Origin of the sequence: Faecalibacterium sp. AF10-46 (genome assembly GCF_003604105.1) — a bacterium.
Taxonomy (GTDB): domain Bacteria; phylum Bacillota; class Clostridia; order Oscillospirales; family Ruminococcaceae; genus Faecalibacterium; species Faecalibacterium taiwanense.
This window is the reverse complement of sequence record NZ_QVGY01000015.1, coordinates 1-46,516: the sequence shown is the minus strand read 5'-3', so window position 1 is coordinate 46,516 and position 46,516 is coordinate 1. Positions and strand designations below refer to the sequence as shown.

The window sequence follows — 46,516 nt, the reverse complement described above, 5'->3', positions numbered from 1 at the left end:
TCTTAGGCGGGAAGGCGGTGGTAACACCGCTGACCCAGCCGATTACTGGGCAAGTGATGACAAGGGCAATGCTGCTTTGACCGACCGTGCAAAGGAGTGGCTGAACTCCGGTCACAACGACTTTACCGGCTTTGAGATGTCCACCGGCGAAACGCTGGAACTGTGGAACACTCCCTTTATCGTGATGAACGGTACCCTGACCCAGTATGGCGATGGAGAGGGCGGCTACCGCTGCGCTTCTACGCTGGGCTGGAGCGATGTCAATGAGATCAGTGCTCAGAGCGAAAACTTCCAGAAGTGGCAGAAGACCACTGGCCACGAGAACTGGAAGGAGTGGCTGGGCAGCGATTACTGCGAGAAAAGCCCCCTGAAGAACGTATCCAGCTTTACCAGCCTGCCGGATGACAATATGCAGCTGATGATCGATGCCATCAAGGATAAGGTCACCACCGCAAGCTGGAAGATGGTCTATGCTTCTTCCGACAGCGAGTTCGATGCCCTGTGGGATCAGATGGTCGCCGACTGCAACGGTCTGGATGCCAACAGCATCATCGAGTGGCGTCTGGCTGACCTCGAAAATGCAAAGACGATCCGCGACTCTCTGTAAAAATCATAGCGGACGCAAGCTCCGGTCTGCATGATATCCTGCTGACGGAGTTGAGATCTGGATAACACAGAAGCCGTGTTCCGCAACCTTTTGCGGGACACGGTTTCTTCTTTTATGAAGCAAATGATATGACACAGAATAAAACACCTGCGCATCAGACAGATATGACCCATGGCTCTATCCTCGGCTGCACCCTGCGCTTTGCTCTGCCGATTTGCGCTGGCAGTGTCCTTCAGCAGATGTACAGCACCGTAGATACGCTGGTCATCGGCAATTATTGCGATTCCTCTGCACTGGCAGCGGTTTCCACCAGTTCGCAGCCGCTGGAAATTCTTTTGTGTGTCTTTCTCGGTATTGGTTCTGGCATTTCAATCCTTGTTTCGCAGGCTTGCGGTGCGTCCGATCAGGATGCGCTGAAAAAGCTGCTCAAAGCATCCGTGTTCTTCCTCTACGCAGCAGCGATTCCACTTACGGTGTTGGGGCTTGTATTGGGGCCGGTTCTCTTGAATCTGATGCAGGTTCCGCCGGATGCTATGCCTTATGCAGTGCAGTATCTGCGCATTGTTGCCATCGGTATTCTTGGCAACATGGGTTACAATTTCAATGCAGGCATCCTGCGAGGGCTTGGCAACAGCAATTCTTCTCTGGTGCTTCTGCTGGTATCCTGTGTGGTCAACATTGCGCTGGATCTGCTCTTTGTAGCGAAGTTTGGCATGGGTGTCTACGGTGCTGCATGGGCGACCGTGATTGCACTGGCACTCTCATGGCTGTGCAGCATCTGGTATATCCGCCGCTATGCACCGGAGCTGGAATTTCCACTGTTGCCCCATCGATTCGATGGGAAAACGCTGCGGAAGATGATACAGATCGGCCTCCCACTTGGAATGAACACGGCACTCTATTCCACCGGACACCTGATTTTGCAGATTCTGTTCAATCTTCAGGGTTCGACTTTTGTTGCAGGCTGCTCGGTGGCCGGAAAAGTCACCAGCCTTGCCAACCTTGCCATTGCATCGCTCTCCTCAACAATGACGGTATTTTCCGGTCAGAACCTTGGTGCAGGAAATTATCGCCGACTGTGCCGCAGCGCATGGCTGATTCCGTTGAGCGCGGGAGCCATCACATTATCTGCTGGAATCCTCGTTACAATTTTCTGCAACCCGCTCCTCGCACTCTTCACACACGATACCGCAGTTCTTGCGTTTGCAACGCGCTACATCCATATCGTTCTTCCGTTCACATGGATGTATGCGATCATGAACGTCATCATGTGCTTTGCCAATGGCATTGGAGAGATCAAGTATCCGACCATCGTAAATCTTTTCATCCTGTGGGGTGTACGGATACCGGTCGCATATCTGCTTTCACGGCTTGGCTATGGCGGCTATGCAATGGCCAGTGTACCGCTGAGTTTTCTGGCTGGTATGATCCTGATGCTGTTTTATTTTCGTACAAAGCGATGGGCCAAACTTTGCGCCCTTGCAAAAAATGAACCATAGGAGGTTCGTATGGAGTTACTCACACTGCTTTCCAAACCCTCGCGCGAATTTACCCCGATCCCGTTCTGGTTTCTGAATGGCAACCTGATCCATGACGAGATCCGCCGCCAGTTGAATGATTTCAACGCACACGGCGTATCCGGCGTGGTGCTGCATCCCCGCATCGGCCTTGCAAAACGCATCAAATACCTTTCCAAAGAATACTTTTCCTACATCCGCACGGCGGTCAAGGAAGCTGCTGCGCTGAACATGACGGTCGTTCTGTACGATGAGGGAATGTACCCGTCCGGCTCCGCAAACGGCATGGTCACTGCGGGCCGACCCGATTTGGTCAGTCAGGGCATCACGCTGGTGAGCGAGAGCAAGCCGGGAGATGAAGTCCTTGCACAGACACCGCAGGGCGTTCTGGTGGTGCGCAAGAGCGGCGGCACCATCCGCGGCATCCACTGGGGCGAAGACGATGGCGAACCGAACGCCCCGGAAAGTGCCGACATCCTGAACCCGGAGGTCGTGCAGCGGTTCATCGGCTTGACCCACGATGCCTACTACCGTGAACTGAAAGAATACTTCGGGAATACCATCATCGGCTTCTTCACCGATGAACCCAGTATTCTGGGGCGGAACGTGGGGAATATGTTCCCTTGGACAAAGGGCTTTGCCCAGCTTTTCACCGAAGCAGGCGGCAAGCTGGAAAACCTGACCGCACTGTTCGAGAAAACCGAAAATGCCGACACCCGGCTCTATCATCAGATGATCCTTGACCGGGAGGGCGGCGTTTACTATGCGGCTCTTTCCGGCTGGTGCGAGCAGCACGGCATCTGCCTGATGGGACACCCCCACCAGAGCGATGATATTGAGGTGGAAAAATACTTCGGCATCCCCGGTCAGGACTTGTGCCTGCGCTGGATCGCACCGGAAAAGGACTGCCTTGTGGGGCTGGATTCCACGCTGGGTAAGTGCAGCGCGGATGCGGCCCGCCTGATGAACCGCCGCCGCAATTCCAACGAGTGCTTTGGAGCCTGCAACAAGGACAACAATCCGTGGCAGCTCTCCGGCGGGGACATCAAGTGGTACACGGACTGGCTGGCCGTGCGCGGTGTCAACCTGTTCATCCCTCATGCGTTCTATTACAGCATCACCGGCAAGCGGAAAGATGAGCGCCCGCCCGATGTCGGCCCCAACAGCAACTGGTGGAAGCACTATAAGCTGTGGTCTACCTATCTGCGGCGGCTGTCCTGCCTGATGACGGACACGACCGCTCTCCTGCCGGTGGCGGTGCTGTGCCGCAACCGCGCATTGGAACCGGATGCCGTTCGTCCGCTCTATGAGCAGCAGGTCGGTTTCCAGTATCTGCCGGAAAGCGTCTGGAGGGATTGCCGGGTGCAGGACGGAAAACTGCATTGCCGCGGCATGGAGTTCTCGGCGGTGATCGACCCGGAACAGCGGTTCCCCGATGCGCCCGCGCTCCCCAAAGACCTCTCGCCCCTTGCAGACCTTCAGTGCAGCCCGGCGGCTCCGCAGCTGCGCAGTGCGCACTTCCTGCGCGCAGGCAGTGAGTGCTGGTTCCTTGTGAACGAGGGCAACACCGACCTTCACACCACCATCACGCTGCCCACTACCAAAAAAGTCGGGCAGTATGACCTCTGGGCAGGGAAAGCAGCCCGTGCGCAGGCAAAGGATTTTGCGTTGAACCTGCCCAGCCGCAGCAGCCTGCTGCTGTTCACCTGCGAGGAGGCGGACTTTGCCGCTCTGCCGGAACAGCCGAAACCACTGCTGCTCCCTGTGCCGGAGTTTACCCTGAAAAAAGCCGATGGCATTCAGGTCAAAAAGACCTACGTTGCCGAGGTGGAATACAGCGCAGAACAGGCAAACGACGATTATCCGCTGATGGAACTGGATGCCGAGGAGATGGCCGAACTCTGGGTCAACGGAAAATTTGCCGGAGTTTCGTTCTGGAATAAGCACCGGTTCGATTTGAAGGGCCTGCTCCATCCGGGCAGCAATGCGTTCAAGCTGGTCGTGACAGGTAGTCTGGCAAACCGCTATGGCAAACGCGCCGTTCCCTACGGCTTACAGGAGGCTTCTGCATGAGTTTGAAAAATATCTATACCTGTTTTCCCGGCGGCAAGCACAAGGCCCTGACTTTCAGCTTTGACGATGGCCGCGTGGAAGACCGCCGCCTTGTGGAACTGTTCAACCAGTACGGCATGAAGGGAACCTTTAATCTGAACTCCGGTCTGCACAATGCAGAGCGCATCCCGGTCAGCGAATATAAGGAACTGTATCGTGGGCATGAGGTGGCCTGCCACACCGTGCTGCATCCCACCATTGCACGCTCTCCGCTGGATCAGGTGGCCCAGCAGGTTCTGGAAGATCGCCGTGCATTGGAAGAACTGGTCGAGACCCCAGTGCGCGGTCTTGCTTATCCAAACGGCAGTTACACCCATAAAATCATGGAACTGCTGCCGGCACTGGGCATCCGCTATGCGCGTACTGTGCGCAGTACGCAGGGGTTTGCCATCCCGGAAGATTTTACCGAGTGGGATCCGACCTGTCATTTCCGGCGTGGGATGCTGGAACTGGGCCAGAAGTTCCTGACCATGCACAAGACCCAGTATCTGTACCTGATGTACGTCTGGGGTCACAGTTATGAACTGCCCGAACAGGATGGCTGGGCACAGATGGAGCAGTTCTGCCAGATGATGAGCCATCAGGACGACATCTGGTACGCTACTAACATCGAAATTGTAGATGCGCTGGAAGATGCTGCCCGGCTCCAGTTTACCGTAGACGGTGATCTATGCTATAATCCCAATGCTGCATCCTGCTGGGTCAGCGTGGGAGGAAAAATCTACGAACTTCCCGGTGGAACGACAACACGATTTGAGTGAGGAACACACCCATGAAACATGAACTTGAATTTTTCCCGGACGGAACCCCAATCGACGATTGGTTCTATGAGATCGAAACCCCGGAACTTTCTGCGCTGGGCAAGCAGTACCCGCTAACGGATTACGGCATCCTGCCGGATGGCCAGCTGCATACAAAGGAGATTCAGTCCGTCATTGACTTTGCAGCCAAGGAGGGCGGCGGTGTTCTGGTAGTTCCGGCTGGTGTTTACCACACGGGTGCGCTGCACTTCAAACAGGGCGTGAATCTGTATGTAGCACAGGGCGGCACCCTGATGGGCAGTGATGACATTGCCGATTATGACCTCTGCGAAACACGCATGGAAGGACAGAACTGTATCTACTTCTCGGCCCTCATCAACGCCGATGGCGTGGATGGCTTTACCATCAGCGGCCCCGGCACCATCGACGGCAACGGCCTGCGCTCTTGGCGGGCGTTCTGGCTGCGCCGCAAGTGGAACCCCAAATGCACGAACAAGGACGAGCAGCGTCCGCGGCTCGTGTTCATCTCCAACAGCAAAAATGTGACCTTTGCCAATATCACCCTGCAAAATTCGCACTTCTGGACGAGCCATCTCTACCGCTGCGACCATGTGAAGTACCTGAACTGCCGCATTCTTTCACCGGCGCACCCGGTTCCGGCTCCCAGCACCGATGCCATCGACATTGATGTCTGCACCGATGTTCTGGTCAAGAACTGCTATCTGGAAGTGAACGATGATTCGGTCGTGCTGAAGGGCGGCAGAGGCCCGTGGGCCGATACTGCACCCGAAAACGGCATCAATGAGCGGATTTTGGTGGAGGACTGCCACTATGGTTTCTGCCATGGCTGTCTGACCTGCGGTTCGGAGTCCATGCACGATCGCAACGTCCTGATTCGCCGCTTGAAAGTAGACCACGCCTGCAATCTGCTCTGGCTGAAAATGCGCCCGGATACCCCACAGCATTACGAGTACATTACGATGAAGCAGGTGGATGCCGTTGTGGAGAGTTTTGTCAACATCAATCCGTGGACGCAGTTCTATGATCTGGAAGACCGCAAGGACATTCCGCTTTCCTATGCAGATCACATCACCGTGGAGGACTGCCGCTGTGAGTGCCGCGAATACTTCAACGTAAAACCGGAACCGACACAGTATCAACTCTCGGACTTCACATTCCGGAATCTGGACATTCGCGCAAAAGAAAATTCCTTTGACCCGACCGCAGTGAACGGTATGGTCTGCGAAAACTGCAACATCACCCCTCTGGATACCGCACCGGACATCAATTACATTCCCCCCGTACCGCATACGATCGAGGAGGCATAAAATTATGAATAAGAAAAGACTCGTGGCCTGCCTGCTTACGGCCAGCATACTCGTTTCTTCTGCATGGAACGTCTGTGCAGTCGGCCCGGATACCGCAGCAGCCGGACAGGTCATAAGCTATAGCGCACTGCCGTATCCAACCTATGTGTACAATCCCACGACCTTGGAACTTCCATTTGGTGAAGCATTGCCAGAACAATTTCCCACAGAAGTGACCGCTGTGATGAACGATGGCTCGATTGGAACGGTAACCGTTGGCAAATGGACCGCGATTCGTGAATTTAACGCAGCAGAAGAAGGCATCTATGTTTACGGTGCCAATGTTGTTCCGGTCGAGGGAAAATATCAGGTACTGGAAGATTCTCTGACACCCAATGAAAACCCTACTGACCCCAGCGAACAGCGGACGGACTACACCTATGATGTGTATTATCGTATCGGCTACTTTAAGACGGGCAGCAGCTATAATGCGTATGCACGTTCTATGGAAAATCTGGATCGCGGCGTGTATGCGGTGAAGTCCGATGATGGTGTGTTCATTTCTTGGAGAATCCTTGCAACAGAGTATGGTGAGGATATTTCCTTTGATGTGTACAGAAATGGCATCAAGATCAATTCCTCTCCGATCACAGACAGAACCAATTTTACCGATGCAAAAGGCAAAGCCGGCGATGTGTATGTAGTTGCAAAGATTCAGAACGGCCTACAGTATAACAGCGAGGCTGTTGCCGCTCTGGAAAACAATTATATGAGCATCCCTCTGCAAAAGCCGGAACCCCAGCCCACCAAAAACGGAGACCTTTCTTCGTATACGATCAATGATACCGGCGTGGGTGATGTGGATGGCGATGGACAGTATGAAATCATTGTAAAATGGTATCCGGACAATGCATTTGACTCTGGCAAGGCTGTGGCACCTTCCTCTCCGACCATCTTTGACATCTATGAGATGGACGGTACTCCGTTGTGGAGATTGAACATGGGTCTGGAAATGCCCTCTGGTGCCCACTTTAACCAGTTTATGCTTTACGATATGGATGAAGATGGCAAAGCAGAGCTGTTTATCAAGACCTCCGATGGTACGATCGCCTATAAGCCGAATAAAGCTGGCAAATTTGATATGACCGATGAGAGCACGATCGTTTCCTATGTGGGCGATAAGAGCGTGGTTCCCGGTACAAATATCAATGCAAACGGCCATGCAAGCCCTGACTCAAATGAATATGTGACGGTATTCAATGGGCAGACCGGTGAAATCATTGACAGCATCGACTACATCAATGTGACTGGCAATTACGATGACTGGGGCAAAGCAGGCGATGGCGGCAACCGCTCTGCACGTTACAATATTGCAATCGGCTATCTGCCCAAAGAAGCAGGCAGCACCGAAACGATTCCTGCTGTATTCTTTAACCGCGGCTACTATGCAAAAACTACGATTGCTGCCTACACGTTGAGAAATGGAAAGCTGCAGCTGGAGTGGAACTTTGTGGCCCTGACCGGTGAGGATGCCGCAGATAAGGGAAACCATAATGTATCGACCGGTGATCTGGATCAGGACGGTTTTGATGAGATCTGCATCGGCAATATGGCGGTTGACCATGACGGCTCGCTGCTCTGGGTCAAGAATGGCAAGGATGGACAGGATTTGGGAAGCCACGGCGATGCCATCCACCTTGCGGCAATGAATCCGAACAATCCTACGCAGCTCTATGTTTTCTCTCCCACAGAGGAGTACAAGGTGGCAACGGTAAATCAGGCTCTGAGCAATGCTGGAACCGGCCTGCGCTATGATGGTATCTGGACTTCGGCAAAGGATGTGGGCCGTGCAGTAGCGGCGAATATCACTCCGCTGCCCGGATACGAATACTGGGGTCAGGCAAACAACAGCGGTGTATACAACATTCTGAGTGGAATGGTCAATCCGAGCCGTGCAGGTCTGCCGGCAAACTGGGTCTTGTACTGGGACGGTGACCTGCTCAGCGAACTTGGTGATGGCGTTGAGAAAGAATCCTGCGATTTCGGCGTGTATAAATACAACTGGGAAAGTGGTGCGGTGGATACCATTGATGTGCTGGATGGCAAGACGAACAATTCCACCAAAAACAACCCCAGCCTGACAGCCGATATTCTGGGTGACTGGCGTGAAGAAGTCGTGCTTAGAAACGAGGACGACACCGAGCTTCGTATCTACATGACAACGACAGAAACGGACTACATGATCTATACGCTGATGCATGACCCTGTCTACAGAAATTGTGTGGCGAACCAGAACAGCGCATACAATCAGCCCCCTCACATCGGATTCTATCTTGGCGAAGATAACAAGGAACAAGTCTTGTCCATGAATTTGCCTATTGCAAATATTGTTTACACCACGGAATCCAAAGAGGTTGGAAAGTCCATCGGTACGCTGGACTATGCTGGTATCCTTGCCCTGAAGAAACAACAGGCTCTTGACACACTGAAGGGATTCTTCAGTTAAGTCTTTGAATCCAATGAAAATTCGGATATAGAGGACGCATTATGAAATCTGAAACTTTCACCATTTCCTTGGAAAAGGGCGCACAGGATTCCATCCCGTTTTATAGCCCCAGCCAGCTCTTCGGGTTTGTGGACGAAGCTGCCCATAACGCACAGCCAGAACTCAATATCTTTGAGTTGAACAGTGGATTCCATGTACCCTACTGGTACGCATCGGAAGAAATCACAAAAATCCAGCAGGACGAAAACGGCTGTTTTCTGGATTCGGATGCACTGGTGCAGTCTTTGTGGGAAAAGGATGGCGCAGTCCAGCCGCCGCAGCGATTTGTTCCGCTTTGCTTCAAGGCGGCTGTTCCTCGTGCCGGAAATTACCGCGTGAAACTCACGCTGACCGCCCGCGCGGAGGAAGAACAGCTTCTGATTTTCCACGGATGCCGCCATCTTGCGTGGAAAGGCTCCTTGCGGCAGGGCGCGGTGCTGTCCATCTGTTTCACGGTCAGTGTTTCGCCCATCATCCCCAATGGAAAAGACCGGCCCTTTGAAAAAAATGCTCTGGACATTGCGGTGGTCGGCCACTGCCCGGCACTGGATTTTCTGTCTGTTGTGCCCATCGAGGTCCCCACAGTCTACCTTGCCGGAGATTCCACGATGGCGGACTACGGTGCAGAATATCCCTACCACCCGGCGGCGTGCTACGGCGGCTGGGGACAGGCGCTGGACTTGTATCTGGATGGGAGTGTGGCCGTGTGCAACCACGCGCACAACGGACGCTCCACCGAAACATTCCGCAACGAGGGTCATTTTGACCTCATCCAGAAGCAGCTGCGCCCCGGCGATTTTGTGGTGATCCAGTTCGGCCACAACGACCAGAAGCATCCGCATTTGCAGGCATACAACGGCTACCCGGAAAATCTGCGCCGGTTCATTGCGGAGATTCGCGCAAAAAAAGCCCTGCCCATTCTTGCAACGCCGATCGCGCGCAATACATGGACAGAGCAAAACGGAAAACTCACCTATAACGATCTCCTGCACGACCATGCGCAGGCGTGTATCGCGCTAGGCAAAGAACTGAATGTCCCCGTGCTGGATCTACATCAGGCCGCCATGGAGGACATCATCCGGCTGGGCCGGGATGCTTCCAAAATCTACTATCATCAGGGGGATTGGACGCACACCAACGATTACGGCGCAGTCCGTGCCGCTGGATATGCGGCCGATGCTCTGCGTTCGCTGGGCGGTACGTTCCCGGAGTATCTGCCATTGATTCAGGCGGTGTCAGCATCCATCAAGCCGTGGAAGCCGGAAGCCGCACTGCTTCTGGAAAAGCCTGTGCGTCTGGCCGGGGTAAAAGGCCCCAATGGTACGGAAGAAGGAACTGCCGCACAAGACCATCAGGCTGAAAAGGATGGCGGCGATGCGCTGGCACGGCTGCTTGCGGCGGTGCAGAGTGCCCGTGGACAGGGCGGTTAACCTTGCTCCGGGTTTCCGGCACTTTTCAGTGCACTTTTGCGATACTGTAAAGGGCTTTGCCCGGTCGCCTTGGCAAACCGGGTGGAAAAGTTGCTGGCATCTCCAAAACCGACCTGCTGCGCGATCTCGGTTACGCTGTGGTCGGTGAGGACAAGCAGTTCCTTTGCCTGCGTGATGCGGAAGTTGACGAGATAGTTGTAGGGCGTTGTACCCATATACCGCCGGAACAGCCGCAGAAAATAGCTCTTGCTCATGTGGGCATCGGCCAGCAGGTCAGCAAGGGAAAGTTCTTTCTGGTAATTCTTGCGCAGGGTTTCCGCAGCCTGCAGAATGACCTGCCGTGCGCTGGTGGTCTCGGCCTCTGCAAGAATGGTCTGCGCGCACAGGGCAAGCATCCCGTGCAGAGTCAACCCGGTCTGCACCATGCTGTCCACGTTGCCGCGTTCCATCTGGCCCAGAATCGTTTCAAACAATTCCTGCATCTTGACCCCGGTGATCTGCACCGGGGTCAATTTTTTGCCCGGAAACAGCAGCGGCTCCATGGCCGCAACGCCCACACCGTCCAGATGCACCCAATAATGGTGCCAGCAGCTTTGCCCCGGTGCGGTGCAGTAGCTTTGCGGAGTACGGCAGTTGAGCAGCAATGCCTGCCCGGTGCTGAGGGTCACATGGGTCCCATCCTGCTCGATCAGTCCGGCTCCGCGCAAGGTGTAGAACAAAATGTAGCTTTCTTTGTCGGTGCGGGCAGTGGAAAAATGCTGCTGGGCATAGAACACTCCCGCTTCGGTGCAATAATAGGGCTGCGCTAGCTCTGCTTCGCTGGGCGTTGTGCGTTTCCAGATGCTTTCTGGGGTCACATCCATGTTATAAGTCAGCATTTTCCGATTCCTCTCTTTCTGTTTTTAGTATAGCGCACACGCCTTTTGGGGGCAAGAGTAGACTTTTCACAAAAAAGAGGATACTTTTTCGGATGGAATTTTCCGAACGCGGCCAGTATACTAATGAACAGAAAGTTTGTTATCTTTCTGCCAATCCAAACGATTGCAGCAAAAAGAGAAGTGTCAATTTGGAGGTTTTGTATTATGGCTGATCGTATTGTTCTGAACAGCATTTCTTACCATGGCCACGGTGCCATCGAGAACATTGTTCCCGAACTGACCGCTCGCGGCTACAAGAAGGCTTTCGTCTGCTCTGACCCCGACCTGATCAAGTTCGGTGTCACCAAGAAGGTCACCGACCTGCTGGACGCTGCCGGTTTCGCTTACAGCGTGTACAGCGAGATCAAGCCCAACCCCACCATCGCCAATGTGCAGGACGGCGTGGCTGCTTTCAAGGCAGCAGAAGCTGACTGCATTGTGACCATCGGCGGCGGCTCCTCCATGGACACCGCAAAGGCCATCGGCATCATCATCAACAACCCTGAGTTCGCCGATGTGCGTTCTCTGGAGGGCGTTGCTCCCACCAAGAAGCACGCTGTGTTCACCATCGCAGTACCCACCACTGCCGGCACCGCTGCCGAAGTTACCATCAACTACGTCATCACCGACGTGGAGAAAAAGCGCAAGTTCGTCTGCGTGGATACCAACGACATCCCGGAGATCGCAGTCGTTGACCCTGATATGATGTCCTCCATGCCCAAGGGCCTGACCGCCGCCACCGGTATGGATGCTCTGACCCACGCCATCGAGGGCTACATCACCAAGGGTCACTGCACCATTTCCGATATGTTCCATCTGGAAGCCATCAAGCTGATCAGCGAGAACCTGCGTGGTGCGGTGCAGAACACTCCGGAAGGCCGCGAGGGTATGGCTCTGGGCGAGTATATTGCCGGTATGGGCTTCTCCAATGTGGGTCTGGGCATTGTTCACTCCATGGCACACGGCCTGTCCGCTCTGTATGACACTCCCCACGGTGTGGCCTGCGCCATCCTGCTGCCGGTCGGTCTGGAGTACAACAAGACCGTCGCTGGCGAGCGTTACCGTGCAGTCGGCAAGGCTATGGGCGTGAAGGGTATCGACGAGATGAACGACGCACAGGCCGCTGATGCAACCATCGCTGCTGTCAAGAAACTGTCTGCTGATGTGGGCATCCCCACTAACCTGAATGGCATCCTGAAGGAAGAGGACATCCAGTTCCTCGCTGAGTCTGCTTATGCAGATGCCTGCCGCCCCGGTAACCCCCGCGACACCAGCGTGGAGGAGATCGTGGAGCTGTACAAGAGCCAGCTGTAAGATTCCGCATAACTGCTTTGCTTAAATTCCCCATTTCTTCTTCATTACCCCCATAACGCAAAAAAGCTGGAGCGTTCCTTCCATACGGAGCGTTCCGGCTTTTTTGTTTGCAGCAGATGCTTTTTCAAAATCATAGAGTAGACTTTTCACAAAGAATGTGTCACCTTTGCCGATGGAATCACGATGCCCGAACCCGTATACTTAGGTCAAAGAATCCACACAGGAGGCGCATTATGCAAAAGAAATATCTTGCCATCGACATTGGTGCATCCAGCGGACGGCACATTGTCGGATGGATGGAGAACGGCGTTCTCCGCACCGAGGAAGTGTACCGGTTCCCGAACAGTGTTCAGCGGGTGGACGGGCATCTGGAGTGGGACATCGACAGCCTGTTCGCCAACGTGAAGAACGGCATCCGGGAAGCCTTTGCAAAGTATCCGGCCATCGAGAGCCTTTCTATTGATACATGGGCGGTCGATTATGTGCTGCTGAAAAACGACCAGCCGATTTATCCGGTCTACGCCTACCGCGACAGCCGGACGCAGGCGGTCATTCCCGAAGTACACAGCATCCTGCCGTTTGAAACGCTCTATGCGCACACCGGTATCCAGTTCCAGCCTTTCAACAGCATTTATCAGCTGTACGCAGACAAAAAGGCCGGGCGGCTGGAGCAGGCCGAAGATTTCCTGATGATCCCGGAATATCTGCTCTGGAAGCTCTGCGGCGTGAAGGCCCGCGAGTACACCAATGCTACCTCCACCGGCCTTGTCAACGCACAGACCAAGGAGTATGACCCGGAAATTCTCAAAGCACTGGGTCTGCCGGAAACCATGTTCCCTAAGTTGACCGCTCCCGGCACGGTGCTGGGACCGCTGAAAGCGGACATTGCCGCCGAGGCGGGCGGACAGACCAATGTGGTGCTGTGCGCTACCCACGACACGGCCAGTGCCGTGGAGGGCATCCCGATGGAGCAGGGCGATGCACCGTTCCTGTCCTCCGGCACATGGAGCCTGCTGGGTGTCAAGCTGGCAAGCCCCGTTACTACGCCGGAAAGCTGCAAAGCCAACTTCACCAATGAGGGCGGTGTGGGGTACATCCGCTACCTGAAAAACATCATGGGCCTGTGGATCATCCAGTGTGTGCAGAAGCAGCTGGGCATCTCCTTTGCAGAGATGGTGGAACTGGCCAAGACCAGCACCTACACCCGCATTTTTGATGTGAACGAAGCCCGTTTCTCCGCGCCGCAGGACATGAGCGCAGAGATTCGCGCCGCTCTTGCTGAAACGGGTGACGCTCCTGCTACGGATGCAGACCTCATCAACAGCATCTATCACTCGCTGGCCTACTGCTATGGCGAAGCCTATCGTGAGATGGAGGAAGTCACCGGCCAGCACTGGGATAAACTGTACATCGCAGGCGGCGGTGCAAAGAACGCCACCCTGAACGAACTGACCGCCCATTATACCGGAAAACAGGTCGTGGCTCTGCCCATTGAGGCGACGGCCATCGGCAATTTGAAGATCCAGATGAACATTTGATAAGGAGGATTTCCCATGCTCGTTGAAACCAAAGCCCGTGTTGGCGTGTTCGCCATTGCTCTGGGAGCCTATCTGCCCCAGTTCCCGACCCTCGTACCCGAATTTGAGCAGCAGTACGCCGACTTCAAAAAGACCATCCCCGACAGCGTAGAAGTCGTTGATGGCGGCATCGTCACCACCAAGGAACTGTCCATGGCCGCAGGCGACAAGTTCCGCGCCGCTGACGTTGATCTGGTCATTTTGCAGCTGCTGACCTACGCTACTTCTTACAATATGCTGCCCGCTGTGCGCGACCTGAACGTGCCCGTGGTTCTCGTGAACGTCCAGAAGAAGAAAGCCCCGGACTACGCCAATACGGACACTCCCACTTGGCTGGGCGAGCTGTACGCCTGCGGTGCAGTCGGCGAGATGGTGGCCGACTTGGAGCGCGCTGGCAAGCGTCACGCCGTTATCACCGGCGTGGTCGAGGGCGGCGACCCGCAGGTGCAGGCTGAGATCGAGGACTGGTGCCGTGCCGCACAGGTGCGCCGCCGCTTCCGCGACACCAATCTGGCACAGATTGGTCGTCCGTATCCCGGCATGATGGACCTGTACATTGACGAAACCAACCTGTACAACCGGATGTTCCTCTACACCAAGCAGTTCGACTGGGAGAAGATGTGGGCCATCGCTGACAACATCACCGATGAAAACGCCATCCGCGCTAAGGCACAGGATATTCTGGACACTTTCGACATCGAGGGTGGCGGCACCATTGAAAAGGTCTGGGACATGGCAAAGTATGTCGTGGCCTTTGAGCAGTGGGTCAAGGATGAGAAGATTGCCTTCATCGCTTCCCACTATGACGGCTTTGCACAGGGCAAGGCCGGTGTGCTGGACAGTATGCTGATCCCGGCCTTCTCCATGCTCATCAAGCAGGGCGTGGCCTGTGCCGTGGAGGGCGACATCAAGGTGTCCATGGCCATGAGCATCCTCAAGACCATCGCAGGCTGCGGCCAGTTGAGCGAGATGTACTCCATCGACTTTGACGAGGATATCTGCATCATCGGTCACTCCGGTTCCGGCGATGCCGATATTTCCGAGAAGAAGCCTACCATGAAGATCGTGCCTGTGTTCCACGGTAAGACCGGTGGCGGCTACCTGACCCAGTTCTACCCCCACCTTGGCCCTGTGACCTATCTGGGCATCACGCAGGACAAGGACGGTCACTTCAAGTTCGTGGTGGCTGAGGGGGTCAACGAACCCGGCCCCATCTTCACCTTTGGCGACACCAATATGCGCACCCGCTTCACCTGCGGCGCACGGGAGTTCTGCAACCGTTGGAGCGAGGCTGGCCCCACCCACCACATGGCTGCGGCAACTGGCCGTCACATTGACACCATTCTGAAAGTGGCAAAAATCTTTGATGTTCCTGTGGACATCATCACCCGATAATTGAGTTTGAAGAAGAAAAGAGAGGTATTTATCATGGGAATTCTGGATGTTGAGATCGTAAAAGGCTTTATGCGGATGTGCAACGATGGCTGGCTTCAGGGCTGGCACGAGCGCAACGGCGGCAACCTGACCTACCGCATGAAGGAAGAAGAAGTGGCCGAGTGCCGCCCCTTCTTCAATGCACAGCCCCGCGAGTGGGTGAACATGGGTGTGCAGGCCGACAATCTGGCTGGTGAGTATTTCATCACCACCGGTTCCGGCAAGTTCTTCCGCAATGTGGAATTGGACCCCGTCCACAGCATCGGTATCGTGGAGATCAACGACAAGGGCGACAGCTGGCGCATTGTCTGGGGTCTGGAAGATGGCGCAAAGCCCACCAGTGAATTCCCCAGCCACTTCATGAACCACAGCGTCCGCAAGGCAGCGACCAACGGTGCGAACCGTGTCATTTATCACTGCCATGCCACCAATGTCATTGCACTGACCTATATCCTGCCCCTGACCGACCGCGACTTCACCCGTGCCCTGTGGCAGAGTGCCACCGAGTGTCCGGTGGTGTTCCCGGAGGGCGTGGGTGTCTGCCCGTGGATGGTGCCCGGTGGTGCGGACATCGCCATGGCAACCAGTGAGCTGATGAAGACCTATCAGGCTGCAATCTGGGCACAGCACGGCCTGTTCGCTTCCGGCCCGGACTTCGACATCACCTTCGGTCTGGCTCACACCATTGAAAAGAGTGCCGAAATTTACGTTAAAGTCCTGAGCATGGGCGGCGGTCTGATTCGTCAGACCATCACGGACGACGACCTGCGCGCCATCGCCCGTGACTTCGGCGTGACCCTGAACGAGAACTTCCTCGACTAAGGAGCAGAACATGGAACACATGGCATGGAAGGGCCGCATCAAGCCCGGCTGCAAGGCCGAATACCAGAAGCGTCACGCAGAAATTTGGCCAGAGATGGTCAAGGTGCTGAAAGACGCCGGTATCTGCAATTACAGCATCTTCTACTGCAACGATGAGCTGTTCGGCTACTATGAGTGCGAAAAGGGCGTGGCCTACGCCGAAAAGGTGCAGGCCGAAAGCCCGGTGGTTGACCGCTGGAACGAGTATATGAAGGACATTCTGGAACTGGAAATGGACCCCGTGACCGGCGCACAGCCCAAGCTGGAACAGGTATTCCGGCTGGATTAAGCGACACTGTCCGATAAAACCAAATTGACTAGAGCCATCCGTAATAAGAACACGGGTGGCTCTTTTTGCTTGCGTTCAAACAATGTTGCACGTTTCAAAAGCACCAACGAATATAAAAAATTATTTATATGTAGAAAAATAGCCAAAAATATTGTATGATTTAACAGGACGATGTTAAAAAGAACAAAATTGTATACAACACAAGCGCAAGATTGTTTGAATTTTTGACTTCATTCGCAATTCTTTGCGAGAAAGTCTGTCCAAGAGTCGCTATACTTATAACCAGAAAGTTGCACCGGAAAAGCAAAAACTTTAGGAGGAATGACAATGAAAAAGACATCAAAAATCTTGTTGACCGTCATTGTCGTCGTGTTGCTGGGAATTGGAATTTCCACCTTTTTCAAGGTAAACGGCAGCATTGGCAGTGACAAGATCCAGCTCCGGCTGGCACACGGTCAGGCGGGCGATTCCGAGATCGGCGGCACGATCGCATATCTGTCCGATCTGGTGGCCGAAGATGAGAGCATGAACATGGAGGTTTCCATCTATCCCAGCGGTGTTCTGGGTTCCGAAACTGCCATGGTCGAACTGGTACAGGCCGGCGTTCTGGACATGGCAAAGATCAGTGCCGGTACGCTGGGACAGTTCGATGACCGCTACACCATCTTCTCGCTGCCGTATCTGTTCAAAGGGCAGGAACATTACTACAATGCAATGGCAAACAGTGAAGCTATCCGCGAACTGTTCAACGCCACGGAAGATGCCGGCTATATCGCGATCGGATATTATTGCAACGGTGCGCGCAACTTCTATCTGAAAGACGATATTGCAGTGACTTCTCCCGAAGTGCTGAAAGGCAAGAAGATCCGCTCTATGGTTAGTTCCACTTCCATGGATATGATCGAAGCAATGGGCGGTTCGCCCGTTCCCATGTCCGCAAGCGAGACCTACACCTCTTTGCAGCAGGGCATCGTGGACGGTGCCGAGAACACCGAACTGGCTCTGACCGTTGATAAGCACGAGGAGATCGTCAAGTCCTACACCTACACCGAGCATCAGTACACCCCCGATATCTACATCATCAGCACGAAAGTCTGGAACAAGCTCTCCAAGGAGCAGCAGGATTATCTGCTGGAGTGCTTCAGCAAACTGAATGACAACTTCGTACAGAAGTACAATCAGATGATGGACGATGCCATGGTCGAGGCAGAAAGCTACGGTGTCCATGTCTACCGCGACATCGACAAGACTCCGTTTATCGAAGCTGTGCAGCCCATTCACCAGAACTTCCTTGCAAAAGGCGAGTCCTACCAGAAGCTGTACGATGATATCCAGAGCTATGCGGAGGATACAGACAAATGAAAGTTTTGAATAAGATTTTGAGTTCCGTTCTTGCCTTCATGGTGGCGGCGATGGTCGTTGTCTGCTGCTGGCAGGTCATTACCCGCTTTGTTCTGGGCAATCCCAGCAAATACACCGAAGAGATCCTGCGTTTCGCACTGATCTGGCTGACTATGCTGGGTGCGCCGTATGCCTACGGTGCCAAGCAGCATCTGGCCATTGACCTGCTGGTCAAGGGTTTTGAACCCGCTGGTCAGCACCGCACCCAGATCTTTGTAGAGTTCGTTGTTCTGGCACTGAGTGCTGCGGTCTTTGTTGCAGGCGGCATCGCCGTCACGATGAACGCCCACGGCCAGATCTCGGCGGCAATGAAGCTGCCCATGGAGTGCTACTACGCCTGCATTCCCATCGGCGGTGCGCTGATGATCCTTTACAGCCTGAACAATCTGTATCATCTCTTCCGGGATAAAAACAAGGAGGTCGCTTAAATGGAACTGCAAGCCGCTATCCTTCTGGTGGTCAGCTTCGCGCTGTTGCTGATGTTCAGCGTACCTGTTTCGTACAGCATCGTTGCATCCGCATTTATCACCATCACCGCTTTCCTGACCCCGCAATTCGGTATGTTCGTTTCCGCCCAGAAAGTCATCGCGGGCATTGACAGTCTGTCCTTGATCGCCGTTCCATTCTTCATCTTAGCCGGTCTGCTGATGAGCAACGGCGGCATCGCGCACCGATTGGTTGACTTAGCCATGCTGGTTCTGCGCCGGGTTCCCGGTGCGCTGGCTCTGACCAACGCCGCTGGCAACGCAATGTTCGGTTCTATTTCTGGTTCTGGTATCGCAGCGGCTACCGCCATCGGCGGCGTTATGCTCCCCATGGAAAAAGAGGAAGGCTATGACGAAGGCTTCTCCGCTGCCATGAACGTGGCTACCGCTCCGGTTGGCCAGCTGATTCCTCCCACGACCGCATTTATCGTCTACTCCACTGCCAGCGGCGGCACTTCCGTCGCTACCCTGTTCATGGCTGGCTGGATTCCCGGTCTGCTGTGGACTGCCGCCTGCATGGTCGTTGGTTATTTCATCGCAAAGAAATACGGCTACATCCGTAAGGGCGAGAAAGCCAAGAAGCTGAGTGCCAGCGAAACCTTGCAGACCATCTGGCGCGCCATCCCCAGCCTGCTGCTCATCGTCATCATCATCGGCGGCATCCTGTCCGGTGTGTTCAGCCCCACGGAGGCTTCCGCTGTGGCTGTTGCCTACGCTTTCATCCTGTCGGTGTTCATCTATAAATCCATCGACCTGAAGGATATGCCCCGTATTCTGGTGCAGACCGCAAACATGACCACCGTTGTCATGCTCATCATCGGCGCATCTTCCGTCCTGAGCTTTGTTCTGAGTTTCACCGGCCTGCCTGCTGCCATCAGTAAAATGGTTCTGGGCATCTCCGACAACAAGTACGTCCTGCTGCTCATCCTGAACATCTTCCTGCTGATCGTCGGCACCTTCATGGATATGGCACCGGCTCTGCTGATCTTCACCCCGATCTTCCTGCCCATTGTCCGCACCTTCGGCATGAGCGATGTACAGTTCGGCGTTATGATGGTCATGAATCTGGCGGTCGGCACCATTACCCCTCCCGTTGGCAACGTCCTGTTCGTGGGCTGCTCTCTGGCAAAGCAGCGTCTGGAGAACGTGATGAAGAGTCTGGTTCCGTTCTTCGTGGCAATTTTCATCTCCTTGATGCTGGTCACTTACATTCCCGCTCTGAGCGAGTGGCTGCCTACCACGCTGGGCCTGATGTAAGCCCCGCAGTGCAAATGCTTGTCAAACCTGAACAGATATGACATAATCAAGGCAAAGGTTCCTGCGGCGATTGCCGCAGGGATACCGCCTGTTCAGGAGAAAAGGAGCATTTCATGGAAACAACATGGCTGCACAGCATGGTTCAGGGCGATGCGACCCAGTATTACCGCAAACGAAACGGCATTATGGTGGAACACATGGTTCGTCCGGCAAACTTTGATATGCGGTACAACCACTTCCATCAGGAGTACGAAATTTATCTCCTGCTCCGCGGGCGGAGGCAGATGTTTTTTGAGAACCGCGCCTATGAAGCACAGGCCGGAAACCTGATCCTTGTGGACAGCGGCCAGATCCATATGTCCCATTCCATTGTGGGCGACCCGGAATCCGAGTATGAACGTGTGATCCTCTATGTAGACCGGGATATTGTGGAAAAGGTCGATAAGATGTTCCCGGAATTGAAAATCGGTGCGTTCTTCCACAAACACTACGGCATTTACGAACTGACACCGAAGCAGACAGCGAATACCAGCCGATTGTTTCTGCAAATCATGGAGGAACTGGACAAGGCAGAGCCTATGAGCCAGACTGCCATCCTTTCAGAGTTGATTCTGGGCTTCATCCACTTCCGGCGCAGCAATCAGCAGGTCGCCTGCTTGAATGATGTGCAGGAGGGCAAGGCCAGCGGCGGAAAGTTCGATGCCGTTTATCAGGTCGCCGATTACATTTCAGATCACTTTCAGGAATCACTCTCGCTGGACAACCTTGCCGAGCAGTTCTATATCAGCAAGTATTATCTGAGCCGTTCCTTTCACGAGGTGACCGGCTTCGGCATCAACGAATATGTCAACATCCTGCGGGTAAAAAAGGCGCAGAGCCTGTTGGAAACGACAACGCTTTCCGTTTCCGAGGTCGCAAGCCGTACCGGGTTTGAGAGCATCACCTATCTGGGGCGTGTGTTCAAGAAATATCAGCACGTTACGCCTGCACAATATCGCAAATCGCTTACTTCAACCAATCAAAACAGCACAGATAAATGAGGTGTTTTTTGTGGCAAACGAAATCAAAAAAGAACTGATCCAGAAGAAGCTGGATCTCGTCATTCAGAAGCTGATGCACCTTGGTGCCCCCGAAAACGAGGACACTTTGAAAGAAGGCGGCGAGGCCATCGGATTTTTCAGCCGTGACTTCGGCATCAAGGAGTGGGACTGGCCGCAGGGCATCGGCCTGTACGGACTGCTCAAAATTGCCAAGATGCAGGATTCGGAGGAATACCGCACCTTCCTGCACGACTGGTTCAAGGAGAATATTGCGCAGGGTCTGCCTTCCCGCAATATCAATACGACCACTCCGCTGCTGACCCTGTGTGAACTGAACGAGATCTACCACGACCCTGAGTTTGAAGCTCTCTGTCTGGACTGGGCAAAGTGGCTGATGGAGTGCATCCCACGCACCCGTGAGGGCGGTTTCCAGCACGTCACCAGTGCCAACGGCGACCGTCAGGGCGTTCGTCTGAACGAGAGCGAAATGTGGATCGACACCCTGTTCATGACCGTCCTGTTCCTGAACCGGATGGGCCAGAAGTACGGCAAGCAGGAGTGGATCGATGAATCCATCAAGCAGGTGCTGATGCACATCAAGTATCTGTACGATACCCACACCGGCCTGTTCTTCCACGGCTGGTCGTTCAATCGGATGGACAACTTCGGCGGCGTGTTCTGGTGCCGCGGCAACAGCTGGTTCACGCTGGGTATTCTGGACTATCTGGATATGTTCAAGGGTACGCTGAATCAGGGGGTCAAGGCGTTCATTCTGGACACCTACAAAGCACAGGTTCGTGCGCTGCGTGACCTGCAGGGCGAGGACGGCCTGTGGCACACCGTTCTGGACGACCCCACCAGCTACGAAGAAACTTCCGGTTCTGCTGCCATCACCGCTGGCATCCTGAAGGGCATCCGCATGGGGATTCTGGATGATTCCTACCTGCCTTGCGCCCAGAAAGCCATCCGCGCCATCCTCAAGAACATCGACACCGATGGTACGGTGCTGAAAGTGTCCGGCGGCACCGGCATGGGCTATGACCGCGACCACTACAAGAACATTCTGATTGCTCCCATGGCATACGGCCAGTCGCTGACCATCCTTGCACTGGTGGAAGCACTGGAAACCTTTGAATGATATTTCACTGACCTTTATGGAGGACTACTATTATGGCTATCTGCACTCCCAAATCCTTTGACCTGACCGGCAAGGTCGCACTCATTACCGGCGCATCCTACGGCATCGGCATGGCCATTGCAAAGGCACTGGCCGCGAATGGTGCGACTATCGTGTTCAACGACATCAAGCAGGAACTGGTGGACAATGGCATCGCTGCTTATGAAGAAGCCGGCATCAAGGCTCACGGTTATGTCTGCGATGTTACCGACGAGGACGCCGTCAACGCCATGGTTGCCAAGATCACCGAGGAAGTCGGCCACATCAACATTCTGGTCAACAACGCCGGCATCATCAAGCGCATCCCCATGACTGAGATGAGCGCAGCACAGTTCCGTCAGGTCATTGATGTTGACCTGAACGCGCCCTTCATCGTGGCAAAGGCCATCATCCCTGACATGATCGCACAGGGCGGCGGCAAGATCATCAACATCTGCTCCATGATGAGCGAACTGGGCCGCGAAACGGTTTCTGCTTACGCTGCCGCAAAAGGCGGTCTGAAGATGCTGACCAAGAACATTGCTTCTGAGTACGGTGCTTACAACATCCAGTGCAACGGCATTGGCCCCGGCTACATTGCTACCCCGCAGACCGCACCTCTGCGCGAAATTCAGCCCGATGGAAGCCGTCATCCCTTCGACCAGTTTATCGTGGCCAAGACCCCTGCAGGCCGCTGGGGTGAAGCCGAAGATCTGGGTGGCCCTGCCGTGTTCCTCGCATCCGAGGCATCCGATTTTGTCAATGGCCTGATCCTGTACGTTGATGGCGGCATCCTCGCTTACATCGGCAAGCAGCCCCAGTAAAGAAAGGCACCTGCTATGAAGATTGGCTGCCGTGCCCACGATTATGGCAAGCACCCGGCGCAGGAACTGGCATTGATTCTGCACAACGCTGGTTATCAGGCTGCACAGGTCGCTGTGCCAAAGGCCATTGAGGGCATCAACGATTATCAACATATCTCGCCGGAACAGTTGGAAACCCTTCGGAGTGGTTTTTCCGCCCATCAGGTCGAGATCTCTGTGCTGGGCTGTTATCAGGACTTGAGCGACCCGGACGCAGAAAAACGTGCCGCTGCTGTGCAGAATGTCTGCCGTGTTCTGGGCTGGCAGCATCTTGCAGGCGGTCACTGCGTCGGCAGTGAAACGTCCTATCTGCATCTGGATGCAGAAGAACGCGCCGCACGGCGCGAATGGATGTTCGACAGCATTCTTCGCATCGTGGAAGCTGCTGCAAAAACAGACGCCATCTTTGCGGTAGAGCCGGTCTACTGGCATCCGCTGGACAGTCTGGAGGTGGTGCAGCAGCTCATCGACCATGTGGCCGACCCGGAGCATCTGCACTTCATCTTCGACCCGGCCAATGTGCTGGAAAACCACAACATCCCCCATCAGGCAAAGCTGTGGAATGACTGGCTTTCTCTGATCGGTTCCCGCGTGGATGCCATTCACATCAAGGACTTCACCTACGGTTCTACGGGGACTGACGATACTTATGGGCCTTGCCCGCTGGGAAAAGGCTGCATCCAGTATGATGCCATCTCCAAATGGCTGCACCAGCAGAATCGGGACATTCCGCTCCTTCGGGAAGAAGTCATCCTGAGCTGCGCCGCAGAGGACATTGCTTTTATGTCAGCCCTCTGAACCACATTTCAAACCCATCCGCAATTTGCTTTCTTCATTTTCTCCTTCATCATGCGCCCTCCCCTTTGTGGGAGGGCGTCTTTGTTTTTATCTGCCTGTGATTCTTGATAGAATGAAAAATTATTGATATAGACGCTGGGAAAAGCGGCTTCTATAATGGAGCCAGAAAGAACTTCGGAAGGGAGAATACAGCATGAAAGTACATTGCTTACAAGGACGGACGGCAAGCGGCTTTGTTACCTTCGGCGGTGTCTGGGAAAAAGGCGAGGTCCCGGCTGCATCGTTCCAGCTGACAGCACCAGACGGAAAAACACTGCCATTGCAGAGCAAGCCTATGGCGTTCTGGCCGGATGGAAGCATCAAATGGAGTGCGCATACCACCGATGCGGCACTGCTGAAAGAGGGTGCAGAACTTTTGCCAACTCCAAAAGAGCAGCCGGACAGCGGAATTCAGATCATAAAAGGCCCGGATGCCTGTACACTGGATACCGGCGTACTCCGGCTGACCGTTCCTCTGGGAGAAAACCTGCACTGTGATTTTCTGGTGCAGGATATTTCTGTTTCCGGGCGAAAGGCCGCACACAAGGTCTACCCGGTCTTTCTGCTGGAACGCCGGAACGAAACGGAAGATGTGCTGGAAACACGGGTGCAGAAGTTCCACGGCGTGGTTCAAAAGGCTGTTCTGGAAGAAGCAGGCCCTTTGCAGGCGACCGTTGCATTTTACGGAGAGAACACACACGGCGAGTGTTGCTCCATGCCTTTTGTGATACGGCTCTCGGTCTGGAAGGTCAGCGCAGAAATGCGCTTTGTCCACACCTTCCTGTTTGACGGTGTGGAACAGCGGGATTTCCTCAAAGGAATGGGCATCCGGTTTGAAACGGAGCTTTCCGGTGCGGTATACACCCGCCATGTGCAATATCTGCAAGAGGACAAGGTGTTCCATGAATGTCCGCAGAATCTGGATTCAAGGTTTCCACATCTTGGGCCGAAAGTCTGTCAGGCACAGCTGAACGGCGAGATTTCTGCTGCAAATGCGTCAGAGGATATGAAACAGGCCTCACAGGATATTCCCATCTGGCGGCAGTATCATCTGGTGCAGGACAGCAACCGACATTATGCCATTTTTAAGGCGACCCATACTGCGTGCTGCCGCATCCGCGCACAGGAGGGTGCAAGGGCACCGGGCGTTATGGCACTGACCGGAGAAAATGGCGGCGTGATGGCAGGCATCCGGGATTTCTGGCAGAAATATCCCGGTGGTCTGGCCGCAAATGCGTTGGATCAGGAAAATGCACAGTTGTCCTTGTGGTTCTATTCGCCCTTGCAGGAAGCCTATGATTTCCGGCACTATGACACCAAAAGTCATCCCATGACCTGCTATGAGGGGTTTGAAGATTTACGCCCCAGTGCCTACGGCATCGGAGTGACCAGCGAATGCCGGGTGCAGTTCACGGACAGCCTGCCCTCCGAACAGCAGCTCCGGCAGTTTGCCGACCGACTGCAAAAGCCGCCGGTCGTTGTGGCAGACCCGGCGTATTACCACGAAAAACGTGCATTTGGCTATTGGGGGCTTCCACATCCTGAAACAAAGGCCGGGGAGCAGCTGGAAACCGCTCTTGACCGGGCGTTCTCGTTCTACCAACGCGAGGTGGAAGCGCGGCATTGGTACGGCCTGTTTGACTACGGCGATGTAATGCACACCTACGACCCGATGCGCCATTGCTGGAAGTACGATGTTGGCGGCTATGCGTGGCAGAATACCGAACTGGTGCCGACCTACTGGCTGTGGCTCTATTTCCTGCACACCGGGCGTGAGGATGTTTTCAGCCTTGCCGAAGCGATGAGCCGACACGCATCCGAAGTGGACACCTACCATTTCGGCCCACTCAAGGGGCTGGGTTCCCGCCATAATGTACGGCACTGGGGCTGCTCCTGCAAAGAACCACGCATCGGCATGGCGGGACACCACCGTTTCCTGTTCTATCTGACCGGGGACGCACGGCTTGGCGAGGTCATGGAAGACGTGAAAGATGCCGACGTTTCCATGAGCCAGAACCCGCACAGCATGGAAAAGCGGCCGGATGGCGTTATTGTTCCCTCTGCTCGCAGTGGGCCGGATTGGTCGAGTTATGTGTCGAACTGGATGACCCACTACGAGCGGACACTGGATGAAGCCTACCGGCGCAAAATTGAGACCGGCATCCGTGATATTGCTGCCACACCATACGGCTTTGCATCCGGGCCGGATTATTACTATGACCCGGAAACCGGGCATCTGATCTACCACGGCGAGATTGAGAACACCCCCAACCAGCATTTGCAGATCTGCATGGGCGGGCCGCAGATCTGGCTGGAAACTGCCGATCTGCTGGAGGATGATACTCTGAAAACGCTGCTGACCCGGCTGGGCAAGTTCTATTATCTTCCGGCAGAAGAAAAGACCAGACGGACCCACGGGCAAATCGTGAACCGTCCTTTCAGCTGGCCAATGTTTGCCACGGCAGTTTCGGCATTCAGTGCGGCAAACACCCATGATGCGGAACTTGCAAAGAAAACATGGGCTGTCCTGATGGAAAGTGTTCCGCAGAACGCTGGAACAGATGCCTTTGCACCCCATTCCTATGTGAACGGTTTTGCCGCCGATGGCCCGTATCAGGAGATTCCCGGCATCTCGACGAACTGGGTATCGCAATGGTGCCTGAATACGTTGATGTGTCTGGAATTTATCCCGGATGCAATGCCGCAGGACGGTTTTATAGAACTGAAGTCGCCTGTTTCCTCCAAAAAATAAGATGAAAAAATCCCATGTCCAGACCAAAATATGGTGTAGGACATGGGATTTCTCGTAGATGCACTCGGATAGAAATAGCTTATATCAACTGAAACCTTGTCCACTTCTGAGATTTATAACGCCAAATGAAAATCGCACCGCGGAATACAAGATCCATGCTCATACCTATGGCAACTCCGATAACACCCCAGCCGAAATACAGACCAAACAGGGCCGAGAAAAGCAGCCGTGCGCCAATCGTCAACGAAATGGAAACGACCATCGTAAAGGTGACATCACCTGCTGCGCGCAGGCCATTGCCTAAGCTCCCGGCAAAAGGATAGGCAAGACCGTTAAAGATGTTGTTGATAAGTACCAGCCAGATGACCAGCGACTTTGCCTCCGGCGAAATAGCCGAATACCGCACGATGAGCGGTGTCAGGGCGAACACAAAGGCGTTCCACAAAATCGACAGTACCAGCGTGATACGATTCAGCTTTTTGAAATAAAAATTGGCGGCATCAATATCCCGTGCGCCCATACACTGCCCAATGACCGTGGTATACACGGGAGCCATTGCCAGCCCCATAATAGATGCTAGCGACCAGATACTTTGCGCCACACCGTTTGCTGCGATCTGGTAGGTGCCGAACAATGCAACCATGCTGGAAAGGGCTACCTTGACCAATTGATGCACCCCGTTTTCCAGACCGTTGGGCAGTGCAATCCCCATGATTTTCTTCTGCGTACCGCCATCCCATGCCAGAATATCCGGGCCGTGATACTGCACAGCGTTTGTCTTCTGAAAGCAGAAAGCGGTAACGGCTACCGCTGAAAGGGTGCGAGAAATGAGCGATGGCCAAGCCACACCAGCCGCTCCTAGATGCAGTCCGAACACACCCACGCAGTTGCCCACCACATTGATGATATTGGTCACAAGGGAGATATACATGGTCACATTGGTCTTACCAATGCTGCGGCAGAGGGCGGCACCAGCATCATAAACCGCCAAGGCTGGAAGCGACAGTGTGGTGATAAACAGATAGGATTCGCAAGCCGCCATGACATCCGGCTCGATCTGCCCGAACAGAAGCCGCAGGAGCGGCTTGCGGAAACACAGGATGAGTATGGTCAAGGTCGCTGAAATCAGGCAGGAAATCGTCAGCAGCTGACCGGCAGCTCTGGACGCCATCTTTTTATCGTCACAGCCGATATACTGGCTGATAATGACCGCACCGCCCGCCGAAAGAGCCGTAAACAGGAAAATCATCACCGTGTTAAAGGACGTCACCAGCGATACGCCCGAAACATCCGCTTCGCTGGAAAAGCTGACCACAAAAGTGTCCGCGATTCCCACGAACATCAGAAGAAACTGTTCAATGAACAGTGGAAAGATCAGATTTCTTAAATCCTTGTTGGAAAACATTTTTACGCCTCGTATTCCCTCACAAGAGCTTTCTGGCAGCGGTTCAGCATCCGCTGAGCCTTGCTCATATCCCAATCGCAGTAGTCTGTCGCAATCATGGCTGCGATACCATGGGTGTGCATCCAAAGCTGGTCGTGCAGTTCATCGGCGGCGGCTCGGTCAAGATGGTACTGCTCCATCAGTTCGTCTATGGTACGGTCAATTATGGGCAAAAGCACCTGTTTCATTTCGGCAAATGCCTGTGACCTCATGAATAAGAACCGGAACAGTTCCGGCTGCTGCCTGGCAAGACAAATGTACTCGATGCCGTACAGATGCACCCGTGTTGAACCGCACTCTTTCTGCATCAGTTCGACAAACTTGTTCACTGCTGTTGGAATCAGTTCTTTGCGCAGTGCATCCATATTGTCAAACGACAGATAAATCGGCTGGGTAGAGCATCCCAGTTCTGCGGCAAGGCTTTTTACATTGACAGCTTCCGTTCCGCCTTCCATCAGCACCCGGAGGGCTGCACCAAGGATCATTTCTTTTGTCACCTGTTTCTTTGCAGGCATTGTTCTGTCACTTCTTTCGATAAATCAATTTATCAATAACTGCATTTATTTTATTCTTCTGCTGGATTTTGTCAAGAGGTCTGTATAGCGTTTACGGTTCCGTATGCCAACCTCGCAATCATAGATTCAATAATGTAAATATTAAGTTTGTTCCATATAACCTTTCTGCAATATTTGATAAAATGCAAACTTATTAAAATTGACGGTGACGGTGGTAGCGTTTATACTTATAAAAGATTATTTATCTAAAAGTATTTAATTTGAAGGGCGGTGAATCTCCTAAAATAGCAGCATTATCAAAAGAACCCGGAGGTTAAAAGCAAATGGCATCTCATGTATTGGGAATTGGATATACACAAAGTACGGCCACCATCGCCAAAATCGGCATTTGGAAACAGCTTGGACTGGAACTGGACTGCACAGATGATTTTGATCACGCAGTTTGTATGCTCAGCAACAGGAATTATATCTGTGTTGCGATCTGTACAAGGGCGGTTTCAGAGGAACAGATTGAAACGCTGCAGAAAATCCAGACGATTCCAATCATTGTTACTTCTCCTGATATAATTTGTAACTATGTGCAGCCTACGGAGAGCGAAGTGCGCATTCCCGAAGAATGTCCGTTGCAATGCGAACACAAATCCACTGTGATCAAGGTCAAAAATCTGCAAATCTGCCTTGAACAGCGTTCGGTGAGCATTGATGGCGTGGCTGTTGACCTGACGGAAAAAGAGTTTGATATTCTGGCATTGCTTCTGCTGAACCAGAAGCAGGTATTCACGCATGAAATGATGATGGATGCCATCTGGCATAACGATTCTGCTTTTTACTCTCGTAATGCACTGTCCAGCCATATCAGCAACCTTAAAAAGAAACTGAAACATTTCTCGGATGTTGCAGACCTGATTAAGAGCATCCGTGGCATCGGCTATAAATTTGAACCGTAAGAATTTTCTTGGGCAAACCTTATGCAAGACTAAACCATATCGAAGAATTCATTTGGTATCATCTACCTGAAAATGGGGAGAGTTTTTCCTAATTCACATGATGATACGCCAAGAGCAGCGAAACGTCATGTTTCGCTGCTTTTTTCTTTGCAAAAAGAAAGACACCAGATGCTCACAGCATCCGATGCCTTACTTTGCATGATTCAGTTCGTCGATTCGCCGACAGATGTCGATCAGCTTTTCGGCTTCGCTCTCTGTCTTTCCGCGAAAGAAGTCATAAACACACTTTGGCACTGCATTCGGCGTTGCCGTTTCTGGGAACACGAGTGCATCCAAACTGATGTTCAGTTCCTTTGCCAGAAGAATGACCGTTTCCATCTTTGGATTGCTGCGGCAGATCTCCGCCTGCATAACAGTGCGGTGACTCATGCCCAATTTTTCGGCAAGCTGCTTCTGGGTCAGACCTCTGGCTTCTCGCTCTGCACGAACTTTTGCACCAAACTCATCCAGTGGATTGTTCATCAAAGCTCACCTCATATTCATTCTAATTCGTTCCGGTAGTTTGATAAATCACCACAAGAGTGACTTGAAGTGATCTCAAGATTACTTGCTAAACACGGGCAACCCAAAAAGAGGTGACAAAGGTGAAAATCTGTATAGATTGGATATTTAGGTTCTGCAAAGAACCGAGCAATATTCACATTAAAAATATCTTATGACGGTAAGCTGCAGCTCTTGAAGTGAGTTGCAGCTTATTTATTTGCTATCAAAACTCACACAAAAAATATCGAATGCCTGAGATGCATTAAGGGCTGAGGATACTTATACCGCTTTCCATCTTCGGATGGAAAACAGTGTCGGTACCCTTTTCTTTAGTGCATCTCTTTTTTGTTGCCAAGAAAAGCCCGCAAACTGTCCTGCAGTGAAGTGTCCTCAACCTCCGCATCCGGCGGAAAGGACACTTCATGTTTCTTTTTGCCCGTTTTTCGTGGCTGGAACTGGCCGCACGGTATCCCTAGCAACTTCGAATTTTCGACTTTTCACGTTTTATCGAAAATTTGGAGGTTTAACATGGGCTTCAACTATGGCCTGGAAAAAAAGAACTTTGACCGTCAGTGGACTATCATTCGCAAACAGTATGAGGACGCTGGCATGAGCAGCGAAGCAATTCAGGCAATGTATGAGTATGACTGGTCTGTTTTCAATGCTGCGCGTTCTTACCAGAACCATACGCAGGAGATTGCTGCCCCTTCCTTTGAGCAGGGCGAAGAATCCTATTCGCCCCTTATGAACAAGTATAAGGAAGCCATTTCCATTACCGAACACTACCACGAAACTAAGAGCCGCTTTACATGGATTGGAGGGATTGAAGATGAAAAATTACTCTTTGCTCTCGAAAACCTGAACGATGAGGACTTGGAAATTTTAACCTTGTATGTTTATGAAGGTTATAACACTGTTGAATTATCGAAAGCATATCGCATTGCACAGCAAAATATAAGCAAGCGAATTTTGAAAATCACTAAATTTTTGAAGAACTTTTATTTTCAGGGTGTAGAATGACCATTTTCGATGCCTACCAAGTGAGGGGACAATTTCAAAAGCGGCTCCCACTGCTGGCAAAATGTCCACACTCACGAACCTTGAAAATTGAAGAGTTCAGTTGTTCGGTACTTCGATAATGATACTTCCGTAATTCGCGGCCCGGTCAGAATGTAGGCGGGGTGGCTGAAATGCCAATGAAGCGGTACAAGTCCGCTGCCGAATGATTCCCCACTCGCAGGGAGCCGAGGGCGAATATGCGAGACCTTAACATATTTTATCAGGAGCGGCCGAATGCTGTTTTTGGTCTTCGGTCACTCCTGTTCTTTTACATATTTATCCGCCATTCACTTTTTCAAACACGGAGGACTACTCAAATGGATGAGTTGAATCCTACGGTGCGCGAACAGGAGATATACGAGGAGATGGAACTGACCCCGGAAATGATCAAGTCCATCCGAACCCTCTGTGCGACCTGTCTGCGGCATTTCGTAGAGGCTAAGGCTTTCAAAATCGCTCTTGTGCCGAGCGCAGACAAGAGCATGGATGTATGCACCGTCTGCCAGACCCGGCGCGGTCACGATTACGTTGTCATGCACCGCTGATGCGGGTGCTTCATTCCAATCACCGGGGAGGTGATTCGTACCGTATAAATAAAACCGCTTTCATATTTTAACAGAAGCCCGCTGCCTAGGAGGTACAGCGGGCTTCTTACATATCCAAACGGAGGTTTCGCAATTGGAATCAACTTTAAAATTCCAACGCGGAGACATCTATTTCATTCGACTGGACAGCAGCACAGGTTCCGAGCAAAGCGGAACCCGCCCTGCGGTCATCCTGCAAAACGATGTGGGCAATACCTATTCACCGACTTTGATCGTTGCGACTTTGACAAGTAAGACAGAAAAGAAAGCTGCGCAGCCGACCCATTGTCTGGTGGAACCGGAAAAGCTGGAGCCTTCCATCGTTCAAGCTGAGCAGATCTTCACCATTGACAAGAGCCGTGTCCAGAATTTTGCAGGACACCTCACCCCGGAAGAAATGAGCCGGGTCGATGATGCTGTGAAGATCAGCCTTGCCCTGAACCCGATGGGGAGCATCCAGAAGCTGAAACCAATCATCCGCTCCACAGCAGCTTACGCGCCGCCTGAAACGGTTGATGGAAAGCCGCCTGTCTATCCCTACACGCCCATCAAATCCGATTTTGAGGACGCAGGGACGGTCGAAGAAATGATGTTATACACCGAACTGCAATCCGCTGTTCATGCCATGATCCAGCGGCTCGAATACAGCTTCACCTTTAATCCCAGCCTGCTCACCAGCCCGAAGCGTAAGAAGCAGGTGGCTGAGATTTTGACCGAAGCCGAAAAATACATTTGGCGAATCAAGGAGGAAATGCGATGCGCCTGAAAAACGACACGAACAATTTTGCCGCTTCTTTCAATATCACCCCGCCTTACCAGATGATGGTGATTCACAGTAGTAAGCTGATCTATCCTCGTGAGGTCTATCAGCGGCGAGTACATCGCAGTCAGGTGGAACTGATTGCCACCGACTTTAACGAGTATATCGCCAACGAGCCGAAAGTCAGCTTCCGCAACGGCAGATATTATGTGGTGGACGGTCAGCACACCATCGAGGGGCGCATTCTCCGCAATGGCGGCAAGGATTTGCCGATTCTCTGCAAGGTCTACACCGGCTTGACGATGGAGCAGGAAGCCCTGTTCTTTGCTGAGCAGAACGGCCACTCCGCACCCCTGACGGCGGGCATCAAGCTGCGCGCCAAGGTCGTGGGCGGCGATGCTCCGTCCAAAGCGTTTCTCGCAGCCACCAACCGGGTGGGTCTGGCGTTCAATTATGACAGCCTGCAGCTGAGCGACTACCGTATCAGCTGCGTGGGCACCGCTCTCAAGCTGTACAACCAGATGGGCGAGAAGATCTACTGCGAATCCCTGCGGCTGATCGTGGCTGCGTGGGACGGTAAGCCCGATTCGTTCCGTGCATCTGTCCTGCGGGGCGTGATGCACTTCGTGGAACTGTATCATGGTGAGTTCAGCGAAGAACGGCTCGTCCGTGCGCTGGGCAGCGTCCATCCTATGGAGATCTACCGTGTCGGCAGAGATAATCCCGCCAAGCTGCCCGGATGGAAGAAATACGTTTTCCCCATCTACATGGCCTACAACGGCAAAGGTCGCAAGGACGCTCTGCCGATGAAGTTCTAAAATCAAGCATATCCCCTTGGCAATATGGGCGGCATCTGTATAAATGCCGCCCATATATTACATATAGTATCTTCTTGTGCCTTATAAACATAATGAACATATTGAACTGAAATGGAGCGAACTACGATGAGTGAAATTGCATCCTGCACGTTGATTCAGCAGGACGAACATACTCGTCAGACAGAGAAATATCTGACCATGTTCAAAAAATATCCTGATGTCGTATCGGTTGAGATTCTTCAGGAAATGCTGGGCATCTGCCGCAAGAATGCTTATCTGCTTGTTAAGGAAAACAAGATTCGCTCTGCTCGTGTGGGGCGCAGTTACAAAATCCCGAAACTCTGCGTTGTAGAGTATCTGGTCAATCAAACTTGACCATCAGGAGGGATGCGCGTCCTAAAATCCCTTGCGCCATCCTTGCAAAGCATCCTCGTTTATTCTAAACTATGGGTGCCTAAGAGAGCGGCGTTTAGCTACAGGCAGAAAGGAGCCTTAATATGATAAATGTAGCTGGACACCTGAGAGAACAAAACGGTACATATCAGATGATTCTAAGCTGGAAGGACACGACCGGAAAGCGCAGAACCAAATCAATCAGCACTGGCCTTCCCGTCAAGGGAAACAAAAAGCGGGCTGAATCCCTGTTGCGTCAAACACAAAAGGAGTTCAACCCGGAAACGATGCAGCAGGTCTGCGACCTTCCTGTATCGGAGTATTTCACCCGCTGGCTTCGGGAAAGTGTAATGAGCCTTCCTCCCGAAACTTACGGCAGATATGCTTATGACATGGGTAAAGTTATCATGCCTTACTTTGAAAAGAAGCAGTTGTCCCTGAAAGCTCTCGCTCCGCGCGATCTGGAAACGTTTTTCCGCTATGAACGCCAGCAGGAGGAAGCAACGGTTCAGCAGCTTCTGGATTGGCACAAGGAACTATCCGATGCCTTTCAGTACGCAATTGACAGCAACTGGCTGAAAGTCAACCCCATCAAAGAGGTTGACCCATGCCTTGATAATTCCCCGGTACTTTTCACCGATTTCTTTATGGATTGGTTGAAAATGATGAAGTCGCGTGTAGCAATCACGACCTATGCAAACTATGAAATCGTAATTACACGCAGGATCATTCCTTATTTCAAGCCATTCAATTATACCCTGCAAGATCTTGAGCAGCATCCGAAGTACATCCAAGACTTCTATCAGCATGAGCTGGATCGTGGCGTTACGGCAAACACCGTTATTCACTATCATGCCAACATCCGCAAATGCTTACAGTATGCCTTTCAGATCGGTATGATCCGTTCCAACCCGGCAGACCGCGTTGAACGTCCTCGTAAGGAAAAGTTCAAGTCGGAGGTCTATAAGGCGGAGGAGCTGGAGCAGCTTTTCAAAGTGATTCAGGGTGATCCATCAGAATTTGGTGTCATCATGGCTGCGTTCTATGGACTGCGCCGCAGTGAGATTGTTGGTCTGAAATGGGACGCAATCGATTTTGAGAACAAAACAATCAGTATCCAGCATACAGTCGTTTCCACAAAGGTTGATGGTGTTATGACCGAAGTCGCTCGTGATAGAACCAAAACGAAGTCCAGTTGTCGGACACTTCCCCTTATTCCTGCCTGTGAGCAAATGCTCAATAAGATGAAAAAGGAGCAGGAGTTGAACCGGAAGGTCTGTGGCAAAGACTACTGCACGGACTATCTCGACTATATTTATGTGAACCCTATGGGGCGGCGTATTCGCCCCGACTTTCTGAGCCAACATTTCCCGGATTTTCTGGTAGCACATCAGATGAAGCGCATCCGTTTCCACGATCTGCGCCATAGCTGCGCCAGCCTGCTTTACGCCAATGGCGTAAGCCTGAAAGAAATTCAGGAGTGGCTTGGTCACAGTGATATCAGCACCACCAGCAATATTTATACCCATCTGGACTTCTCCAGTAAGGTATCTTCGGCAAATGCTATCGTCAATATTTTCCCGGAGAACACGAAAGTATGAGCCCTAGTAAAAAAATAAAGCAGTCCAAAAGCCAAAAATAGCTTGAACTGCTTCATTGATGCCGATGGTGGGACTCGAACCCACATGGTTTCCCGAGCGATTTTGAGTTTTTATCCTCATCTTCCATCTGGTGTCATCCAGTGATATCTAGTGATATCTGGTTCCCACTGTGCAAAGGCAAAATTCACGCCTCAACGAACAATAATTTGAAATATCCACGATTTTTCGATGCGTTTTTCCTCTACTCTGTTTTTTCGGTTTGGACCGCCCAAATGGAAATTGGAGGGATGTTCAGGAGGGATGCAGGGCAAAACGCTCCTCTGCTTAGGCACAAAACGAAAGGAAAGTCAAGGATAATGAATCAAAATCAAGCAAAAGAGTATTATAAAAAATTATTTGTGAACTATCCTGATGTGCTGTCTGTCGAAGAAGCAACAACTTTACTCGGTTTCAAAAGCCAGACTGCCATCATCAGAAGAATCCATCAACATAGAATTCGCTGCCTGAAAGTCGGACGATCTTTCATGATTCCGAAAGAATATCTCATCGACTATCTTTTGGATAGCTAAATTATATAGCCATTATATTACATAGCGCACCACTTTTCAATAAGAAAAGAGTGCGCTTTTTATTTTCAAACGAAAGGCGGTTGATTTTTTGAACACAAGCTGGAGCAAAACGTTGAAAAAGCCACATGACCCTTGACTACTTTTACGGACAAGCCGGAGAACTGTTTTCGTTCTACCGCATTCCCAAGGCTCTTTTTCAGGAGCCACGGTTCCAGAGTCTGTCCACCGATGCAAAAACCCTGTACGGCATCCTGCTGGACCGCATGAGCCTGTCTGTGAAAAACGGCTGGCTGGACGAGCAGAACCGGGTGTTCATTATCTTCACGATAGAGGATGTCAAGAGGGCGTTGTGTTGCGCAGACAACAAAGCGACCAAGCTGCTCCGGGAACTCGAAAAGTTTGGTCTGATTGAACGAAAACGCAGAGGTCTGGGAAAGCCAAGTTTGGTGTATGTGAAGAACTTTTCGGCAGAATCGTCAAAATCAATATTCCAAAATCGTGATTTTCACGATTCTGGAGGCTTCAAAAACGCAAGTCAAGACCCTTCAAAATCACGATGTAATAAGACTAAAGAGAATGATACTGAAATGAGTGAGACTGATCCATTCTATTCTGAAGAAGCGGATGGGATGAGCAAACGCACCCAACTGGAAGAATATTTTTCTCAGTCTTTGGAGATAGACCTTTTGCTCCGGCTCTGCCCGGATGACGAGGACATTATCTACCAGATCGTAGACTTGCTGGTGGACACCTGCGCTACCAACCGTAAGCTGCTGCACATTGCTGGGGACGATAAGCCCGCCGAGGTGGTATGCAGTCGGTTTATGAAGTTGAACGCCGACCACATCCGCTTTGTGCTGAAGTGCCTTGCAGAGAACAGCAGTCCGATCCGAAACATGAAACAATACCTGCTCGCTTCTCTGTACAACGCACCCACCACGATGCAACTTTCCTACCAGAACCAAACCAACCACGACTTAGCGATGCGGAGGTGATGAAAATTTCAAAGAAAGCAACCACAATAGCCATCGTCAACCAGAAAGGCGGCACCGGCAAGACCACCACCTGTGAAAATCTGGGCATCGGGCTGGCGATGGAGGGCAAAAAAGTCCTACTGGTGGACGCTGACCCGCAGGGCAGCTTGACCATCAGCATGGGCTGGCAGCAGCCCGATGAACTGCCCACCACCCTTTCCACCCTGATGGCAAAAGCCATGGACGATCAGAGTATTCCGCCCGGTGAAGGCATCCTGCACCATGCAGAGGGCGTTGACCTGATCCCTGCTAACATCGAACTGGCAGGGCTGGAAGTGTCTCTCGTCAACTGCATGAACCGGGAAAAGATGATCAAACAGGTGTTGGACGGAGCAAAACGGGAGTACGATTATATCCTGCTGGACTGTATGCCCTCGCTGGGGATGCTCACCATCAATGCACTGGCGGCGGCAGACACTGCTTTGATACCCGTACAGGCTCAATATCTTTCTGCCAAAGGTCTGGAGCAGCTTTTGCAGACAATCTGTAAGGTACACCGGCAGAAAATCAATCCGAAGCTGAAAATCGAGGGCATCCTGCTCACCATGACGGACAGCCGCACCAACTATGGAAAGCAGATCGACACTTTGATTCGTCAGGCATACGGTAGTAAAATCAAGGCGTTCGACCAGACCATTCCCCGGTCTGTTCGTGCTGCTGAAACCAGTGCCGCCGGCAAGAGCATTTTCCAGTATGACCCCAAGAGCAAGGTGGCAGAAGCCTATCAATCTCTTGCGAAGGAGGTGTTGGTGGATGCCGAAAAGCGGCTTAAACGTAGCACTGAAAGGTCTCGATGATATTTTTTCGACCGAAGAGTCCCGGCAGGAAGAACAGCGGGAGCAGGTACAACAGATTCCCGTCAGCGAACTTTTCCCGTTCAAAAACCACCCGTTCAAAGTTCTGGACGATGATTCCATGACCCGGACGGTGGAAAGCATTTCGCAGTTCGGTGTGCTTGCGCCGCTGATTGCCCGCCCCAGACCAGAGGGCGGCTATGAGATCATCTCCGGGCATCGTCGGAAACACGCCGCAGAGCTTGCAAATCTGGACACCGTGCCTGTCATTGTGCGAAATATGGAGGATGATGCCGCCACGATATTGATGGTCGATTCCAATTTGCAGAGAGAACACATCCTGCCCAGCGAGCGGGCATTTGCGTACAAGATGAAGCTGGATGCAATAAAAAATCAAGGTGCTAGGTCAGATTTAACTTCGTCCCAAGTTGGGACGAAGTTGAGAGCCGATGAAAAAGTAGCAAAAGATTCAGGCGAAAGTCGCAATCGAGTCCAGCGTTTTGTGCGTCTGACGAACCTTGTCCCTGAATTGCTCGACATGGTGGACGAGAAAAAAATCTCTTTTAACCCTGCGGTAGAACTGTCCTATCTGGACGAAAAACAGCAACAGGATTTTTTAGAAGCAATGGATGCTTCCCAGAACGCACCATCTCTTTCACAAGCCATTCGGATAAAAAAGCTGGCGCAGCAGGGTGAGTTTGACTATGATGCAGTCTACAACATTATGAATGAGGAAAAGAAAAGCGAACTGGACACCGTGACCATCAAAAACGAAACCCTGCGGAAATACTTTCCACGCAATTACACGCCCCGGCAGATGGAAAGCATCATCATCAAGCTGCTCGACCAGTGGCAACTAAAAAAGCAACAGGCAAAACAGAAGAAGCAGGAAGAAGCGCGCTGATCGCAGACTGAACCAAAAGACCCAGTTCCGGGTCTTTTATTTTGCAAAAATTTTGGAGGAAACGTCTATGAACTTTACTACCACTCACATCCGTTCCGAGAAAGTCACCATTGATACTCGCATCTACACGATTCTGAACGGCAGAAAAAAGCCTGGTGAAGTCTATCTCGCTGCCATTGCCCCGGATATGGAGCTGACCATCATCACGCTGGACGAGGCTCCCGGCATCCTGCCCTGCTTTGAGGAGGATGATGCCTGCCTGAACCTTCCCAACACCTCGCTGCTGCTCTGCTACAACCCGGCGCAGGTGCTGAAGATGGGCGGAAAGCACTACCTGACCGGCCCGGTGATTCTTGTTCGCACCAACATGGACGGCGAGGTCATCTCGCTGACCATCGATGAAGTCTACTTGTTCCAGAAGTATCTGGCAAGCCACAGCATCACCCTGATGGCAGACGACCAGAAGCTGCCCTGCATCTGCATGGAGTGAGGTGTGCCATGCTGAACTTTTTTATCGGTTTCGCATTTTTTGAAGCCGGCGCTTTTTTCGGCTTCTTCGTGGCAGCTCTGTTGAACGCCGCCCATGCCTGGCAGGAGATCTCTATCAAATTCGAGGAGGACGATAATGGAACAGAACGAGAACACCTTGTCGGTGCTGAAAATTGCACCGGGACAGTATCCGCAGCAGGTCGAGATTGACAACAACCTGAAAGCCTTGCAGGAGGCGGTGGGCGGCACGATTGCTGCTGTTTACCCCTTTGCAGACCCAGTGGCTATCATCTGCAATGACGATGGTAAGCTCATGGGTCTGCCCCTGAACCGTGCTCTTCGGGATGAAAACGGAGAAATGTATGATGCCATTGCCGGAGACTTTCTAGTGGTGGGATTGGGCGAGGAGGATTTTGCATCCCTGACCCCAGAACTGGCACAGAAGTACGAGCAGCTTTTCCATCAGCCGGAAGCCTTTCTGAAGCTAGGCAACCGTCTGTTGGTGCTGCCGGTGCCTGATGAACCTCCCGCAGAAAAGCCCCGCACCAAGCCCCCGGCAGAGCATGACCGCTAAAATCACCCTGCTGCACGGGAGGTGATGGCATTGCAGGAAGAAATCGAACAGAAGTCATTCAACATTATGATCTCCACCACAAAGCTGTCTGCCCGGACTGTCCTGCGGGCAGTAAAGGCGGCGTTTCGGCTGTACCAGTCCAAGGCATCTCAAGGCAAACAAAGTGTCCGCACCCTGTTGCGGCAAAACCATGGTGTGTCCAGCGTGGAGATTAGCAAGACCGGCATCCGTGGGCTGGAACGCTACGCCAAAAAGTACGGCATCGACTATGCCATCCGCAAGGACACCTCCGAAGTGCCGCCCCGGTATCTGGTCTTTTTCAAAGCCCCGGATGCAGAAGCCTTCAACTCGGCGTTCAAAGAGTATTCGGCATCTCTGCTGAACAAAGACAAACGCCCCTCGGTGCTGGCAAAACTGCATGAACTGGTGCAGGCGGCGGCAGAACTCCCCGGCAAAGTCCGGCATAAGGAACAGGAGCGTGGACTGTGACCACGAAAAAGCTGACAAAGCTGCTGGCACTGTATCTGCCCTATATTTTGCTGGGGCTGGTGGCAACCAACATTGGCGAAGCGTGGCGGCTTGCCGAGGGCAAAGAGCTGGGGGATAAGATCATGGCGATGATGGGCACCGTTCCGGTGGCGTTTGCGAACCCGCTGCCCAGCTTGCATCCGCTCGATTTGCTGGTGGGCTTGTGCTGCGGTGCAGGGTTACGGCTGGCGGTCTATTTGCGTGGAAAAAACGCCAAGAAGTACCGCCACGGCATGGAGTACGGCTCTGCCCGGTGGGGCACCGCCAAGGATATTGAGCCGTTCATGGCACCCAAGTTTGCAGACAACATCATCCTGACCAAAACGGAACGGCTGATGATGTCCAACCGCCCACCGGACCCCAAAAACGCCCGGAACAAAAATGTGCTGGTGGTGGGAGGCTCCGGCAGCGGCAAGACGAGATTTTGGCTTAAACCCAACCTTTTACAATGTCATAGTTCCTATGTGGTCACTGACCCGAAAGGTAGTATCGTGGTCGAGTGCGGGAACGCACTTCTGAAAAACGGTTACAAGCTGAAAATCCTGAACACCATCAACTTCAAAAAGTCCATGCACTATAACCCCTTCGCCTATGTCCACAGCGAAAAGGACATTCTCAAACTGGTCACAACCCTGATGACCAACACCAAAGGCGAAGGGTCCGGTGGGGACCCATTTTGGGAGAAAAGCGAACGTCTTTTGCTCACTGCCCTGATCGCCTATCTGCATTATGAAGCCCCGGTGGAGGAGCAAAATTTCGCCACCCTGCTGGAAATGCTCAACACCATGCAGGTGCTGGAGGATGACGAGGAATATCAGAACCCGGTGGATCTGCTGTTTGAAGAACTGGCGAAAAAGAAGCCCAATTCCTTTGCCGGGCGGCAGTACAAACTTTACAAGCTGGCTGCCGGCAAGACCGCAAAATCCATCCTCATTTCCTGTGGTGCCAGATTAGCCCCCTTCGACATCCAAGAGCTGCGTGACCTCACTATGTACGATGAGCTGCAACTGGACACGCTGGGCGATAAGAAAACGGCATTGTTCCTCATCATGAGCGATACGGACAGCACCTTCAACTTCCTCATCAGCATGGTCTACACCCAGCTTTTCAATCTGCTGTGCGACAAGGCAGATGATGTATACGGCGGCAAGCTGCCCGTTCATGTACGGTGTCTCATCGACGAGTGCGCCAACATCGGGCAGATTCCCAATCTGGAAAAGCTGGTGGCCACCATCCGCAGCCGTGAGATCTCCGCCTGCCTTGTTTTGCAGGCGAGAAGCCAGTTGAAAGCCATTTACAAGGATAACGCGGATACCATTGTGGGCAACATGGACAGCCAGATTTTCCTCGGCGGCAGTGAGCCGACCACCCTGAAAGACTTGTCCGAGATGCTGGGCAAGGAGACCATCGACGCCTTCAACACCTCAGACACCCGTGGCAATAGCCCCAGTTACGGCACTACGTTCCAAAAGATGGGCCACGAATTGTTGAGCCGGGACGAGCTGGCGGTGCTGGACGGCGGCAAGTGTATTTTGCAGTTGCGTGGCGTCAGACCGTTTTTGAGCGACAAGTACGACCTGACCCAGCACCCTAACTACAAGCTGACCTCGGACTACGACCCCAAAAACACCTTCGATATTGAAAAATATCTGAACCGCAAAGAAAAAATCCAACCCGGAGATGAGTTCATCGTGGTGGATGCTGATTCGCTCCCGTCTGCCTGACCCGGTAGGCGGTTTTATTTTTATCCCGGTCAGAAAGGTGCACCAGAAAATCAGCCTTGCTGCGGTTATGCAACGTAAAACTACAAGATTTCGGGTGTGTACAAACGACCGGAAACGCTTTATAATAAAGGAGAAAAGACTATGGAATTCTTCAACTCTGCTATCGAAGTTCTTCAGACTCTGGTTGTCGCTCTGGGTGCCGGTCTCGGCGTTTGGGGTGCCATCAACCTGCTGGAAGGTTATGGTAACGACAACCCCGGCAGCAAGAGTCAGGGCATGAAGCAGCTCATGGCTGGCGGCGGCGTTGCTCTGGTGGGCATTACCCTGATTCCCCTGCTGAGCGGTCTGTTCGGTTAAGAACAGCGGGCGGCGATTGCCGCCCGGTACATATTTATAATAAGGAAAGCCATAGTAACGATCTCACATACAGAAGGTGAATCAGATGAGCGAGATTTTATTGTATCATGGCAGTAAAGAAGAAGTTGTCTATCCCGAAATCCGCATCACACGGTATACAAAGGACTTTTCTTGGGGATTCTACTGCACGAACAGCTATCAACAAGCCTACCGCTGGGCAGACCGCCGTTCTGCCGATGGTATTGTGAACGTCTATCGCTATGTAGAGAATCCTGACCTGAAAATCCTGCGTTTCCCTGAAATGTCGGACGAATGGCTGGATTTCATTGCAAAATGTCGTGCAGGCGAAACCCATCCCTATGATATTGTGGAGGGTCCCATGGCAGATGACACCATCTGGGACTATGTCAATGGATTTACGTCCGGGCAGATCAGCCGTGAAGCATTTTGGGCATTGGCGAAGTTCAAGCATCCAACACACCAGATCAGCTTTCATACCGTAAACGCTTTGCACTGCCTGACCTTTGAGAGGAGTGAATCCATCCATGACCGAAAAGCAGAAAAATGATGTTCTCTACGTTTGCAGCCTGATCGAGACCATCGCCCGTAAGACCAAAAATCATCGGCAGGATGTGATTCGTCACTTCACAAAAGCCGGCATCGAACGGCAGCTCCGGCTGGCAGAAGTAAACCACTGTCTGTCCTTTGAGCAGGTTTCAGATGAGCTGATTGAAGATCTCAACATCCCGGATGGGGATTTTGATACTGCTGCGGAGTGCCGCTATACGGTCCCTTCTGCAACCTCCATCGGAATGCTGTATCAGGGGCTGGTGCTGTCCACCATGAAAGATGAAGATGCTGCACAGGCAATTCTGGATGTTTTTTCGTCGTTTATCACGGATGAGATCTCCGATTTCAATTCCAACGTATACTACACCAATCCTGATTATCTCCGCTGCTCCTATCTGGAGGGCAAAATGCTTGCTTGAGAAAGGATTGTTATAATGGCAAAAAATCAACATAATGCAGGGCTTCATTATAGACCTCTCAATCAACTTGGATTATCAAACTTCAATGATTATATAGAAAATCCCATTGATAGTCGTTTTAAGTTTAATCCGCCCCCTCTAAAATGTGGTAAGCTTTTTGGACTTTGCAAAGCTGATCGTCAAAAAGAAAAGCTTCAGAAACATTGCCCGTGGCATCCGCTTCTAAAAATGAAGGCATTCACATTAGAGATCAACGGAGAAGCTGAATACATTTGGTATTGTAAAGAATGCGATTGTTATTATATGAACCCCTTTTGGCGAAATGGAGAAAAACGCATCCTTGATGTTTATCATAAGGTTCCTGTTCGCCGACTTATAAAAACAGCTATATAGCTTTGATTATGATTTGCCGATTGCCGAAAAGCAGTCGGCTTTTTTGTTTCCGTCGAACACTTTTTGTGTTTGCTCATATCATTTCATCTATCATTCATCAATCAAAAATGATAGATGAAATGAGGGCATTGTTCCATACGGCGGCTTGAGCAGCAGCGGAAAGCCCTCTGCAGCTTGCAGTTTTATTAAATGTCCGTGCTCCAAGCCGCGTTTTTATCCACCCATCCATGAAAGGCGGTGCTATTATGCAGTTTTTGACCCACATTATTTTTCTCCTGAATCTCCTCAAGACCCTTATCAACCATTTCAGCTAAGGACGGTGACTGAATGGAAACCGTTCTCAAAGCCATTGCCGACTGGATCAAAGGCATCCTGACGGCAGGCATTATGTCCAATCTCTCCGGCTTGTTTGATGATGTGAACACCCAAGTGGGCAACATCGCACAGCAGGTGGGCACCAAGCCCTCCAGCTTTGAGCCACGGGTGTTCGCCATGATCGAATCGCTGTCCCGGAACGTGGTGCTGCCCATTGCAGGCATCATCCTGACCTTTATCGCCTGTTACGAACTGATCGAGATGATTACCCAGCACAACAATATGGCACAGTTTGAGCCTGCCCTCATCATGCGCTGGATTTTTAAGACTGCTATTTCGGTGTGGCTCATCAGCAATACTTTTGACATCGTGATGGCGGTGTTCGATGTCACCCAAAAGGTGGTATCCGATTCCAGCAGCATCATTGCCGGAAATACCCGTGTCAACGACATTGGCTTGTCCATGCTGCAATCCAGCCTGATGCAGATGGACGTTGGTCCCCTGTTCGGGCTGTTTTTGCAGTCCTTCTTCATTGGCATCACCATGCGCATCCTGTCCATCGTTATTTTCGTCATCGTCTACGGAAGAATGATTGAAATTTACTGCATGGTGAGCCTTGCGCCCATCTCCATGGCGACCTTCGGCAACCACGAGCAGAGCCACATGGGGCAGAACTACCTGAAATGCCTGTTTGCACTGGGTTTTCAGGGCTTCCTGATCTTGATTTGTGTTGCCATTTATGCGGTGCTGATCCAAAGCGTAGCGATTTCCGGGGATGCCATCAACTCCATTTGGAGCATTGTGGGCTACACCGTTCTGCTCTGTTTCAGCCTGTTCAAGACCAGCTCGGTGACGAAATCCGTCCTCGGAGCGCACTAAAGGAGGTGCTTTATTGGCTGCGTATATTTCAGTTCCCCGTGACCTGACGAAAGTGAAATCGAAGGTCGCGTTCAACCTGACCAAACGGCAGCTTGTCTGCTTTGGCACAGCGGCTCTCATTGGAGTGCCGCTGTTTTTTGTTCTCCGGGATTCCGGCGGCAACACTGCTGCCACCCTCGGTATGATGGCGGTGATGCTGCCGGCGTTCTTCCTTGGGATGTACGAGAAAAACGGTCAGCCCATGGAAAAGCTGCTGTCGTACTATGTGCAGTCCCGGTTTGTCCGCCCGAAGATCCGCCCCTACAAGACCAACAACTACTATGCGATTTTGATGAAGGGAGGCGCAACCTATGATTCCGTTTTGGAAAAAGACCGGTAAGGACGGCAAGAAAAAACCGCAGAAACCCGCCGTGCCCCGGACCGCCCAGCAGTCCATCCCCATGCAGCGGATGTTTGAGGATGGCACCTGCCGGGTGAAAGCAAACTACTACACCCGCACCATCCAGTATCAGGACATCAATTATCAGTTGGCGCAGCAGGAGGACAAGACCGCCATTTTCGAGGAATGGTGCAGTTTTCTGAACTTCTTCGATTCCAGCATTAAGTTTGAATTGTCCTTTGTGAACATGGCAACCGACAGCACCGAGTTTGAAAAGAGCATCCGCATTCCGTTCCAGAAGGACGGTTTCGATGATGTTCGTGCGGAGTACAGCCAGATGCTGCGCCAGCAGCTTGCCAAGGGCAATAATGGTCTGACCAAGACCAAATTCATCACCTTTGGTGTGGAGGGCGAGAGCATGGCACAGGTCAAGCCCCGGCTCGACCACATCCAGAATGACCTGCTGAATAACTTCCACCGGCTGGGGGTGCAGGCAAAATCCCTGAACGGTGTCCAGCGGCTGAAGCTCATGCATGATATGTTCAACATGGATGGCGCATCCAAGTTTCACTTTGACTGGAAAGACCTTGTGAAAAGCGGGCTTTCCGCGAAGGATGCCATTGCGCCCACCGCCTTTGCCTTCAAGAACAGCCGCACCTTCCAAATGGGCGGTATCTTCTGCGCCGTCAGCTTTCTGAGCATCACGGCATCCGACATCAGCGACCAGCTTTTGAAGGATTTTCTGGACATGGATTCCAGCCAGATCGTTACCATGCACATCCAGTCCGTTGACCAGAACCGTGCCATCAAGACGGTGAAGCGCACCATCACGGAACTGGACCGCAGCAAGATCGAGGAGCAGAAAAAAGCTATCCGTGCCGGGTATGATATTGACATCATTCCGTCGGATTTGGCGACCTACGGCAGGGATGCCAAGGCTCTGCTGAAAGAATTGCAGAGCCAGAACGAGCGGATGTTCCTCGTCACTTTTTTGGTGCTGAACACCGGCAGGACTGAACAGGAACTGGAAAACAATGTTTTTCAGGCATCCAGTATTGCCCAGAAGCACAACTGCAACCTGTGCCGACTGGACTTCCAGCAGGAGCAGGGTCTGATGAGCAGCCTGCCGCTGGCAGACTGCCAGATCGAAATTCAGCGGGGACTGACCACCAGCAGCACGGCTATCTTCATCCCCTTTACCACGCAGGAATTGTACCAGAGCGGAAAAGAATCGCTGTACTACGGTCTGAATGCTCTGTCCAACAACCTGATTATGGTGGATCGCAAGAAGCTGAAAAACCCGAATGGCTTGATTCTTGGTACTCCCGGCTCCGGTAAAAGTTTCTCGGCAAAGCGTGAAATTGCCAATGCGTTTCTGGTGACGGACGATGATATTATTATCAATGATCCCGAAGGCGAAGTGCGACACGAAGTCGCGTAATGTATTGCGTGTAAACGCTAC

45 protein-coding genes and 2 pseudogenes are annotated in these 46,516 nt (G+C 52.3%); 43 read left to right on the top strand and 4 right to left on the bottom strand.

Annotation, left to right across the window (positions count from 1 at the left end; translation table 11 throughout):
* The 7 genes and pseudogenes from DWV57_RS14610 to DWV57_RS13455 all read left to right on the top strand — a co-directional run.
* Window positions 1-607, top strand: a pseudogene (locus DWV57_RS14610) (hypothetical protein); the annotation flags it as partial.
* A gap of 128 nt (window positions 608-735) precedes the next feature.
* Window positions 736-2,106 (top strand): MATE family efflux transporter, encoded by a 1,371-nt coding sequence (locus tag DWV57_RS13480; protein WP_120021054.1) that lies wholly within the window; start codon window positions 736-738, stop codon window positions 2,104-2,106.
* A 9-nt stretch (window positions 2,107-2,115) separates the two neighbouring features.
* Complete coding sequence (locus tag DWV57_RS13475) at window positions 2,116-4,197, top strand: hypothetical protein (RefSeq protein ID WP_120021053.1); 2,082 nt, start codon at window positions 2,116-2,118, stop codon at window positions 4,195-4,197.
* Entirely contained in the window at window positions 4,194-4,997 is an 804-nt protein-coding gene (locus tag DWV57_RS13470; RefSeq protein WP_120021052.1) for a polysaccharide deacetylase family protein, read from the top strand. Before DWV57_RS13475 ends, DWV57_RS13470 begins: the two co-directional genes overlap by 4 nt.
* Window positions 4,998-5,008: 11 nt before the next feature.
* Window positions 5,009-6,325, top strand: a complete 1,317-nt coding sequence (locus DWV57_RS13465; protein ID WP_120021051.1) for a glycosyl hydrolase family 28 protein — start codon at window positions 5,009-5,011, stop codon at window positions 6,323-6,325.
* A 4-nt stretch (window positions 6,326-6,329) separates the two neighbouring features.
* Complete coding sequence (locus DWV57_RS13460; RefSeq protein ID WP_120021050.1) at window positions 6,330-8,810, top strand: Ig-like domain-containing protein; 2,481 nt, start codon at window positions 6,330-6,332, stop codon at window positions 8,808-8,810.
* 41 nt (window positions 8,811-8,851) lie between these two features.
* Window positions 8,852-10,279 carry a rhamnogalacturonan acetylesterase gene (locus tag DWV57_RS13455; RefSeq protein ID WP_120021049.1) on the top strand — a complete coding sequence of 476 codons (1,428 nt, stop codon included), beginning with the start codon at window positions 8,852-8,854 and terminating at the stop codon, window positions 10,277-10,279.
* On the opposite strand, the gene DWV57_RS13450 is transcribed toward DWV57_RS13455, so the two are convergent.
* Window positions 10,276-11,157: an AraC family transcriptional regulator gene (locus tag DWV57_RS13450; RefSeq protein WP_120021048.1), complete on the bottom strand. Its 882-nt coding sequence runs from the start codon at window positions 11,155-11,157 to the stop codon at window positions 10,276-10,278. The genes DWV57_RS13455 and DWV57_RS13450 overlap by 4 nt on opposite strands.
* 204 nt (window positions 11,158-11,361) lie before the next feature.
* Here DWV57_RS13450 and fucO point away from each other — a divergent pair, with 204 nt between their 5' ends.
* The 13 genes from fucO (at window position 11,362) to DWV57_RS13385 (ending at window position 26,462) form a co-directional block, all read left to right on the top strand.
* Window positions 11,362-12,510 (top strand): lactaldehyde reductase, encoded by a 1,149-nt coding sequence (fucO, locus tag DWV57_RS13445; RefSeq protein ID WP_120021047.1) that lies wholly within the window; start codon window positions 11,362-11,364, stop codon window positions 12,508-12,510.
* Between the two features lie 233 nt (window positions 12,511-12,743).
* Complete coding sequence (locus DWV57_RS13440) at window positions 12,744-14,048, top strand: rhamnulokinase family protein (protein WP_120021046.1); 1,305 nt, start codon at window positions 12,744-12,746, stop codon at window positions 14,046-14,048.
* Window positions 14,049-14,063: 15 nt separating this feature from the next.
* Window positions 14,064-15,482, top strand: coding sequence for an arabinose isomerase (locus tag DWV57_RS13435; protein ID WP_120021045.1), 1,419 nt, complete (start codon window positions 14,064-14,066; stop codon window positions 15,480-15,482).
* Between the two features lie 33 nt (window positions 15,483-15,515).
* Window positions 15,516-16,343 carry a rhamnulose-1-phosphate aldolase gene (gene rhaD / locus DWV57_RS13430; protein WP_120021044.1) on the top strand — a complete coding sequence of 276 codons (828 nt, stop codon included), beginning with the start codon at window positions 15,516-15,518 and terminating at the stop codon, window positions 16,341-16,343.
* 10 nt (window positions 16,344-16,353) lie between these two features.
* Entirely contained in the window at window positions 16,354-16,671 is a 318-nt protein-coding gene (locus tag DWV57_RS13425) for an L-rhamnose mutarotase (protein ID WP_120021043.1), read from the top strand.
* A gap of 327 nt (window positions 16,672-16,998) precedes the next feature.
* Complete coding sequence (dctP, locus tag DWV57_RS13420; RefSeq protein WP_120021042.1) at window positions 16,999-18,033, top strand: TRAP transporter substrate-binding protein DctP; 1,035 nt, start codon at window positions 16,999-17,001, stop codon at window positions 18,031-18,033.
* Window positions 18,030-18,500 carry a TRAP transporter small permease gene (locus DWV57_RS13415; RefSeq protein ID WP_120021041.1) on the top strand — a complete coding sequence of 157 codons (471 nt, stop codon included), beginning with the start codon at window positions 18,030-18,032 and terminating at the stop codon, window positions 18,498-18,500. Before dctP ends, DWV57_RS13415 begins: the two co-directional genes overlap by 4 nt.
* Window positions 18,501-19,814 carry a TRAP transporter large permease gene (locus DWV57_RS13410; protein WP_120021040.1) on the top strand — a complete coding sequence of 438 codons (1,314 nt, stop codon included), beginning with the start codon at window positions 18,501-18,503 and terminating at the stop codon, window positions 19,812-19,814. It abuts the gene before it with no gap.
* 113 nt (window positions 19,815-19,927) lie between these two features.
* Entirely contained in the window at window positions 19,928-20,854 is a 927-nt protein-coding gene (locus DWV57_RS13405; RefSeq protein WP_120021039.1) for an AraC family transcriptional regulator, read from the top strand.
* 10 nt (window positions 20,855-20,864) lie between these two features.
* Window positions 20,865-21,992 carry a glycoside hydrolase family 88 protein gene (locus tag DWV57_RS13400; RefSeq protein WP_207666267.1) on the top strand — a complete coding sequence of 376 codons (1,128 nt, stop codon included), beginning with the start codon at window positions 20,865-20,867 and terminating at the stop codon, window positions 21,990-21,992.
* A 32-nt stretch (window positions 21,993-22,024) separates the two neighbouring features.
* Window positions 22,025-22,834 (top strand): gluconate 5-dehydrogenase, encoded by an 810-nt coding sequence (locus DWV57_RS13395; protein ID WP_120021037.1) that lies wholly within the window; start codon window positions 22,025-22,027, stop codon window positions 22,832-22,834.
* A 15-nt stretch (window positions 22,835-22,849) separates the two neighbouring features.
* Window positions 22,850-23,671 (top strand): TIM barrel protein, encoded by an 822-nt coding sequence (locus DWV57_RS13390; protein ID WP_120021036.1) that lies wholly within the window; start codon window positions 22,850-22,852, stop codon window positions 23,669-23,671.
* A 193-nt stretch (window positions 23,672-23,864) separates the two neighbouring features.
* Window positions 23,865-26,462, top strand: a complete 2,598-nt coding sequence (locus DWV57_RS13385; protein WP_133303653.1) for a hypothetical protein — start codon at window positions 23,865-23,867, stop codon at window positions 26,460-26,462.
* 79 nt (window positions 26,463-26,541) lie between these two features.
* On the opposite strand, the gene DWV57_RS13380 is transcribed toward DWV57_RS13385, so the two are convergent.
* Window positions 26,542-27,867, bottom strand: a complete 1,326-nt coding sequence (locus tag DWV57_RS13380) for an MATE family efflux transporter (protein ID WP_120021034.1) — start codon at window positions 27,865-27,867, stop codon at window positions 26,542-26,544.
* Between the two features lie 2 nt (window positions 27,868-27,869).
* On the bottom strand, window positions 27,870-28,421 hold the full coding sequence (locus tag DWV57_RS13375; RefSeq protein ID WP_120021033.1) for a helix-turn-helix domain-containing protein: 552 nt from the start codon (window positions 28,419-28,421) through the stop codon (window positions 27,870-27,872).
* 323 nt (window positions 28,422-28,744) lie between these two features.
* On the opposite strand from DWV57_RS13375, the gene DWV57_RS13370 reads away from it, so the two are divergent.
* On the top strand, window positions 28,745-29,368 hold the full coding sequence (locus DWV57_RS13370; RefSeq protein ID WP_120021032.1) for a response regulator transcription factor: 624 nt from the start codon (window positions 28,745-28,747) through the stop codon (window positions 29,366-29,368).
* A gap of 189 nt (window positions 29,369-29,557) precedes the next feature.
* Here the strand turns inward: DWV57_RS13370 and DWV57_RS13365 are convergent, their stop codons facing one another.
* Window positions 29,558-29,890: a helix-turn-helix transcriptional regulator gene (locus tag DWV57_RS13365; protein ID WP_120021031.1), complete on the bottom strand. Its 333-nt coding sequence runs from the start codon at window positions 29,888-29,890 to the stop codon at window positions 29,558-29,560.
* Window positions 29,891-30,439: 549 nt separating this feature from the next.
* Here DWV57_RS13365 and DWV57_RS13360 point away from each other — a divergent pair.
* The 22 genes and pseudogenes from DWV57_RS13360 to DWV57_RS13255 all read left to right on the top strand — a co-directional run.
* On the top strand, window positions 30,440-30,931 hold the full coding sequence (locus DWV57_RS13360; protein ID WP_120021030.1) for a sigma-70 family RNA polymerase sigma factor: 492 nt from the start codon (window positions 30,440-30,442) through the stop codon (window positions 30,929-30,931).
* 356 nt (window positions 30,932-31,287) lie between these two features.
* Window positions 31,288-31,515, top strand: a complete 228-nt coding sequence (locus DWV57_RS13355) for a hypothetical protein (protein WP_015565159.1) — start codon at window positions 31,288-31,290, stop codon at window positions 31,513-31,515.
* 133 nt (window positions 31,516-31,648) lie between these two features.
* Window positions 31,649-32,320, top strand: coding sequence for a type II toxin-antitoxin system PemK/MazF family toxin (locus DWV57_RS13350; protein ID WP_120021029.1), 672 nt, complete (start codon window positions 31,649-31,651; stop codon window positions 32,318-32,320).
* Window positions 32,311-33,132: a DUF6551 family protein gene (locus DWV57_RS13345; RefSeq protein WP_120021028.1), complete on the top strand. Its 822-nt coding sequence runs from the start codon at window positions 32,311-32,313 to the stop codon at window positions 33,130-33,132. The genes DWV57_RS13350 and DWV57_RS13345 overlap by 10 nt, the downstream gene beginning before the upstream one ends.
* A 126-nt stretch (window positions 33,133-33,258) precedes the next feature.
* Window positions 33,259-33,507, top strand: a complete 249-nt coding sequence (locus tag DWV57_RS13340; RefSeq protein WP_120021027.1) for a helix-turn-helix domain-containing protein — start codon at window positions 33,259-33,261, stop codon at window positions 33,505-33,507.
* 122 nt (window positions 33,508-33,629) lie between these two features.
* Window positions 33,630-35,126, top strand: coding sequence for a site-specific integrase (locus tag DWV57_RS13335; protein ID WP_120021026.1), 1,497 nt, complete (start codon window positions 33,630-33,632; stop codon window positions 35,124-35,126).
* 140 nt (window positions 35,127-35,266) lie between these two features.
* The gene (locus tag DWV57_RS13330; protein ID WP_133303652.1) at window positions 35,267-35,695 is read left to right on the top strand and encodes a helix-turn-helix domain-containing protein; all 429 of its coding nucleotides are present in this window, start codon (window positions 35,267-35,269) and stop codon (window positions 35,693-35,695) included.
* A gap of 125 nt (window positions 35,696-35,820) precedes the next feature.
* Window positions 35,821-36,690 (top strand): DUF6017 domain-containing protein, encoded by an 870-nt coding sequence (locus tag DWV57_RS13325; RefSeq protein WP_120021024.1) that lies wholly within the window; start codon window positions 35,821-35,823, stop codon window positions 36,688-36,690.
* The gene (locus DWV57_RS13320) at window positions 36,690-37,526 is read left to right on the top strand and encodes a ParA family protein (protein ID WP_120021023.1); all 837 of its coding nucleotides are present in this window, start codon (window positions 36,690-36,692) and stop codon (window positions 37,524-37,526) included. Before DWV57_RS13325 ends, DWV57_RS13320 begins: the two co-directional genes overlap by 1 nt.
* The gene (locus tag DWV57_RS13315; RefSeq protein WP_120021022.1) at window positions 37,483-38,427 is read left to right on the top strand and encodes a ParB/RepB/Spo0J family partition protein; all 945 of its coding nucleotides are present in this window, start codon (window positions 37,483-37,485) and stop codon (window positions 38,425-38,427) included. Before DWV57_RS13320 ends, DWV57_RS13315 begins: the two co-directional genes overlap by 44 nt.
* Before the next feature lie 67 nt (window positions 38,428-38,494).
* On the top strand, window positions 38,495-38,917 hold the full coding sequence (locus tag DWV57_RS13310) for a hypothetical protein (RefSeq protein WP_097839639.1): 423 nt from the start codon (window positions 38,495-38,497) through the stop codon (window positions 38,915-38,917).
* Between the two features lie 8 nt (window positions 38,918-38,925).
* Complete coding sequence (locus DWV57_RS13305; RefSeq protein WP_117536130.1) at window positions 38,926-39,126, top strand: hypothetical protein; 201 nt, start codon at window positions 38,926-38,928, stop codon at window positions 39,124-39,126.
* Window positions 39,053-39,490: a DUF3846 domain-containing protein gene (locus tag DWV57_RS13300; protein WP_097839637.1), complete on the top strand. Its 438-nt coding sequence runs from the start codon at window positions 39,053-39,055 to the stop codon at window positions 39,488-39,490. The genes DWV57_RS13305 and DWV57_RS13300 overlap by 74 nt, the downstream gene beginning before the upstream one ends.
* 24 nt (window positions 39,491-39,514) lie before the next feature.
* Window positions 39,515-39,979 (top strand): PcfB family protein, encoded by a 465-nt coding sequence (locus DWV57_RS13295; protein ID WP_120021021.1) that lies wholly within the window; start codon window positions 39,515-39,517, stop codon window positions 39,977-39,979.
* Window positions 39,976-41,742 carry a VirD4-like conjugal transfer protein, CD1115 family gene (locus DWV57_RS13290; RefSeq protein WP_117506354.1) on the top strand — a complete coding sequence of 589 codons (1,767 nt, stop codon included), beginning with the start codon at window positions 39,976-39,978 and terminating at the stop codon, window positions 41,740-41,742. The genes DWV57_RS13295 and DWV57_RS13290 overlap by 4 nt, the downstream gene beginning before the upstream one ends.
* Before the next feature lie 141 nt (window positions 41,743-41,883).
* Window positions 41,884-42,099, top strand: a complete 216-nt coding sequence (locus DWV57_RS13285; RefSeq protein ID WP_055186938.1) for a Maff2 family mobile element protein — start codon at window positions 41,884-41,886, stop codon at window positions 42,097-42,099.
* Window positions 42,100-42,184: 85 nt separating this feature from the next.
* The gene (locus DWV57_RS13280) at window positions 42,185-42,667 is read left to right on the top strand and encodes a DUF3990 domain-containing protein (RefSeq protein ID WP_117477590.1); all 483 of its coding nucleotides are present in this window, start codon (window positions 42,185-42,187) and stop codon (window positions 42,665-42,667) included.
* On the top strand, window positions 42,645-43,088 hold the full coding sequence (locus DWV57_RS13275; RefSeq protein WP_015565208.1) for a hypothetical protein: 444 nt from the start codon (window positions 42,645-42,647) through the stop codon (window positions 43,086-43,088). The genes DWV57_RS13280 and DWV57_RS13275 overlap by 23 nt, the downstream gene beginning before the upstream one ends.
* A gap of 15 nt (window positions 43,089-43,103) precedes the next feature.
* Window positions 43,104-43,481 (top strand): hypothetical protein, encoded by a 378-nt coding sequence (locus DWV57_RS14355; RefSeq protein ID WP_133303651.1) that lies wholly within the window; start codon window positions 43,104-43,106, stop codon window positions 43,479-43,481.
* Between the two features lie 327 nt (window positions 43,482-43,808).
* The gene (locus DWV57_RS13265; RefSeq protein WP_120021020.1) at window positions 43,809-44,675 is read left to right on the top strand and encodes a VirB6/TrbL-like conjugal transfer protein, CD1112 family; all 867 of its coding nucleotides are present in this window, start codon (window positions 43,809-43,811) and stop codon (window positions 44,673-44,675) included.
* 13 nt (window positions 44,676-44,688) lie between these two features.
* Window positions 44,689-45,054, top strand: a complete 366-nt coding sequence (locus DWV57_RS13260; protein ID WP_112146658.1) for a PrgI family protein — start codon at window positions 44,689-44,691, stop codon at window positions 45,052-45,054.
* A pseudogene (locus tag DWV57_RS13255) lies at window positions 45,026-46,468 on the top strand (conjugal transfer protein TraE); the annotation flags it as partial. The gene DWV57_RS13260 and the pseudogene DWV57_RS13255, both read left to right, overlap by 29 nt.
* Between the last annotated feature and the right edge of the window lie 48 nt (window positions 46,469-46,516).

Bases quoted from the DNA above. Each gene is read 5' to 3' on its own strand.
- dctP (WP_120021042.1), top strand. From the start codon at position 16,999: ATGAAAAAGACATCAAAAATCTTGTTGACCGTCATTGTCGTCGTGTTG.
- DWV57_RS13285 (WP_055186938.1), top strand. From the start codon at position 41,884: ATGGAATTCTTCAACTCTGCTATCGAAGTTCTTCAGACTCTGGTTGTC.
- DWV57_RS13365 (WP_120021031.1), bottom strand. From the start codon at position 29,890: ATGAACAATCCACTGGATGAGTTTGGTGCAAAAGTTCGTGCAGAGCGA.
- DWV57_RS13335 (WP_120021026.1), top strand. From the start codon at position 33,630: ATGATAAATGTAGCTGGACACCTGAGAGAACAAAACGGTACATATCAG.
- DWV57_RS13395 (WP_120021037.1), top strand. From the start codon at position 22,025: ATGGCTATCTGCACTCCCAAATCCTTTGACCTGACCGGCAAGGTCGCA.
- DWV57_RS13450 (WP_120021048.1), bottom strand. From the start codon at position 11,157: ATGCTGACTTATAACATGGATGTGACCCCAGAAAGCATCTGGAAACGC.
- DWV57_RS13305 (WP_117536130.1), top strand. From the start codon at position 38,926: ATGCTGAACTTTTTTATCGGTTTCGCATTTTTTGAAGCCGGCGCTTTT.
- DWV57_RS13440 (WP_120021046.1), top strand. From the start codon at position 12,744: ATGCAAAAGAAATATCTTGCCATCGACATTGGTGCATCCAGCGGACGG.
- DWV57_RS13370 (WP_120021032.1), top strand. From the start codon at position 28,745: ATGGCATCTCATGTATTGGGAATTGGATATACACAAAGTACGGCCACC.
- DWV57_RS13375 (WP_120021033.1), bottom strand. From the start codon at position 28,421: ATGCCTGCAAAGAAACAGGTGACAAAAGAAATGATCCTTGGTGCAGCC.
- fucO (WP_120021047.1), top strand. From the start codon at position 11,362: ATGGCTGATCGTATTGTTCTGAACAGCATTTCTTACCATGGCCACGGT.
- DWV57_RS13280 (WP_117477590.1), top strand. From the start codon at position 42,185: ATGAGCGAGATTTTATTGTATCATGGCAGTAAAGAAGAAGTTGTCTAT.
- DWV57_RS13355 (WP_015565159.1), top strand. From the start codon at position 31,288: ATGGATGAGTTGAATCCTACGGTGCGCGAACAGGAGATATACGAGGAG.
- DWV57_RS14355 (WP_133303651.1), top strand. From the start codon at position 43,104: ATGGCAAAAAATCAACATAATGCAGGGCTTCATTATAGACCTCTCAAT.
- DWV57_RS13405 (WP_120021039.1), top strand. From the start codon at position 19,928: ATGGAAACAACATGGCTGCACAGCATGGTTCAGGGCGATGCGACCCAG.
- DWV57_RS13415 (WP_120021041.1), top strand. From the start codon at position 18,030: ATGAAAGTTTTGAATAAGATTTTGAGTTCCGTTCTTGCCTTCATGGTG.
- DWV57_RS13310 (WP_097839639.1), top strand. From the start codon at position 38,495: ATGAACTTTACTACCACTCACATCCGTTCCGAGAAAGTCACCATTGAT.
- DWV57_RS13275 (WP_015565208.1), top strand. From the start codon at position 42,645: ATGACCGAAAAGCAGAAAAATGATGTTCTCTACGTTTGCAGCCTGATC.
- DWV57_RS13340 (WP_120021027.1), top strand. From the start codon at position 33,259: ATGAGTGAAATTGCATCCTGCACGTTGATTCAGCAGGACGAACATACT.
- DWV57_RS13390 (WP_120021036.1), top strand. From the start codon at position 22,850: ATGAAGATTGGCTGCCGTGCCCACGATTATGGCAAGCACCCGGCGCAG.
- DWV57_RS13315 (WP_120021022.1), top strand. From the start codon at position 37,483: ATGCCGAAAAGCGGCTTAAACGTAGCACTGAAAGGTCTCGATGATATT.
- DWV57_RS13385 (WP_133303653.1), top strand. From the start codon at position 23,865: ATGAAAGTACATTGCTTACAAGGACGGACGGCAAGCGGCTTTGTTACC.
- DWV57_RS13320 (WP_120021023.1), top strand. From the start codon at position 36,690: ATGAAAATTTCAAAGAAAGCAACCACAATAGCCATCGTCAACCAGAAA.
- DWV57_RS13460 (WP_120021050.1), top strand. From the start codon at position 6,330: ATGAATAAGAAAAGACTCGTGGCCTGCCTGCTTACGGCCAGCATACTC.
- DWV57_RS13295 (WP_120021021.1), top strand. From the start codon at position 39,515: ATGGCATTGCAGGAAGAAATCGAACAGAAGTCATTCAACATTATGATC.
- DWV57_RS13265 (WP_120021020.1), top strand. From the start codon at position 43,809: ATGGAAACCGTTCTCAAAGCCATTGCCGACTGGATCAAAGGCATCCTG.
- rhaD (WP_120021044.1), top strand. From the start codon at position 15,516: ATGGGAATTCTGGATGTTGAGATCGTAAAAGGCTTTATGCGGATGTGC.
- DWV57_RS13360 (WP_120021030.1), top strand. From the start codon at position 30,440: ATGGGCTTCAACTATGGCCTGGAAAAAAAGAACTTTGACCGTCAGTGG.
- DWV57_RS13425 (WP_120021043.1), top strand. From the start codon at position 16,354: ATGGAACACATGGCATGGAAGGGCCGCATCAAGCCCGGCTGCAAGGCC.
- DWV57_RS13345 (WP_120021028.1), top strand. From the start codon at position 32,311: ATGCGCCTGAAAAACGACACGAACAATTTTGCCGCTTCTTTCAATATC.
- DWV57_RS13380 (WP_120021034.1), bottom strand. From the start codon at position 27,867: ATGTTTTCCAACAAGGATTTAAGAAATCTGATCTTTCCACTGTTCATT.
- DWV57_RS13465 (WP_120021051.1), top strand. From the start codon at position 5,009: ATGAAACATGAACTTGAATTTTTCCCGGACGGAACCCCAATCGACGAT.
- DWV57_RS13435 (WP_120021045.1), top strand. From the start codon at position 14,064: ATGCTCGTTGAAACCAAAGCCCGTGTTGGCGTGTTCGCCATTGCTCTG.
- DWV57_RS13455 (WP_120021049.1), top strand. From the start codon at position 8,852: ATGAAATCTGAAACTTTCACCATTTCCTTGGAAAAGGGCGCACAGGAT.
- DWV57_RS13325 (WP_120021024.1), top strand. From the start codon at position 35,821: ATGACCCTTGACTACTTTTACGGACAAGCCGGAGAACTGTTTTCGTTC.
- DWV57_RS13300 (WP_097839637.1), top strand. From the start codon at position 39,053: ATGGAACAGAACGAGAACACCTTGTCGGTGCTGAAAATTGCACCGGGA.
- DWV57_RS13475 (WP_120021053.1), top strand. From the start codon at position 2,116: ATGGAGTTACTCACACTGCTTTCCAAACCCTCGCGCGAATTTACCCCG.
- DWV57_RS13410 (WP_120021040.1), top strand. From the start codon at position 18,501: ATGGAACTGCAAGCCGCTATCCTTCTGGTGGTCAGCTTCGCGCTGTTG.
- DWV57_RS13480 (WP_120021054.1), top strand. From the start codon at position 736: ATGACACAGAATAAAACACCTGCGCATCAGACAGATATGACCCATGGC.
- DWV57_RS13470 (WP_120021052.1), top strand. From the start codon at position 4,194: ATGAGTTTGAAAAATATCTATACCTGTTTTCCCGGCGGCAAGCACAAG.